52 protein-coding genes (2 of these 52 only partly in view) are annotated in these 55,196 nt (G+C 72.0%); 23 read left to right on the forward strand and 29 right to left on the reverse strand.

Going from position 1 to position 55,196, the window contains the following annotated elements:
• The 3 genes from ACLBX8_RS20010 to ACLBX8_RS20020 all read right to left on the reverse strand — a co-directional run.
• A protein-coding gene (locus ACLBX8_RS20010; RefSeq protein ID WP_020095327.1) for a GGDEF domain-containing protein crosses the window boundary here: on the reverse strand, positions 1-209 show its start. 850 nt of this gene lie to the left of the window's left edge; only the first 209 of its 1,059 coding nucleotides appear in the window; its start codon is at positions 207-209; the stop codon falls past the left edge of the window.
• Positions 210-310: 101 nt separating this feature from the next.
• Entirely contained in the window at positions 311-1,900 is a 1,590-nt protein-coding gene (locus tag ACLBX8_RS20015) for a DEAD/DEAH box helicase (RefSeq protein WP_447700639.1), read from the reverse strand.
• 209 nt (positions 1,901-2,109) lie between these two features.
• Positions 2,110-2,490: a hypothetical protein gene (locus tag ACLBX8_RS20020; RefSeq protein WP_447700640.1), complete on the reverse strand. Its 381-nt coding sequence runs from the start codon at positions 2,488-2,490 to the stop codon at positions 2,110-2,112.
• A gap of 450 nt (positions 2,491-2,940) precedes the next feature.
• Between ACLBX8_RS20020 and ACLBX8_RS20025 the strand changes: the two genes are divergently transcribed.
• Positions 2,941-3,807 (forward strand): outer membrane protein, encoded by an 867-nt coding sequence (locus ACLBX8_RS20025; protein ID WP_091980959.1) that lies wholly within the window; start codon positions 2,941-2,943, stop codon positions 3,805-3,807.
• Positions 3,808-4,023: 216 nt separating this feature from the next.
• Positions 4,024-4,518 (forward strand): PRC-barrel domain-containing protein, encoded by a 495-nt coding sequence (locus tag ACLBX8_RS20030; RefSeq protein WP_020095331.1) that lies wholly within the window; start codon positions 4,024-4,026, stop codon positions 4,516-4,518.
• Positions 4,519-4,672: 154 nt separating this feature from the next.
• Here ACLBX8_RS20030 and parE read toward each other — a convergent pair whose 3' ends face one another.
• The gene (parE, locus tag ACLBX8_RS20035) at positions 4,673-6,733 is read right to left on the reverse strand and encodes a DNA topoisomerase IV subunit B (protein ID WP_447715655.1); all 2,061 of its coding nucleotides are present in this window, start codon (positions 6,731-6,733) and stop codon (positions 4,673-4,675) included.
• 371 nt (positions 6,734-7,104) lie between these two features.
• On the opposite strand from parE, the gene ACLBX8_RS20040 reads away from it, so the two are divergent.
• Positions 7,105-7,293, forward strand: coding sequence for a hypothetical protein (locus ACLBX8_RS20040; RefSeq protein WP_042669668.1), 189 nt, complete (start codon positions 7,105-7,107; stop codon positions 7,291-7,293).
• Between the two features lie 190 nt (positions 7,294-7,483).
• Here the strand turns inward: ACLBX8_RS20040 and topA are convergent, their stop codons facing one another.
• The 3 genes from topA to ACLBX8_RS20055 all read right to left on the reverse strand — a co-directional run bounded on the left by topA (position 7,484) and on the right by ACLBX8_RS20055 (position 12,288).
• Positions 7,484-10,168: a type I DNA topoisomerase gene (gene topA / locus ACLBX8_RS20045; protein WP_447715656.1), complete on the reverse strand. Its 2,685-nt coding sequence runs from the start codon at positions 10,166-10,168 to the stop codon at positions 7,484-7,486.
• Positions 10,169-10,468: 300 nt separating this feature from the next.
• Positions 10,469-11,428 (reverse strand): molybdopterin-dependent oxidoreductase, encoded by a 960-nt coding sequence (locus tag ACLBX8_RS20050; protein WP_447715657.1) that lies wholly within the window; start codon positions 11,426-11,428, stop codon positions 10,469-10,471.
• Positions 11,425-12,288 (reverse strand): cytochrome b/b6 domain-containing protein, encoded by an 864-nt coding sequence (locus tag ACLBX8_RS20055; protein WP_447700646.1) that lies wholly within the window; start codon positions 12,286-12,288, stop codon positions 11,425-11,427. The genes ACLBX8_RS20050 and ACLBX8_RS20055 overlap by 4 nt, the downstream gene beginning before the upstream one ends.
• A 320-nt stretch (positions 12,289-12,608) precedes the next feature.
• Here ACLBX8_RS20055 and ACLBX8_RS20060 point away from each other — a divergent pair, with 320 nt between their 5' ends.
• The 3 genes from ACLBX8_RS20060 (at position 12,609) to coaA (ending at position 15,008) form a co-directional block, all read left to right on the forward strand.
• Positions 12,609-13,556, forward strand: coding sequence for an aspartate carbamoyltransferase catalytic subunit (locus ACLBX8_RS20060; protein ID WP_026605274.1), 948 nt, complete (start codon positions 12,609-12,611; stop codon positions 13,554-13,556).
• Positions 13,557-13,698: 142 nt separating this feature from the next.
• Positions 13,699-14,022 (forward strand): phosphoribosyl-ATP diphosphatase, encoded by a 324-nt coding sequence (locus ACLBX8_RS20065; protein WP_447700647.1) that lies wholly within the window; start codon positions 13,699-13,701, stop codon positions 14,020-14,022.
• On the forward strand, positions 14,019-15,008 hold the full coding sequence (gene coaA / locus ACLBX8_RS20070; RefSeq protein WP_100253265.1) for a type I pantothenate kinase: 990 nt from the start codon (positions 14,019-14,021) through the stop codon (positions 15,006-15,008). Before ACLBX8_RS20065 ends, coaA begins: the two co-directional genes overlap by 4 nt.
• A 163-nt stretch (positions 15,009-15,171) precedes the next feature.
• On the opposite strand, the gene thpR is transcribed toward coaA, so the two are convergent.
• Positions 15,172-15,711 carry an RNA 2',3'-cyclic phosphodiesterase gene (thpR, locus tag ACLBX8_RS20075; RefSeq protein WP_447700648.1) on the reverse strand — a complete coding sequence of 180 codons (540 nt, stop codon included), beginning with the start codon at positions 15,709-15,711 and terminating at the stop codon, positions 15,172-15,174.
• Positions 15,711-16,322: an arylesterase gene (locus ACLBX8_RS20080; protein WP_020095341.1), complete on the reverse strand. Its 612-nt coding sequence runs from the start codon at positions 16,320-16,322 to the stop codon at positions 15,711-15,713. Before ACLBX8_RS20080 ends, thpR begins: the two co-directional genes overlap by 1 nt.
• A 204-nt stretch (positions 16,323-16,526) precedes the next feature.
• Here ACLBX8_RS20080 and ACLBX8_RS20085 point away from each other — a divergent pair, with 204 nt between their 5' ends.
• Positions 16,527-17,228: an ABC transporter ATP-binding protein gene (locus tag ACLBX8_RS20085; RefSeq protein WP_376738864.1), complete on the forward strand. Its 702-nt coding sequence runs from the start codon at positions 16,527-16,529 to the stop codon at positions 17,226-17,228.
• Positions 17,228-19,804, forward strand: coding sequence for an ABC transporter permease (locus tag ACLBX8_RS20090; protein ID WP_447700649.1), 2,577 nt, complete (start codon positions 17,228-17,230; stop codon positions 19,802-19,804). Before ACLBX8_RS20085 ends, ACLBX8_RS20090 begins: the two co-directional genes overlap by 1 nt.
• A gap of 160 nt (positions 19,805-19,964) precedes the next feature.
• On the opposite strand, the gene ACLBX8_RS20095 is transcribed toward ACLBX8_RS20090, so the two are convergent.
• Complete coding sequence (locus tag ACLBX8_RS20095) at positions 19,965-20,288, reverse strand: hypothetical protein (RefSeq protein WP_447715658.1); 324 nt, start codon at positions 20,286-20,288, stop codon at positions 19,965-19,967.
• 161 nt (positions 20,289-20,449) lie between these two features.
• Here ACLBX8_RS20095 and ACLBX8_RS20100 point away from each other — a divergent pair, with 161 nt between their 5' ends.
• The 3 genes from ACLBX8_RS20100 (at position 20,450) to ACLBX8_RS20110 (ending at position 23,233) form a co-directional block, all read left to right on the forward strand.
• Entirely contained in the window at positions 20,450-21,037 is a 588-nt protein-coding gene (locus ACLBX8_RS20100) for a PAS domain-containing protein (RefSeq protein WP_020095345.1), read from the forward strand.
• 425 nt (positions 21,038-21,462) lie between these two features.
• Entirely contained in the window at positions 21,463-22,233 is a 771-nt protein-coding gene (locus ACLBX8_RS20105) for a Bax inhibitor-1/YccA family protein (RefSeq protein WP_020095346.1), read from the forward strand.
• A 97-nt stretch (positions 22,234-22,330) separates the two neighbouring features.
• The gene (locus tag ACLBX8_RS20110; RefSeq protein WP_447700650.1) at positions 22,331-23,233 is read left to right on the forward strand and encodes a dihydrodipicolinate synthase family protein; all 903 of its coding nucleotides are present in this window, start codon (positions 22,331-22,333) and stop codon (positions 23,231-23,233) included.
• 202 nt (positions 23,234-23,435) lie between these two features.
• Here the strand turns inward: ACLBX8_RS20110 and ACLBX8_RS20115 are convergent, their stop codons facing one another.
• Complete coding sequence (locus ACLBX8_RS20115; protein WP_447700651.1) at positions 23,436-24,329, reverse strand: hypothetical protein; 894 nt, start codon at positions 24,327-24,329, stop codon at positions 23,436-23,438.
• A gap of 225 nt (positions 24,330-24,554) precedes the next feature.
• Positions 24,555-24,929 carry a DUF2794 domain-containing protein gene (locus ACLBX8_RS20120; RefSeq protein WP_020095348.1) on the reverse strand — a complete coding sequence of 125 codons (375 nt, stop codon included), beginning with the start codon at positions 24,927-24,929 and terminating at the stop codon, positions 24,555-24,557.
• A gap of 345 nt (positions 24,930-25,274) precedes the next feature.
• On the opposite strand from ACLBX8_RS20120, the gene bluB reads away from it, so the two are divergent.
• Positions 25,275-25,913, forward strand: a complete 639-nt coding sequence (bluB, locus tag ACLBX8_RS20125) for a 5,6-dimethylbenzimidazole synthase (protein WP_354455250.1) — start codon at positions 25,275-25,277, stop codon at positions 25,911-25,913.
• 186 nt (positions 25,914-26,099) lie between these two features.
• Positions 26,100-26,609, forward strand: coding sequence for a L,D-transpeptidase (locus tag ACLBX8_RS20130; RefSeq protein WP_020095350.1), 510 nt, complete (start codon positions 26,100-26,102; stop codon positions 26,607-26,609).
• A gap of 21 nt (positions 26,610-26,630) precedes the next feature.
• Here ACLBX8_RS20130 and ACLBX8_RS20135 read toward each other — a convergent pair whose 3' ends face one another.
• On the reverse strand, positions 26,631-26,939 hold the full coding sequence (locus tag ACLBX8_RS20135) for a cupin domain-containing protein (RefSeq protein ID WP_042669659.1): 309 nt from the start codon (positions 26,937-26,939) through the stop codon (positions 26,631-26,633).
• Between the two features lie 239 nt (positions 26,940-27,178).
• Between ACLBX8_RS20135 and ACLBX8_RS20140 the strand changes: the two genes are divergently transcribed.
• Positions 27,179-28,189, forward strand: a complete 1,011-nt coding sequence (locus ACLBX8_RS20140; RefSeq protein ID WP_056531165.1) for a 2-keto-3-deoxygluconate permease — start codon at positions 27,179-27,181, stop codon at positions 28,187-28,189.
• Between the two features lie 19 nt (positions 28,190-28,208).
• Here ACLBX8_RS20140 and ACLBX8_RS20145 read toward each other — a convergent pair whose 3' ends face one another.
• Entirely contained in the window at positions 28,209-28,472 is a 264-nt protein-coding gene (locus ACLBX8_RS20145; RefSeq protein WP_354455248.1) for a DUF1674 domain-containing protein, read from the reverse strand.
• A gap of 56 nt (positions 28,473-28,528) precedes the next feature.
• On the opposite strand from ACLBX8_RS20145, the gene ACLBX8_RS20150 reads away from it, so the two are divergent.
• From ACLBX8_RS20150 to mscL, 4 genes are all read left to right on the forward strand, one after another.
• On the forward strand, positions 28,529-29,908 hold the full coding sequence (locus tag ACLBX8_RS20150) for an RsmB/NOP family class I SAM-dependent RNA methyltransferase (protein ID WP_447715659.1): 1,380 nt from the start codon (positions 28,529-28,531) through the stop codon (positions 29,906-29,908).
• 1,159 nt (positions 29,909-31,067) lie between these two features.
• Positions 31,068-31,778, forward strand: coding sequence for a phosphatidylserine decarboxylase (locus ACLBX8_RS20155; protein WP_020092368.1), 711 nt, complete (start codon positions 31,068-31,070; stop codon positions 31,776-31,778).
• 8 nt (positions 31,779-31,786) lie between these two features.
• Positions 31,787-32,662, forward strand: coding sequence for a CDP-alcohol phosphatidyltransferase family protein (locus ACLBX8_RS20160; protein ID WP_447715660.1), 876 nt, complete (start codon positions 31,787-31,789; stop codon positions 32,660-32,662).
• A 69-nt stretch (positions 32,663-32,731) separates the two neighbouring features.
• On the forward strand, positions 32,732-33,151 hold the full coding sequence (gene mscL / locus ACLBX8_RS20165) for a large conductance mechanosensitive channel protein MscL (RefSeq protein WP_020092370.1): 420 nt from the start codon (positions 32,732-32,734) through the stop codon (positions 33,149-33,151).
• Positions 33,152-33,155: 4 nt separating this feature from the next.
• On the opposite strand, the gene ACLBX8_RS20170 is transcribed toward mscL, so the two are convergent.
• The 14 genes from ACLBX8_RS20170 to ACLBX8_RS20235 form a co-directional block, all read right to left on the reverse strand.
• A complete protein-coding gene (locus ACLBX8_RS20170) occupies positions 33,156-33,431 on the reverse strand; it encodes a hypothetical protein (protein ID WP_447715661.1) in 276 nt (91 codons plus the stop codon).
• A gap of 133 nt (positions 33,432-33,564) precedes the next feature.
• Complete coding sequence (locus ACLBX8_RS20175; protein WP_020092372.1) at positions 33,565-33,978, reverse strand: DUF1236 domain-containing protein; 414 nt, start codon at positions 33,976-33,978, stop codon at positions 33,565-33,567.
• 126 nt (positions 33,979-34,104) lie between these two features.
• Positions 34,105-34,845 carry a NepR family anti-sigma factor gene (locus ACLBX8_RS20180; RefSeq protein WP_331291163.1) on the reverse strand — a complete coding sequence of 247 codons (741 nt, stop codon included), beginning with the start codon at positions 34,843-34,845 and terminating at the stop codon, positions 34,105-34,107.
• A 163-nt stretch (positions 34,846-35,008) separates the two neighbouring features.
• Positions 35,009-35,794 carry a class II glutamine amidotransferase gene (locus ACLBX8_RS20185; RefSeq protein ID WP_020092374.1) on the reverse strand — a complete coding sequence of 262 codons (786 nt, stop codon included), beginning with the start codon at positions 35,792-35,794 and terminating at the stop codon, positions 35,009-35,011.
• Between the two features lie 78 nt (positions 35,795-35,872).
• Positions 35,873-36,184 (reverse strand): hypothetical protein, encoded by a 312-nt coding sequence (locus tag ACLBX8_RS20190; RefSeq protein ID WP_020092375.1) that lies wholly within the window; start codon positions 36,182-36,184, stop codon positions 35,873-35,875.
• A 1-nt stretch (position 36,185) separates the two neighbouring features.
• Positions 36,186-36,845, reverse strand: coding sequence for a cytochrome c oxidase subunit 3 (locus ACLBX8_RS20195; RefSeq protein ID WP_447715662.1), 660 nt, complete (start codon positions 36,843-36,845; stop codon positions 36,186-36,188).
• On the reverse strand, positions 36,842-38,518 hold the full coding sequence (locus ACLBX8_RS20200; RefSeq protein ID WP_447682746.1) for a cytochrome c oxidase subunit I: 1,677 nt from the start codon (positions 38,516-38,518) through the stop codon (positions 36,842-36,844). The genes ACLBX8_RS20195 and ACLBX8_RS20200 overlap by 4 nt, the downstream gene beginning before the upstream one ends.
• Complete coding sequence (coxB, locus tag ACLBX8_RS20205) at positions 38,515-39,504, reverse strand: cytochrome c oxidase subunit II (RefSeq protein ID WP_447715663.1); 990 nt, start codon at positions 39,502-39,504, stop codon at positions 38,515-38,517. Before coxB ends, ACLBX8_RS20200 begins: the two co-directional genes overlap by 4 nt.
• Positions 39,501-39,989 (reverse strand): hypothetical protein, encoded by a 489-nt coding sequence (locus ACLBX8_RS20210; RefSeq protein WP_447700203.1) that lies wholly within the window; start codon positions 39,987-39,989, stop codon positions 39,501-39,503. Before ACLBX8_RS20210 ends, coxB begins: the two co-directional genes overlap by 4 nt.
• Positions 39,986-41,047, reverse strand: a complete 1,062-nt coding sequence (locus tag ACLBX8_RS20215; RefSeq protein WP_447715664.1) for a hypothetical protein — start codon at positions 41,045-41,047, stop codon at positions 39,986-39,988. Before ACLBX8_RS20215 ends, ACLBX8_RS20210 begins: the two co-directional genes overlap by 4 nt.
• A complete protein-coding gene (locus tag ACLBX8_RS20220; RefSeq protein ID WP_447700201.1) occupies positions 41,044-41,610 on the reverse strand; it encodes a c-type cytochrome in 567 nt (188 codons plus the stop codon). Before ACLBX8_RS20220 ends, ACLBX8_RS20215 begins: the two co-directional genes overlap by 4 nt.
• Positions 41,607-43,604 (reverse strand): quinol:electron acceptor oxidoreductase subunit ActD, encoded by a 1,998-nt coding sequence (locus ACLBX8_RS20225; RefSeq protein ID WP_447700200.1) that lies wholly within the window; start codon positions 43,602-43,604, stop codon positions 41,607-41,609. The genes ACLBX8_RS20220 and ACLBX8_RS20225 overlap by 4 nt, the downstream gene beginning before the upstream one ends.
• A 2-nt stretch (positions 43,605-43,606) precedes the next feature.
• On the reverse strand, positions 43,607-46,579 hold the full coding sequence (locus ACLBX8_RS20230) for a TAT-variant-translocated molybdopterin oxidoreductase (protein WP_447700199.1): 2,973 nt from the start codon (positions 46,577-46,579) through the stop codon (positions 43,607-43,609).
• Complete coding sequence (locus ACLBX8_RS20235; protein WP_020092384.1) at positions 46,576-47,235, reverse strand: cytochrome c3 family protein; 660 nt, start codon at positions 47,233-47,235, stop codon at positions 46,576-46,578. Before ACLBX8_RS20235 ends, ACLBX8_RS20230 begins: the two co-directional genes overlap by 4 nt.
• Positions 47,236-47,589: 354 nt before the next feature.
• On the opposite strand from ACLBX8_RS20235, the gene ACLBX8_RS20240 reads away from it, so the two are divergent.
• The 3 genes from ACLBX8_RS20240 (at position 47,590) to ACLBX8_RS20250 (ending at position 52,686) form a co-directional block, all read left to right on the forward strand.
• Entirely contained in the window at positions 47,590-50,175 is a 2,586-nt protein-coding gene (locus ACLBX8_RS20240; RefSeq protein ID WP_447715665.1) for an ABC transporter ATP-binding protein, read from the forward strand.
• A 170-nt stretch (positions 50,176-50,345) separates the two neighbouring features.
• Complete coding sequence (locus ACLBX8_RS20245; protein WP_020092386.1) at positions 50,346-51,539, forward strand: L,D-transpeptidase family protein; 1,194 nt, start codon at positions 50,346-50,348, stop codon at positions 51,537-51,539.
• 205 nt (positions 51,540-51,744) lie between these two features.
• Positions 51,745-52,686, forward strand: coding sequence for an MBL fold metallo-hydrolase (locus ACLBX8_RS20250; protein WP_020092387.1), 942 nt, complete (start codon positions 51,745-51,747; stop codon positions 52,684-52,686).
• Between the two features lie 9 nt (positions 52,687-52,695).
• On the opposite strand, the gene ACLBX8_RS20255 is transcribed toward ACLBX8_RS20250, so the two are convergent.
• Positions 52,696-52,878, reverse strand: a complete 183-nt coding sequence (locus ACLBX8_RS20255) for a hypothetical protein (RefSeq protein ID WP_020092388.1) — start codon at positions 52,876-52,878, stop codon at positions 52,696-52,698.
• 271 nt (positions 52,879-53,149) lie between these two features.
• Between ACLBX8_RS20255 and ACLBX8_RS20260 the strand changes: the two genes are divergently transcribed.
• On the forward strand, positions 53,150-54,388 hold the full coding sequence (locus ACLBX8_RS20260; RefSeq protein ID WP_020092389.1) for a complex I NDUFA9 subunit family protein: 1,239 nt from the start codon (positions 53,150-53,152) through the stop codon (positions 54,386-54,388).
• A 26-nt stretch (positions 54,389-54,414) separates the two neighbouring features.
• Positions 54,415-55,196 carry the 5' portion of a GDP-mannose 4,6-dehydratase gene (locus ACLBX8_RS20265; protein ID WP_447715666.1) on the forward strand. The gene runs 259 nt beyond the window's last position, so the window shows 782 of its 1,041 coding nt (coding positions 1-782); the start codon lies at positions 54,415-54,417; its stop codon lies beyond the right edge, outside the window.

Below are 55,196 nucleotides of genomic sequence, written 5' to 3' on the forward strand. Positions count from 1 at the left end.
TCGTCGATGTCGCCCTCGGTGAGGCAGCCGTTCTGCGTGGTGAGACGCTTCACGGCGTCGGCGAGGAGAGGCAGCTCCCCCGAGACGTAGGCGTACCAGACGGCGTAGGCGCGCGGCGTCGCGGAGGGCCCGTAGTCGCGAATCAGGTCGTGGCTGCGCTTCGCCAACGCGAAGCTGCGATCGCGATCCGAATAGGTCTCCTGGCTCATCCGTATCCCGCGGTCCGGGGCGACCGACGCGCCTGCGTCGTTGCCCTGAGCCAATATACGGCTGCCTGGTAGCCGGACAGTTAAGCCGGAACAGACGTCTGTTACTTATCCTTCTTCGCCAAGACTGGTCGAAGCAGGAACGCAGGAACGTGCGAGCCGAGGCCGACGGGCGTGTCTCCGTCCGCGTCGATCCGGCGCCCGCGCTCCTCGCGCGCGGACTCGCCGCCGCGGCCTGACGCGCGGCCCGACGCGCGCGGCTCCGGACGGTTCTCGGGGCGGCTCTCAGAGCGGCTCTCGGGACGATCGTCCGGGCGGCTCTCCGCGCGCGCCGCGCCGCGGCCGCCGCGCGACCGGGTCGGACGCTCGCGGACCTCCTCGGTCTCGCTCGCGCTCCGGGCACTCTTCTCGACGACGGCCTTGTCGGCGCCCTTGTCGGCACCCTTGTCGCTGCCGCTCTTGTCGCCGCTCCGTCCACCGCTCTTGGCGGAGCGGCCGCCCCGACGCCCGTCGCCCGCGCGGCCGCGGTGGCGCGTCCCGGTATCGCCGGACGCGTCGGCCACGCTGGTCAGGTCGCCGTCCAGCCAGGGGATCGGCTGGCCGATCAGCGCCTCGATGGCGCCGAGGGAGCGCGTGTCGTCGGGGGCGACCAACGTGTAGGCCGTGCCGCTGCGGCCGGCGCGGCCGGTGCGGCCGATCCGGTGGACGTAATCCTCCGGGTGATGCGGCACGTCGAAGTTGAAGACGTGGCTGACGGCCGGGATGTCGAGACCGCGCGCCGCCACGTCGCTGGCGACCAGCAGGGCGGTGTCGCCGTTGCGGAACCCGTCGAGGGCCGTCGTGCGGGCGCGCTGGTCCATGTCGCCGTGGAGCGCCGCGGCGTCGAAGCCGTGGCTGACCAGGGACTTCTGCAGCAGCGCCACGTCGCGCTTGCGGTTGCAGAAGATGATCCCGTTCTTCAGCTCGCCCTCGCCGCGGATCAGGGTGCGCAGGCGCTCGCGCTTGGCGTGCCCCTCGGCGCCGGTGGCGACGAGCCGCTGGGTGATCGTGGTCGCCGTGGAGGCGGGCCGGGCCACCTCGACCCGCTGCGGGTTGTGCAGGAACATGTCCGCCAGCCGCTCGATCTCCGGCGGCATGGTCGCCGAGAAGAACAGCGTCTGCCGGGTGAACGGCACCATCTTCACGATGCGCTCGATGTCGGGGATGAACCCCATGTCGAGCATGCGGTCGGCCTCGTCGATGACCAGGAGCTCGACGCCGGTGAGCAGCAGCTTGCCGCGCTCGAAATGGTCGAGCAGGCGGCCAGGCGTCGCGATCAGCACGTCGGTGCCGCGCATCAGCTTGGCGTCCTGATCGGCGAAGGAGACGCCGCCGATGATCAGCGCCACGTTGAGCTTGTGGTTTGTCCCGTAGCGGTCGAAATTCTCGACCACCTGGGCGGCCAGCTCGCGGGTCGGCTCCAGGATCAGCGTGCGCGGCATCCGCGCGCGGGCGCGGCCGTTCTCCAGCAGCGTCAGCATCGGGAGCGTGAAGGCCGCGGTCTTGCCGGTGCCGGTCTGGGCGATCCCGAGGACGTCGCGGCGCGCCAGCACGTGGGGGATGGCCTCGGCCTGGATCGGCGTCGGCTCGGTGTAACCCGCCGCTTCGACGGCGTTCAGGACTTTCTCGCTCAGTCCCAGGTCGGAAAAAGGCATCTGCGTTAAGGAACCGTTGCGCGCCCGGCCGGCGCGAAGGACACCGTCGCGGCAACGGCTGGGAAAGGCTCGCGCGGGGCGCTCGGACGCTCCCGGGGCCGCGGGGCGCATGCTCCCTGTCAGTTAGGGCCTTGGCGCGACTTGTCAATCTCGCAATGGCGACAGCGCCTGCCCGCGCACAGGGGATCGGCCGCGCGAAGGGTCGCCGATCAGGGCCGGAGACGGTCGCCCGCGGGCGCGACGCAGGGATCCAGGCGGGTGATGCGGGCGGATCGCGCCGCCGCGATGGCGCCAGTCGTCTCGGGCTCGGCCATCGGCGCGAGCGCCGCGGTCGCGACGGCAGTCCCGGGCGTCGCCGCGTCGGGCCGGCTCAGCCGCGCGAGCTGGTAGGCGCCGATCACCGCGACGATCCCGACCAGGCCCGCCACGCGCAGCGTCCAGGGCAGGGGGCCCGCGCTCCGCCTCGGTTCGGCGCGCGCCACCCGCGCGGCGGTCGAGCCGGTCCGCGGGCCGGCCTGCGCGCCGGGCGCGGCCTCGCCGGTCCGGCGCTTGCCGAAGGTCGTCCGGCTCCGTTCGTCGGGGCTCTGCATGGACAGCGGTCTCCGCCGGCGGGGGACCGGATTCGGTTTGGGGCGCGACAGGGGCCCGGGGACGGGCCCGCGAGCGACGGACCATTGGGCAACAGGGTTAATCGATCGCTTACGCGCGAGGATCATTCTCGTCGAAGTTGTGCCGGAATAAAACGTTCGCCGCCGACGGCTCCTGCAGAGACCACGAGCGATGTCGCCGGCCCCGCGCCGGCCGCCGCCAATATGCGCGGCGCGCAAGGCAGCTAGTCTTCACGGTCTCTGCAGCTCTCCTCGCCCTCCTCGAGCGCGCGAGCGGGCCGTCTGCTGTCGGGCAGGGCCGGCTAGTCTTCATCTTTCGTTGACGGGATGTCCCTAGCCTGAAGAGGCTTGTTGCAGGAAAGCGACAGACCCGCCATCCGAGAGCGCCTAGAAGGCTGCCGGCTCAAGCTAACCCCAGGACCGAACACCACCATGAAGAAGCTTCTCCTCGCATCCACCGTCCTCGCCGGCATGACCGCCGCGGCGTCCGCCGCCGACCTTCCGCGCCGCGCCGCGCCGCCGCCGGTGTTCACGCCGGTGCCGGTGTTCACCTGGACCGGCTTCTACTTCGGTGTGAACGCCGGCTACGGCTTCGACGCCAACAGCCGCAACACCACCAACTACGCCCTGCCCGGCGGCTCGCTGATCAACTCCCCCGGCACCGCCGGCGTCGTCAGCGTCAACAACCGCAGCAACAACGACGGCTTCTCGGGCGGCGCCCAGATCGGCTACAACTACCAGTTCACCCCGGGCTCCGGCGTCGTGATCGGCTTCGAGGCCGACGCCCAGTACGTCGACTTCGCCCGCCGCGCCAACGGCACCCAGAACTACGCCTTCGGCGGCGCCCCGGGCATCGCGTTCGCCGCCCCGCGCGCCTTCGTCGCCACCAGCGGCAACGGGCTGGACTACTTCGGCACCGTGCGCGGCCGCCTCGGCTACGCCTTCGACCGCACCCTCGTGTACGGCACCGGCGGCTTCGCCTACGGCTCGGGCCAGGACGACCAGAACTTCGCCGGCAACCGCTTCCGCGACAGCTTCCGCACCGGCTGGGCCGCCGGCGGCGGCGTCGAGTACGCCCTGCCCACCGACTCGTTCCTGAACTTCTTCCGCTCGAACGCCGTGACGCTGAAGGTCGAAGGCCTCTACGTCAGCCTCGACCGCCAGAAGAACTCGGCCGGCGGCGTGTTCTACGGCAACCTCCTGCCCCCGAACGGCATCGCCTACCTCAACGGCGCCGCCGCCAAGACCGAGTTCGCCGTCGTCCGCGCCGGCCTGAACTACAAGTTCGGCTCGTACTGAGACCGGATGCCGGAGCCGGCTCTGCCGGCTCCGCGCTCCCGAAGGGCCCGGCCGCAAGGCCGGGCCCTTTCGCGTTTCGGGACCGCGAACCGGCCTCGGCGGGTGCGACAGGGAGGGCCGGAACCGCGCGGGCCGCCCGCGATTGAGACCGCGGCGCCCCTCAGTGACCCGGACAGGGCCTTCCACGCAGGGACCGGGCGCGCGGAGCGATCAGCCATGCGAAGCCGAATCCTTCTCCTGTCGCTCGCGGCCCTCGGCCTCGCGAACGCGCCGGCCTCCGCGCAGGACGCCAGCGTGATCGGCAAGGACACGATCCTGCCGGCCACGGGACCGGGAACCTCGACGGACGGCAAGGGGGGCGGGCGGCTGACGGAGGCGGCGAGCGCCGAGGACGCCGCCAAGCGTCAGGGGCTCAAGCCCGTCACCTTCCTGACCACGAAGATGATCGGCGTGACGGTGCGCAACGCCGCCGGCGACAGCGTCGGCAAGATCGAGGACCTGCTCATCGCCGACGGCGGGACGCTCAAGGCCGTCGTGATCGACGTCGGCGGCTTCCTCGGCCTCGGCAGCAAGCTCATCGCGGTCGAGCCGGGCGCCCTCGTGCTGCGTCCCGGCGGCGACCGATTCTCGGCGGTCCTCAACATGGGCAAGGACACGGTGGCGGCGGCCCAGCCCTTCGACCCGGCCAAGGTGATCGCGCCGCCCCGATAAGGCGCGACCGAAACCCGTCTTTGCGAGCGCAGCGAAGCGATCCAGGGCAGCGCGACTTCGGTGGACGTGGCGCTGCTGGGTTGCTTCGCTCCGCTCGCAAAGACGGCGCGGGCGCCATCGACCGACGCGGCGAGGCCGCGCCGGCGCTCCGGCGTCAGATGTCGAGGTCGGCGCCCTCAGCGAAGGCCGCGCGCTCGCTGATGAAGGCGAAGCGCGCCTCGGGCTTGTTGCCCATCAGGCGCTCGACCGTGTCGCCGGTCGATTCCCGGGCCTCGTCCAGGACCGCGACGCGCAGCAATGTGCGCTTCCTCGGATCCATGGTGGTCTCCTTGAGCTGGGCCGGCATCATCTCGCCGAGGCCCTTGAACCGCCCGATCTCGACCTTGCCGCCCTTGAACACGGTCTTGACGATCCGCTCCCGATCCGCGTCGTCCCGGGCATAGGCCACCTTCGAGCCCTGCTGCAGCCGATAGAGCGGCGGGATCGCGAGGTAGAGGTGGCCGCGGTCGATCAGCCTCGGCATCTGGCGGTAGAAGAAGGTGATCAGCAGCGAGGCGATGTGGGCGCCGTCGACGTCGGCGTCCGTCATGATGATCACTTTCTCGTAGCGCAGGTCCGCCTCGCGGAAGGCCGAACCGGTGCCGCAGCCGAGCGCCAGGGTGAGATCCGAGATCAGCTGGTTGGCGCCGAGCTTGTCGCGCGAGGCCGAGGCGACGTTCAGGATCTTGCCGCGCAGCGGCAGGATCGCCTGGGTCGCCCGGTCCCGGGCCTGCTTGGCCGAGCCGCCGGCCGAGTCGCCCTCGACGATGAAGATCTCCGAGCCCGCGGTGCCGGCCGCCGAGCAGTCGGCGAGCTTGCCGGGCAGGCGCAGCTTGCGGGTCGCGCTCTTGCGGGCGACCTCCTTCTCCTGGCGGCGGCGCAGGCGCTCCTCGGCCCGGTCGATCACCCAGTCGAGGAGCTTGTTGGCCTGGGCCGGGGAGGCGGCGAGCCAGTGGTCGAAGGCGTCGCGCACCGCCGTCTCGACGATGCGCTGGGCCTCCACGGTGGCGAGCTTGTCCTTGGTCTGGCCCTGGAACTCCGGCTCGCGGATGAACACCGAGAGCATCGACGCGCAGGTCGCCATGACGTCGTCGGTGGTCACCGCCGTCATGCGCTTGGCCTGGTTCACCCGCTCGGCGTGCTCGCGCAGGCCGCGCAGCAGGGCGACGCGCAGGCCCGCCTCGTGGGTGCCGCCCTCGGGCGTCGGGATCGTGTTGCAGTAGGAGTGCGAGATCCCGTCCTCGGCGACCATCCAGGCCACCGCCCATTCGAGCGATCCGTGCGAGCCCGGCTTGGTGATCTTGCCGGAGAACATGGCGTCGGTGACGAGTTCCTTCCCGTCGATGTCGCGGGCGAGGTAGTCGCGCAGCCCGTCGGGGAAGCGGTGCACCGCCTCGGCCGGCACGTCCTCCAGCCCCTCGAGGAGGGCAGGGGCGCAGCGCCAGCGGATCTCGACGCCGCCGAACAGGTAGGCCTTGGAGCGCGCCATCTTGAACAGGCGGCGCGGGTCGAACTTCAGCGAGCCGAAGATCTGGGCGTCCGGGTGGAAGCGCACGCGCGTGCCGCGGCGGTTCTGCACCCGGCCGACCAGTTCCAAGGCCCCTTGGGCATGACCGCGCGAGAAGGTCTGGCGGTAGAGGGTCTGGTTGCGCGCCACCTCGACCTCGAGCAGGTCGGAGAGCGCGTTCACCACCGAGATGCCGACGCCGTGCAGGCCGCCCGAGGTCTCGTAGACCTTCGAGTCGAACTTCCCGCCGGCGTGCAGCGTGGTCATGATGACCTCGAGCGCCGACTTGCCGGGAAATTTCGGGTGCGGGTCGACCGGGATACCGCGGCCGTTGTCGGTCACCACGAGGGCGCCGGATTCCTCCAGCTCCACCTCGATGAAGCTGGCATGGCCGGCGACCGCCTCGTCCATCGAGTTGTCGATCACCTCGGCGAACAGGTGGTGCAGCGCCCGCTCGTCGGTGCCGCCGATATACATGCCGGGCCGGCGCCGGACGGGCTCCAGCCCCTCCAGCACCTCGATGTCGGAGGCGGTGTAGCCGCCCTCCGGCTCGGCGGCCGCGAGCGTCGCCACGGAGGCCGCCGAATCCAGCCGCCGCCGCGGCTCGGGCGGGCGGGCCACCGCGCCCTTGCCGCCTGGCCCGAACAGGTCCCGCGCCGGATCGCTCACGCGCGGCCTCCTGGCGCGCGGCGCGTCGGCCGGCTCGGCTTCGCGCAGACGGGTCTTGGGACGGGTCTCGGGTCGTGGAGCATGCGCCTTCATCCCCGCATGATAGCGGAACAAACCATAAACATCAAAGCCGTTCGCCCTGCGGCGAGGCGGTCGCATCATCGCATGCTGCGCCGCCGCGAGCGAGGGCCGCGTCCGTGCCGGCACACGGTTCCGCGCGCCGGGCCGTCATCACGACGTTGCACAACAATGGGTTAAGGCTTTCTCGTGACCCGCATGCCCGGCCTCCACAGGCGACGCCCGGAACAGAACGGGACGATCGACGTTGGTGGCGGAGATAAATCTTGACCGTGGTCAGGGAGCCGCAGTCCATGAGCGACGCCGCGATCGAGGCCCGCCGCCTCACGTTGATCCGCTTCGAGCACGCGGCCGGCGCTGCCTTCGGCTGCGACGATGATGCGGCCGCAGTGCCGCCGGCCCGGGCGCTGATGAACTCCACCACCCTCGCGCTCGCGACCTTCGCGACGGCCGTGGCGGCGACGATCACCTACCTGGTCTGAACCCGATCGCTGACCGCAACCCGCGGTGAGGGGCGGCAACGCTGGCGCCGCCTCACCACGTCCTTGCGAGCGGAGCGAAGCAACCCAGTCGGCGCCACGTTCGAACGCCTCGCGCTGCACTGGATTGCTTCGCTCCGCTCGCAAGGACGGGCGGGCTTGCCGGCCCGCCTCAGCCTCGTCCACGAACGCTTCAGCCCGCGCTCGACGTCTTCGCCGCCGCCTTCTTGGCCGCAGGCTTCTTCGCGGCGGTCTTCTTCGCCGCCGGCTTGTCGCCGCTCGCGGCCCGCGCCGACCCTTTCCTCACCGCCCCGCGCTTCGCCGGCTTGCCGCCGCCCGCGGCGCGCTTGGCGTTCACCAGGGCGACCGCCTCCTCCAGCGTCAGCGCCTCGGCGCTCATCGTCTTCGGCAGCGTGGCGTTGACCTCGCCGTCGGTGACGTAGGGCCCGTACTTGCCGGCCTTGACCACGAGGTCGCGGCCGCTGGCCTCGTCCTTGCCGAGGGGCCGGCCGGGATCGGCGGCCGGGCGGCCGCGTCCGCCGCCCTGCTCCTTGGCGACAATCAGGTCGATGGCGCGGTTAGCCCCGATCTCCAGCACGTCGTCGTCCTTGCCGAGATTGGCGTAGGTCTTCCCGTGCTGCACGTAGGGCCCGAACCGGCCGAGATTGGCCAGGATCGGCTCGCCGGTCTCGGGGTGGCGCGCCACCTCGCGGGGCAGCGCCAGCAGGGCCAGCGCCTTGTTGAGATCCACGTCCGAGGGGCTGAGCCCCTTGGGCAGCGACGAGCGCTTCGGCTTCTCGGCGCCCTTCTCGGCGGAGGCCTCGCCGAGCTGGAGGAACGGCCCGAAGCGGCCGTCGCGCAGCGTCACCGGAAGGCCGGTCGCGGGATCGTCGCCCAGCACCCGCACGCCCGGCTGGCCGCCCTCGGCCGAGGAGCCGTCGCCGTCGCCGTCGACGCCCGAGGCCGAGAGCTGCCGGGTGTACTTGCACTCCGGGTAGTTCGAGCAGCCGATGAACGCGCCGAACTTGCCGAGCTTCAGCGACAGCTGGCCCGAGCCGCAGGTCGGGCAGGTGCGCGGGTTCGAGCCGTCGCCCTTGTCGGGGAAGATGTGCGGCCCGAGGAGGCCGTTCAGCGCCTCCAGCACGTCGGCGACGCGCAGCTCCTTGGTCTCACCGATCGCCGCGGAGAAGTCGCGCCAGAAGTCGCGCAGCACCGCCCGCCAGTCGATCTCGGCGTTGGAGACCCGGTCGAGCTGCTCCTCGAGGCCGGCGGTGAAGTCGTACTCGACGTAGCGCCGGAAGAAGCTCTCGAGGAAGCCCGTGACGAGCCGCCCCTTGTCCTCCGGCTGCAACCGCTTCTTCTCGATCTTGACGTATTCGCGATCCCGCAAGGTCTGGAGAACCGCGGCATAGGTCGACGGGCGGCCGATGCCGAGCTCCTCCATGCGCTTCACGAGGCTCGCCTCGGAGTAGCGCGGCGGCGGCTCGGTGAAGTGCTGGGTCGAGCTGATCCGCTCGCGCGCGAGCGGGTCGCCGGCCTTCATGGGCGGCAGGCGGCGGCTCTCCTCGTCCTCCTCGTCGTCCTTGCCCTCTTGGTAGAGGGTCAGGAAGCCGTCGAACTTCACCACCTGGCCGGTGGCGCGCAGGTCGATGGTCCGCGGTCCGACCTTGGCGGTGACGTCGACGGTGGTCCGCTCCAGCTCGGCCGATTCCATCTGGCTGGCCATGGTGCGGGTCCAGATCAGCTCGTAGAGCCGGGCCTGCTCGGGCTCGAGGTGGCGCGCCACCGTCTTGGGCAGGCGGCCCATGTCGGTGGGGCGCACCGCCTCGTGGGCCTCCTGGGCGTTCTTGGCCTTGACGCTGTACTTGCGCGGCACGTCCGGCACGTAGCGGTCGCCGAACTCCTTGCCGATCACCCGGCGGGCGTCCTGGATCGCCTCCGGCGCCATGTCGACGCCGTCGGTCCGCATGTAGGTGATGATGCCGACCGTCTCGCCGCCGATATCGACGCCCTCGTAGAGGCGCTGGGCGACCCGCATGGTCTGGGCCGGCGCCATGCCGAGCTTGCGCGATGCCTCCTGCTGCAGCGTGGAGGTGGTGAAGGGCGGCTGCGGGTGGCGCTTGGCGGGCTTCGCCTCGACGCTCGCCACCTGGAAGGTCGCGAGTTCCAAGTCGCGCTTGAAGGCGGCCGCCTCCTCGCCCGTGCCGACGTCGAGGCGCTGGATCCGCTTGCCGTCCGCGCCCACGAGGCGGGCCTCGAAGGTCGCGCCGTCCGCGGTCGTCAGCGTGGCGATGAGCGTCCAGTACTCGCGCGGCTTGAACCGCTCGATCTCCATCTCGCGCTCGACCACGAGCCGGAGCGCCACGGACTGAACGCGCCCGGCCGAGCGGGCGCCCGGCAGCTTGCGCCACAGGACCGGCGAGAGGTTGAAGCCGACGAGATAATCGAGCGCCCGGCGCGCCAGGTAGGCGTCGACCAGCGCCTGGTCGATCTCCCGCGGCTTGCGCATCGCCTGCTCGACCGACGCCTTGGTGATGGCGTTGAAGGTCACGCGCTCGACCGGGATGCCCTTGAGCGCCTTGCGGGCGGTGAGCGCCTCCAGCACGTGCCAGGAGATCGCCTCGCCCTCGCGATCCGGGTCGGTGGCGAGGATCAGCTTGTCGGCGCCCTTGACCGCCTTGGCGATCTCCGAGACCCGGCTCGCCCCGCGGTCGGCCAGCTCCCAAACCATGTGGAAGTCCTGCTCGGGATCCACCGAGCCGTCCTTGGGCGGCAGGTCGCGGATATGCCCGAAGGAGGCGATGACTTCATAGTCGCGGCCGAGATACTTATTGATCGTCTTGGCTTTGGCCGGCGACTCGACGACGACGACTTTCATTCAGACCTCTGCCCCTGACGGAGCCTGGGCGCGACGGACGAATTCTGTTCGAGATTCGCGTGGGACGTATGCCCGCCGTCGGGCCGGGGCCGCGCGCCGGGCACAAGTGGGTCACGGGCGGCGGGTTGTCAAATCGCGAGGTTGTTCGGGGGAGCCCCTGCGCGGCACTTTTCGGGCCGGGTGCTGATCAGGTTCCGCGTCGCTCCACCTGTCCGGGGAAGAGGCCATGCAGGATGAAACGCGGCCCGGGCTCCAGCACGGAACTTGCCGCGTCAGCAGCTCAAAATCCCGTCAGTCGCCTCAGATCCCCGCGTACCACTCGTAGCCGCGGTCTTCCCAGTAGCCGCCGCTGCCCCCGCCGATCCCGGCGAGCGACTCCACCATCTCGACCCGCATCACGTACTTGGCCTGCTTGTAGCCGAGCTGGCGCTCGACCCGCAGCCGCAGGGGCGCGCCGTTCGAGACCGGCAGCGGCTTGCCGTTGAGGTCGTAGGCCAGGATCGTCTGCGGGTTGAAGGCGTCGTAGAGGTCGATGCTCTCGTAGTAGCGGATCGGGATCCCCGCCGGCTCGGGCTCCGGGGCCGGGCTGCCCTGGCCCCAATCGTCCTTGGGCGCGTCGGTGGCGGTGGCCGGGCCGCCCCAATCGTCGGCGGCGGCGAGCTGCACGTAAGCCTCGCGCACCGCGCCCGGATGGCTCGGGCGCCACAGGGACGCGCCCTGGTCGCGCCCTCTGCCACCGCCCTTGGGACCGGCCTCGAACTCCAGCGTGTCGGCGCAGTGGAACACCGCGTAGCGCGCCTGCGGCTTCAGCCCGGCCTTCTTGAGCACCTCGGCGAGCGGCACGCCGCCCCATTGCCCGATGCAGCTCCAGCCCTCCACGCAATCGTGCCGGGTGATCTGGGTGCGCGACGGCAGGGCGCGCAGGTCCGCGAGGCTCAGCGACAGCGGGGTCTGGACCAGCCCGTCGACAGAGAGCTTGAAGTCCGAGAAGTTCCGCGCCGCCAGCGCCCGGTAGGCGCGGTCCGGCGGGTCGATCGTGCCGTTCGGCTTGAACCAGGGCGAGATCATCGAGGCCGGGAATTCCCGGGCCAGGGTCGTCGGCGACATCAGCAGGCGCTGGACGTACTCGTTGGCGTCCTCGCCGACCTTGAGGGTGCGCTGCCCCGTCTCGGTCCCGGCGAACTTGTCGCAGCCGGCCAGCAGCGCGGTGCCCATCAGGCCGGCGCCCGCGGTGAGGAGCTTGCGGCGGTGGAGGATCATCGGGCGGGTTCCTTCTCGGGACGGCCGAGGCTGAACCAGCCGGTGATCATGCCGCGCATGTTGTTGACGAGCCCGGACACGACCACGAGCAGCACGTGGACCACCACGAACAGCACGATCAGGCCGGCGGCGATGAAGTGAACGCTGCGCGCCGATTGCCGGCCGCCGAACAGCTCGGTCAGCCAGGGCCACGCGGCGTCCATCCCGGGCGACATGGCGAGGCCGGCGAGCACCATCGCGGGCAGCAGGCCGAGCACGAGGACGAGGTAGGTGAGCTTCTGGATGACGTTGTAGCGCTTGGCCTCGGTGCCCTCGGGGAAGCGCAGGAGCAGGTGCTCCTTCACGGAGCCGCCGAAGTCGCGGATCTGGTCGCCGTCGGGAATCAGGCGGCGGCGGAGCTGGCCCGAGACCAGGCCGTAGAGCAGGTAGACCGCCCCGTTGATCACGAGGAGCCACGCGAACAGGAAATGCCAGCGCCGCCCGGTGGCGAGGTCCTGGTTGGCCGGCAGCGTCGCCCAGGACGGGAAGGCGCGCTCCACCTCGGTGCCGCCCTCCCTCGACAGGCCGAGCACGCCGGTCGTGTCGAGGGTGTGGGAACCGACCGTCACGACGCCGCGGGTCGTGCCGTCGCGGCCGGGCTCGCTGGTGATGGCGAGCGACGGATTGTCGAAGGTCGAGACCGAACCCCAGTAGAGCGCCGGGTGGGCGTTGAAGATCTGCAGGCCGCTCATCAGCAGCACCAGCAGCACCGCGGCGTTGATCCAGTGCGCCAGCCGGATGACCAGCGGGTGGCGGTAGAACCAGCGGCGCCCCCGCCGGTCGACGGTCTCGGGGGCTTCGAGGGCAGGGGAGGCGGCCAAGCGTCTGGATCCCGGGCAAGCGGCGCGGGGTCGGGAGCGTACGAATCCCGACCGTTCGGGCAGATACGTGGCGCGGGGGCGGGCGGTTACCATCCGCCGGGAAAAAGGCCGCAGCCGCCTCTCGAAGTGCGACTGCGCCGATGGGCGCGCGCCGTCGATGACGGAGCGCGACGCGCCCCATCCTGCCGCCGGACGGACAGCCTGGGCCTCGAACCCGTGACGCCCGCAGCCCCTGACGGAGCGAGCGTCATGACTGAACCGGGATGAGCGCCGAACAGCCTTGCCCCCCGGGCGCGCCGCACCTACACCCGGGCCTCATCATGACGACGCCTCCGACCCCGGCCTTCCCGCACCGGCACCTCCTCGGCATCGAGGGCCTGACCCGGCCCGACATCGAGGGGCTGCTCGACGCCGCCGAATCCGCCGTCGACATCTCGCGGCAGGTGGAGAAGAAGCGCACGACCCTGCGGGGCCGCACGCAGATCAACCTGTTCTTCGAGCCCTCGACGCGGACGCAATCGTCCTTCGAGCTCGCCGGCAAGCGGCTCGGCGCCGACGTGATGAACATGTCGGTGGCCTCGTCCTCGGTGAAGAAGGGCGAGACCCTGATCGACACCGCCGCGACGCTCAACGCCATGCGGCCCGACATCATCGTGGTCCGTCACGAATCGGCGGGCGCCGTTCACCTGCTCGCCCGCAAGGTCGACTGCGCGGTGGTTAATGCCGGCGACGGCGCCCACGAGCATCCGACCCAGGCCCTCCTCGACGCGCTCACCATCCGCCGCAACAAGGGCCGGATCGAGGGCCTGCAGGTGGCGATCTGCGGCGACGTCCTGCACTCGCGGGTGGCGCGCTCCAACATCATCCTGCTCCAGGCCATGGGCGCGCGGGTCCGCCTGATCGCGCCCTCGACGCTGCTGCCCTCCGGGATCGAGCGCTTCGGCGTCGAGACCTTCACGGACATGCGCAAGGGCCTCGTCGGCTGCGACATCGTGATGATGCTGCGCCTCCAGCGGGAGCGCATGAACGGCTCGTTCGTCCCGTCCGTGAAGGAGTATTTCCGCTACTTCGGCCTCGACGGCGAGAAGCTGGCGCTCGCCAAGCCCGACGCGCTGGTGATGCATCCGGGGCCGATGAACCGCGGTGTCGAGATCTCCTCCGAGATCGCCGACGGGGCGCAGTCGCTGATCCGCGAGCAGGTCGAGATGGGCGTCGCCGTCCGCATGGCCGTGCTGGAGGCGCTGGCGCGGCACCTGCCGAACGGGTGAACCCAAGACAACGGGTGATCCCCAGACAAAGCCGGGCGGCCTTCACCCGCTCCGCTTGCCCGCCGAGCGGCCGTGGCGCAGTTTCCTGCCGAAATCCGGCCCTGATCTGTATAAGGGGCCGTCGCAACATGCAGATCGCTTCATGACCGCCTACACGCTCGCCGACCTCGCCGCCCTCGTGGCGAGCCGTGCCGGGACCGATCCGGCCACCTCCTACACGGCCAAGCTCCTGTCCGAGGGCCCCGCCAAGGCGGCCAAGAAGCTCGGCGAGGAGGCGGTGGAGGCGGCGATCGCGGCCGCACAGGGCGACAAGACCGGCCTGCGGAACGAGGCCGCCGACGTGCTCTACCACCTCGTCGTGCTGCTCCGGGCGGGTGGGGTCGAGCTCGATGCCGTGATGGCGGAGCTGGAGCGTCGCACGGCCCAGAGCGGCATCGCCGAGAAGGCCGCGAGGCGCCACGCGTGAACGCGGCCGCGCTGCCGGGCTCGGTCGAGGCGATCCTCGAAGCGTCCGACCGGCTCTCGCCGTATCGCCGCTTCAACCGCGAGGAATGGGCGCAGCTGCGCGCCGACACGCCGCTCACCCTCAACCAGGAAGACCTGGAGCGGCTGCAATCGATCAACGACCCGATCTCGGTCGAGGAGGTGGTGGCGATCTACCTGCCGCTGTCCCGTCTGCTCGCCCTGTACGTCGCGGCGACGCAGGGCCTGTTCAAGGCGACGCAGCGCTTCCTGCTGGCCGAGCGCGAGACCAAGGCGCCCTACATCATCGGGCTCGCCGGGTCGGTGGCGGTGGGCAAGTCCACGACCGCCCGCATCCTGACCGCCCTGCTGGCGCGCTGGCCCAACACCCCCAAGGTCGACCTCGTCACCACCGACGGATTCCTGCTGCCCAACGCCGAGCTCGCCGCCAACGGGCTGATGGAGCGCAAGGGTTTCCCGGAGAGCTACGACACCGCCGCGCTGCTGCGCTTCCTCCACGACGTGAAGGCCGGCCACAAGCGCGTCACCGCGCCGCTCTACTCGCACCTCGTCTACGACCGGGTGCCCGGCGAGGAGCGGGTCGTGGAGAGCCCCGACATCCTGATCGTCGAGGGCCTGAACGTGCTCCAGCCGGCGCGGCTGCCGCGGGACGGGACCGCGATCCCGTTCGTGTCCGACTTCTTCGACTTCTCGATCTATCTCGACGGTCACGAGGACGACCTGCACCGCTGGTACGTCACGCGCTTCATGAAGCTGCGGCAGACGGCGTTCCGCGACCCGCGCTCGTACTTCCGGAAATACGCCGAGATCGCCGAGACCGAGGCCCTCGACATCGCCGACCGGCTCTGGACGACGATCAACCTGCCGAACCTGCGCGAGAACATCGTGCCGACCCGCCAGCGGGCGAGCCTGATCCTCACCAAGGGCGCGAGCCACCGGATCGAGAGCGTGGCCCTGCGGCGGCTATGAACCGATGCGGGACGATCGCACGATCGGCCCGCATGAAGACCGAACCTCCGTCATCACGAGCGACGCGAAGTGACCCAGGGCAGCGCGACGTTCGGGGCGATGTCGCCGCCTCTGGATTGCTTCGCTTCGCTCGCAAGGACGTGAACGACCGAGCCTAGGCGCATCACGCGAACGGGAACTCCGCCTCCGCCACGTACGGACCGCCGCCGGTCGAGTCCCGCGCCGAGAACAGCGTCACCCGGTCCGACGTGTAAATCAGCGGCGCGAAGACCGGCGCCTGCGACAGGTACATCGCCGCCGCCTCCGGCGTGGCGTCGCGCCGGAGGCGCGCCAGGGTCACGTGCGGGGTGAATTTCCGCCGCTCCGGCTCGACCCCGGCCCGGCGCACGAGCCGCTCCTGCTCGGCCTGGAGATCCGTCAGCTCCGCCTCCGGCACCACCGAGGCGTAGAGCGCCCGCGGCCTGTCGCCGCCGAAGATGCCGAGGCCGTCGAGCGTCACCGTCAGGGCCGGGCGGACCCGCATCTCGGACAGCGCCTCCACCACGTCGTCGGCCGTGGTCGCGTCGACGTCGCCGATGAACCGCAGGGTCACGTGGAAGTCGTTAGGCTCGATCCAGCGGGCCCCGGGCAGGCCGCCCTGCCAGGCCCTGAGCGCGTCGGCGATCGCGGGCGGCACCGCGAGGCCAGTGAACAGGCGCGGCACTACCGCGACGCCCCCTGCCGGAGGCCCCCCAGGAAACCCTCCACCGTCGGCAGCATGCGGGAAGCGATGGTCTCCACGCCCTGCCGGTTCGGGTGGATCATGTCGTCGAGGTGCTGCGCCCGGTCGCCGATGATCCCGTCGAGGAAGAACGGGTAGAGGGTCAGGCCGTAGCGTTTGGCGAGCGCCGGGTAGATCGCGTCGAACCGGGCCTTGTAGTCGGGTCCGAGGTTGGGCGCGGCCTGCATGCCGGCGAGCAGGACCGGGATGCCCCGCGCCTTCAGCCGCTCGATGATCGCCGAGAGCGCGCCCTCGGTGACCTTCGGGTCGGTGCCGCGCAGCATGTCGTTGGCGCCGAGTTCGAGGATCACGCCCGCGGTCCCGTCCGGCACCGACCAGTCGACCCGGTCGAGGCCGCCCGTGGCGGTGTCGCCGGAGACGCCGGCATTGGCGACCGTCACGTCCGCGCCCCTGGCCTTGAGCAGGCGCTCCAGCACGGTCGGGAAGGCGGCGTCGGCCGGGAGTTTGTAGCCCGCGGTCAGGCTGTCGCCGAGGGCGACGAGCTTGACCGGCTCGCCGGGCGCGGCCCGCGCTCCCGGCGCGACGGCTGTCATGAAAGGGACCATCAGGAGCGCTAGCGCTGCGGCATACAGGGCCGTGCGGCGGAACACAGCGCGCGCGTCATGGCGCGGCCCCAATGCCGAACCCATATCGCGGTGCACCCGCGGCCCGTAGAGCCAAGATCGAAGCCGAAGGGATCGACCCCACGTGAGGACCTCGCGCGCCATGCTCGTCATCGCCCACAGATCGGCTCACCGGTGAGCCAAGGCAAGGTGCTGCGCGAGCCCGCGATCGCGCTGTCGGACATCGATCTCAGCCTCGGCCGCGGCGCCGCCCGCGTCCACGTCCTGCGCGGCATCTCGCTGAATGTCGACCGCGGCGAGGCGGTCGGCCTCGTCGGCCCGTCCGGCTCCGGCAAGTCGACGCTGCTGATGGTCATGGCCGGGCTGGAGCGGCCCGATTCCGGCGGCGTCGTCATCGAGGACACCGACCTCGTCCGCCTCGACGAGGACGCCCTCGCCCGGTTCCGCGGCCGGCGCATCGGCATCGTGTTCCAGGCCTTCCACCTCGTGCCGACCATGACGGCGCTCGAGAACGTGGCCCTGCCGCTGGAACTCGCCGACCGGCCCGGCGCCCTGGAGCGCGCCCGCGCCGAGCTGGAGGCGGTCGGCCTCGGGCACCGGCTGCACCATTACCCGGCGCAGCTCTCGGGCGGCGAGCAGCAGCGGGTCGCCATCGCCCGGGCGGTCGCCCCCGACCCGGCGATCCTGGTCGCCGACGAGCCCACCGGTAACCTCGACGAGGCCACCGGCCGCCAGATCGTCGACCTGCTGTTCCGGCTGAAACGGGACCGCGGCGCGACGCTGGTCCTCGTCACCCACGACAACGGCCTCGCCCGCCTGTGCGACCGCACCGTGCGCCTGCGCTCGGGGCGGATCGAGGAGGCGGTGACCGCCTGATGCACGGCACGATCACCCGCCCCGACCCCGCGCCCCGCCGGATCCCGCTCACCCTGCGCCTCGCGCTGCGCGAGTTGCGGGCCGGGCTCAACGGCTTCGCGGTGTTCCTCGCCTGCATCGCGCTGGGCGTCATGGCCATCGCGGGCGTGGCGTCGATCTCGCGCTCGCTGTCCGACGGGCTCGGCCGGGAAGGCCGGCGCATCCTCGGCGGCGACCTCGCCTTCAACCTCATCAACCGCGAGGGGACCGACGCGGAGAGGCAGGCGCTGGCGCGCGAAGGCCGCCTCGACATCGTCGCCTCCCTGCGGGCCATGGCGGTGGCGGGCAGCGGCGACGCGGCCCTGGTCGAGCTGAAGGCCGTCGACCCCGCTACCTATCCGGCCGCCGGCGACCTCGCGACCGACCCGCCGGGGCGCCTCGCCGAACTGCTGGCGGCGCGCGACGGGGTGCCGGGGGCGCTCGCCGACCCGGCCCTGCTCACCCGCCTCGATGTCAAGGTCGGCGACCGGATCACGCTCGCCGGGCACGACGTGGCGATCCGCGGCACCATCGTGTCCGAGCCCGACAAGATCGCCGGCGGCATCGGCTTCGGGCCGCGGCTGATGGTCTCCGAGCCGACGCTCCGCGCCACCGGCCTCGTCCAGCCCGGCAGCCTCAACCGCTGGAGCTACCGCCTGGTCCTGCCGCCCGGCACGCCGGACGCCGACCTCGACGCGGCGCAGGCTCGGATCCGCGCCGCCACCCCCGAGGCCGGCTGGGAGATCCGCTCGCGCACGAACGCCGACCCGCGCTTCGCCAAGAGCATCGAGCGCTTCACGCAGTTCCTGACCCTGGTGGGGCTCACCGCGCTGATCGTCGGCGGCGTCGGGGTCGGCAACGCCGTCCACGCCTTCGTGGAGCGCAAGCGGCCCTCGATCGCGACCCTCAAGAGCGTCGGCGCGCCGGGCTCGCAGGTGGTCGCCCTGTACCTGACGCAGGTGATGCTGATCGCCGGCCTCGGCACCGGGATCGGCCTCGCGATCGGCGCGAGCCTGCCCTTCCTCCTCGACGCCCTGTTCTCCGCCGACCTGCCGCTGCCGCTGAACCCGACGCTGGCCCCGGGAGAACTGGCGCTCGCGGCCGCCTACGGTCTGATCACGGCCTTCGCCTTCGCGATCACGCCGCTCGGCCGCGCCCACGACGTGCCGGTCTCCGGCCTGTTCCGCGACACGGTCGACCCGGCCCGCGTCAGCCCGCGCTGGCGCTACCGGATCTGGCTCGCCGTCAGCCTCGCGGCCCTGGTCGGCCTGTCGGTGGCGACCGCCTTCGACCGGCGCGTCGCGCTGATCTTCATCGCGGCGGCCGCCATCGCGTTCGGCCTGCTGCATCTGGTGGCGCTCGGCCTGATGGCGCTCGCCCGCCGCCTGCCGCACCCGCGCTGGCCGGCGCCCCGGATGGCGCTCGCCAACCTGCACCGGCCCGGCGCCCTGACGCCCGCCATCGTCCTGTCGCTCGGCCTCGGCGTGACGCTCCTCGTGACGCTCAGCCTGATCGACGCCAATGTCCGCCGCACGATCAGCGCGACCCTGCCGGCCCGGGCGCCGAACCTCTTCTTCCTGGACATTCCCTCCCGGGACGCCGCCCAGTTCCGCGAGTTCCTGGCGCGCTCGGCCCCGAGCGGGAAGATCGAGGATGTGCCGATGATGCGCGGCCGGATCGTCGCCCTGAACGGCGTGCCGGCGAGCAAGATCCGCCCCCCGGAAGACGCCGCCTGGGTGCTCGACGGCGACCGGGGCATCACCTACGCCGACGCGGTGCCGGACGGCTCCAGCCTCACCGAGGGCGCGTGGTGGAGCCCGGAGCAGGGCGCGAAGCCGCTGGTCTCCTTCGAGGCCGACCTCGCCCGCCAGCTCGGCCTGAAGCTCGGCGACACCGTGACGGTGAACGTGCTCGGGCGCGACCTCACCGCGACGATCTTCAACCTGCGCCGGGTGGAGTGGCGCAACCTCGGCATCAACTTCGTGATGGTGTTCTCGCCGGGCACCTTCCGGGGCGCGCCGCATTCCGACCTCGCGACGCTGACCCTGCCCGGCGGCACCGACGCTTCCGCCGAGAACCGCATCCTGCGCGACGTCGCCAAGACCTTCCCGTCAGTGAGCGCCGTGCGGGTGAAGGACGCCCTCGACGCGATCGGGGACCTCGTCGGCCGGCTGGTCCTGGCGATCCGGGGGGCGAGCGCCGTGGCGGTGCTGGCGAGCCTGTTCGTGCTGGCCGGCGCCATCGCGGCCGGGCACCGGGCGCGGCTCTACGACGCCGTCGTGCTCAAGGTGCTGGGCGCGAGCCGGGCGCGGCTGCTGACCGCCTACGCCCTCGAATACGCCGCGCTGGGGCTCGCCACGGCGCTGTTCGGCCTCCTGGCCGGGACGCTCGCCGGCTGGGTGATCGTCGCCAAGGTCATGCACCTCGACTTCCGCCTCGACCTGTCGGGCGCGCTGGTCGCGGCCGTGGCCGCGGTGGCGCTGGCGATCCTCCTCGGGCTCGTCGGCACGTGGCGGATCCTGGGGCAGAAGCCGGCGCCGTATCTCCGGCAGGCCTGACGGAGGCCGATCCCGCAGGCTCCGTATCCGGTTCAGCCCCGGCGGAGGCCGCGATCGAGGCCGTCGAGAGCGGCGGACCGCGCCCGGCCGGAGACGGTCCGGCGGGATATCGAAGCCCTCGGTCCGTGGGGGAGGGGTTTCCAACCGTCGGACCCCGCGCTCACGGGTCGCCGCGCTCCGCATTCTCCGCGGTGCGCGCGCATGCCTCGGTCGGTCCGGGGCCGACCAGAGCTTGGACCGCCTCACCGAATCGCCTCCGCGCCGCAGGATCGAGTCGGCGCAGGTGGACCCCGACCAGCATCAGCAGCCGCTCCGTCTCCCGCTCGATGGCCGGACGGTCCACAGATCCGCAGTGATCGGAACCGTAGAACGCCTCGATCGGCAAATCGAGGGACTGCGCAATCCTGTTGAGCGCGCGCGCGGCGGAGGATTCCACCTTCCGGTCAGCAATCGTCCGCAGGAATTCGAGTCCGTTCTCATCCATGGCGGCCCCTCGAATCACTCGCGACGGGGGAAAATTTCCCAACCATGACAAGAGGTGCCCCCGTGAAGGGGTATTCGCAAGTGAACTCTTTGTCATTTCGCCGGAAGATTGGTACGGAGCTAGACATTCGAGCTTCGAGCGGCCCGGGGGGACCGTCCACCATGCGCATCAACGTCATCGATGGCTACGCGGAGAACGCCGACCGTCTCCGGGCGGCTCTCGAAGCCTCGTGCGTTGTGGGAGCCTGGGAGTGGGACCACGTCCGCGGCGTGGTCGTCTACGACGCGGGCGCGGCCCGGTTGCTGACCGGCAATCCCGACCTTGCCGACCGTCCGATCAACGGGCCGATGGCGCTGGCCGCGGTGCATCCCGAGGACATGACGTGGTTGATGGACCACATGCTCCGGGCCGTCCGGTCGAGCGGGCTGGTCCTTGCGGAGTACCGCGTGTTCAAGGCGGACGGCACCGTGCGCTGGCTCCTCAGCCGGGGGCGGACCCATCGGAACGAGGACGGCGAGCCGCAGCGCTCGCACGGCATCCTGATGGACATCACCGAGATCCGCGACGGCGGCGACCGCTACGTGGTCGGCAGGCCCATGGCGGGCGGCGACCCGCTGGAGCGGGCGGCCGACCTCGCCGTCGCGCTCAAGGAGACGCTCACCGACGACATGCCCGCGGAGGTGCGGGCGGCCGCCGACCTGATGCTGCTCGGTCTGGGTCGCGCCCTGGCCCGCCGGATGACGCACTGAACCGCCCCTCCCGGACGGCCCAGATCCCGCGCGCCGGAGAGCGGATCTCCGAGGCTGCGGACCCGCCATGCAGGCACGAACCCGCCGGGATTCGGCGGTCCGGACCGGAGAAACCGGGGCGCGCGCGGACGCACGTGGCATAAGGAAGCCGTTAAGACTTCGCGCGGGCACATCGAAACGCCTGGACGGCGGCAACCGTCAGTCGAACAACCCGACGACGGAGCGGAATGCATTTTAATCCCGGCCCAGATGGACAAAAATACATCCGCCGGACACGCAAAAGCCGCCCCGGAACCGTGGCCGGGGACTTGTGTCGCGGCTTCGGGCGCAACATATTCCCGACCGAGGCGCCAGCCCGGCGCCAGAGGTCCTGCGTGGGCCTCGACCGAACACCACGCTGAGAGAGCCTCCGCAAGGAAACTCCCATGGCATTCGAGAACAGCCCCTTCCGGTACGGCGCCCAGCAGCCGACCGGCTACGCCGGCACCCAGGTCGAGGTCGATCAGGGCCTGCGCACCTTCATGCTCGGCGTCTACAACAACATGATCGTCGGGCTCGGCATCTCGGGTCTCGTCGCGCTCGGCCTGAACATGGCCTCCGTGGCGGCCTACCAGGGCACCCGCCCGATCCTGACCCCGTTCGGTCAGACTCTCTACCTCAGCCCGCTGAAGTGGGTCCTGATGCTCGCCCCGCTGGCGTTCATCTTCGTCTTCTCCATGCGGATGGACCGGATGTCGGCCTCTTCCGCCCGAACGATGTTCTGGGCCTTCGCGGCGGTGATGGGCGCCTCGATGTCCTCGCTCCTCCTGGTGTTCACCGGGGGCAGCGTGGTGCAGGTGTTCTTCATCACGGCGGCGGCCTTCGGCTCGCTCAGCCTGTGGGGCTACACCACCCGGCGCAGCCTCTCCGGCATGGGCTCGTTCCTGATGATGGGCCTGATCGGCATCATCCTCGCGTCGCTGGTGAACATCTTCTTCGCCTCGTCGGCCCTCCAGTTCGCCATCTCGGTGCTGGGCGTGCTGATCTTCGCGGGCCTGACCGCCTACGACACCCAGAAGCTCAAGGAGATGTATCTCTACGGCGGCTTCGACGGCGAGATGGCGGCCAAGATGTCGGTGAACGGCGCCCTGACGCTCTATCTCGACTTCATCAACATGTTCCAGTTCCTGCTGAGCCTGATCGGCGACCGCCGATAAGCCAGCCCGAACAAGACGGGACGAGGGAACCCCGGCGGGACACCGCCGGGGTTTCTTTTTGCCTGGCCGCCGCGCGCGGATGCGCTAGGCTCGGGCCATGCCCGCGCTCTCCGACCTCTCCGGCCTCTCAGCTTTCCCGATCACCCCGAGCGACGCAGACGGCCGCGTCGACGCGGAAGCGCTGCGCCGGTTGCTGGAGCCCCTGGCGGCCGCCGGGGTCGACTCGATCGGCCTCCTCGGCAGCACCGGGACCTACGCGTACCTGAGCCGCGAGGAGCGGCGCCGGGCGGTGGCGATCGCCGCCGAGGCCGTGGCCGGACGGGTCCCGCTCCTCGTCGGCATCGGCGCCCTGCGCACCGACGAGGCCGTCCGCCTCGCGCAGGACGCGCGGGCGGCCGGCGCGGATGCCGGGCTCCTCGCCCCCGTCTCGTACACGCCGCTCACCGAGGCGGAGGTCGAGGCGCATTTCGCGACCGTAGGGGAGGCGGGCGGCCTGCCCCTCGTCCTTTACGACAACCCCGCGACCACGCATTTCCACTTCACGCCGGCGCTGATCGGCCGGATCGCCCGCCAGCCCGGGATCGTGGCCGCCAAGTGCGCCGCGCCGGAACCGGCGCGGGCCGCCTCCGGGATCGCGACCCTGCGGGAGGCCGTCCCGGCGGGCTTCCCCATCGGGTTCAGCGGCGACTGGAACGTCACCGAGGCGCTGATCGCCGGCGGCGCGGCGTGGTTCAGCGTGGCGGGCGGCCTGTTTCCCCGGACCTGCCTGGCGATCGTCCGGGCCGTGGCGGCGGGCGAGACCGAGCGGGCCCGCGCCCTCAACGCCGAGCTGGAGCCCCTCTGGAGGCTGTTCCGGACGCATTCCAGCCTGCGGGTGGTCTACGCCCTGGCCGATCTCATGGGCCTGTGCCGCGCCGAGCCGCCGCGGCCGATCCGGCCCCTGGCGCCGGAGACGGTGGCCGAGATCGCCGCGACCGTCCGGCGCCTGTCCCTGTCCTGAGCGGGCGCGGCGCGCGGATCACTCCGGAGCCGGGCAGCGCATTCCGGGAGGACGGCGCAGACCGATGCGCGCGACATCGATGCGTCGGGCCTCCTTCCGACCGAGCCGGATCACGGGGGCAGGCGCGCGCGACGCCGACGCCGGGCCGATCGGTCGACGATGCCGCGGCATCAGACACATCCGATCGGCGCCATCATACCGGTCAGGGCCCCGCGGGCGGGCGGATCCGGGACAGCGCCCTCCGATAGCCCAGCCAGGTCGAGCGCCGCCCTCTGAGGCCTTGGCCGACGCGCTCGGACAGCCTGCGCGCGCCGTCGCCGGCCGGGCGCAGATGATCCGGGTCTCCGAAGTCGGCGCCGGCATATTCATCGTTCGAGAATTCGTCGACGAGTTGCGCATCGCAGCGCTCGCAGAGCGCGCGCACCTTCCGGAACAGCGGCAGGTCGGCGGGGAGAGCGGCGCGATAATCGTCCCTGACCGGCGGGATCACGACGCAGACCCGATCACCGCGCCGCCTGGCGAAAGCCAGGATAGCGGCAAGGCGCGCGAACTGCTCGCCTCCCGCATATCTCTGCTCGCTCAGCGCGACGTGCCGGGCGACCCTGCGGGCGAGCTGGTTAGCGTCCTGCGCGAAGAAGAACACGTCGTCCGACCTCGTGAAGCCGTTATACAGGTGAGGCGGAACGTCGGAAAAGTCCGGCCAGGGAATATGGAGATCCATCGTCCAGAGAAGGTCGTCGAGGTGCTGGGGCCACCCGAAGCCGAACGCCCGGCGCAGGAATACCGCGCGCCCCTTCTCGGAGGTTTTCAGACAGTCGAAGCCGTAAGAGAAGATGGAGTACAGGACGACGACCTGTCTCAGGTGACGATTGCGCCGCGCGGCCCACCCGTACATCATCGCGCTCTGCGACAGATCCTGACTGATGGTGCAGAGATTGAACGATCCATCAATGTGAGCCGGATCTATACCGTACTCTCCATGCGAAGATCCGATGATGATCGTATCCACATCGGGGCCGACTTCCATGAACGTGTTGCGCTTCGCCTCGAGCTTGGCGAAGTAGATTTCCGTCTCGAACGGCAAATCAGGCGACATGGCAGCGGCTATTATCCGGAAGGACAGTCGATGGATTCGCCTGTCTATCCTGCCGTGCATCGATCAGCCACCTGGGGTTACAATCGCTCGACGCCTGTCGCGCAGTTGGACCTCAGGCTCGATCGTATGCCCCGTCCGCGGCTCGGCGGGCCCAGCGAGCGCTAGGCCAGCACAAGGATCGCCGGAGCGCCGTAGCGCTCCTATCGGCACTGCGGGACGTCGCCGTCAGACCGCCGCCGGTGCCGGTTCCAGCACGGCGATCACCCGGGCGAGCTCGGTACCGCGCTTCAGGATCTGGCCGCTCGCGGCGACGACGGCGTAGGCCCCCTGGCGCCGGGCGAGCTTGGGATCCTTCTCGATGCGGTAGAGCGGCATCTCGGAGGAGCGCCGGTAGATCGAGAACACCGCCTTGTCGCGGCGGAAATCGAGGGCGTAGTCGCGCCACTCGCCCGCGGCGACCTGCCGGCCGTAGAGGTTGAAGATCGTGCGGAGCTCGTCCCGGTTGAAGGCGATCTGCGGAGGGGCCGCGCGGGCGGGGAAGGGGATGACATGGCCCGCCGCCTCGTCGGGCCTCGACCCGGCGCTCGTCCTCTCGGTCATCACGGCTCCCGTGCATCGATGCTTTGCCGGATGATGGGCCTCGCCGCCGCGGCCCGCAAGGGTCGCGCACGCCGTGTCCCGCGAGACACGCCCAAGCGACAAAAAACACGGTTTGGCCCGATTCACGCCTTTTGCAGGCCGCGTTGCGGCGCGACAACAGGCGTCGAACCTCGCCGGGTTCTGCCCGGTCGGCGACCGACACCCAGCTCCCCAGCCATCGGTCGCCGCTCGGGATCCCAGGATCCGGCACTCCGAGGTTTCGAGACCCAAGACTTCAGGCCGCCCCTCGGGCGGCCTTTTTTCCGTTTCCCGTCGGGCCGGGGTTGCGGCTATGCCAGCCGCACCATGGGCCCGCCCGCCTTCGACGCCGCCTTCCTGCACGACCTCGACGCGCTGTTCGCGTGGCGCCGCGACGTGCGCCGCTTCCGGACGGATCCGGTCGACGAGGACGCCCTGCGCGCCTGCCTCGCGGCGGCCCACCGGGCCCCCTCGGTCGGCAACAGCCGGCCCTGGCGCTTCGTGCGGGTCGCGGATCCGGGACGCCGCCGCGCGGTCGCGGAGAACTTCGCCGGCTGCAACGAAGCCGCGGCCGCGGGCTACGCGACCGATCGGGCCGCGCAGTACCGCGGCTTGAAGCTCGCCGGCCTGCGGGAGGCGCCGGTCCATCTGGCCGCCTTCTGCGACGCGGCCACCGAGACCGGCCTCGGCCTCGGCCGGGCCAGCATGCCGGAGACCCTGGCCTACTCGGTCGTGGGGGCGGTGCAGTGTTTCTGGCTCGCCGCCCGGGCCCGCGGCCTCGGCGTCGGCTGGGTCTCGATCCTGGAGCCGGAGGCGGTCACGGCGATCCTGGCCGTGCCGGAGACGTGGCGGCTCGTGGCCTATCTCTGCGTCGGCTACCCGGTGGAGGAGCATCTCGACCCGGAACTGGAGCGCCACGGCTGGCAGTCGGAGGACCGGCGCGGGAGCGAACTCCACGAGCGCTGAGACGCGCGCGGAGCGGCGGCCCCGTCGCGCGGCAACGGCCCGTACACCCTGGTTCGTGGTTGCTCTTTTACCGTGCCCCGCGGATCCGCAGAATGACCCCGCGTCAACCATAGCTTTTCTCGGAACGGTAAGCTCGGCCGGGGATTACTTGCCCGCGTCTAGTCTAGCTTTGCGAGGATCGCGGTGATGTCGGGTCGGGTGGCGGCTCTATTCGGTTTGGCCGGCGCGATGCTGGCCGGTTGTTTCCAGGCGGCGCAGGCGCGCGAGATCGTCCCCTTCGCCAACGGCGTCGCGCCGGGCTCGGTGGTGATCAGCGTGTCGCAGCGCAAGCTCTACCTGGTGAACGGCGACGGCACGGCGATCCGCTATCCCGTGGCGGTGGGCCGCCCCGGCAAGCAGTGGTTCGGCATCAAGCCGATCGACGGCAAGTACGTCGCCCCCGCCTGGTCGCCCCCCGCGGAGGTGAAGCGCGACAACCCGCGGTTGCCGAACCTCATCGCGGGCGGCTCGCCGCACAATCCCATGGGGGCGGCGGCGATGACGCTCGCGGGCGGCGAGTACGCCATCCACGGCACCAACCGGCCGAACTCGGTCGGCACCTACGCGTCCTACGGCTGCATCCGGATGTACAATCAGGACGTGGTCGACCTCTACGCGCGGGTCGATGTCGGCACGCAGGTCTACATGACCCACTGAACCCAACGCGCCCCGCCGGCCTCACCCGGCCGGCGGGGCGGTCGCCTCGACGGCCGTGAAGGTCTCCAGGATCCGGTAGGTGTGCGCGGCGCCGGCCGGCACGCAGTAGGAATCGCCCGGCGCGAGCGCCACGGTCTCGCCCTCCAGCACGAGCTCGGCCCGGCCGCTGATGACGTAGCCGACCGTCTCGTGCGCCGAGGTGGTCATCGGCTTGTCGGCGTTGGGCTCCTCGGCCCGCCACATCCGCATGCCGAGCCGCTCGCCGCGGGCGAGGTGGATCTCGCCGTGCGGGCCCGCGGCCGCGCTCCGGGCCGATACTGTCGTCGCCATCGTCGCCTCCCTCCGGTGAACCTCGCCAACGGGGCCCGGCGTCCGACGTTCCGCGCCCGACAGCGCGACACGTTCGGCAAGCCCCGCGCCGGCGCGCCGCTTGACGGCCCGCGCCGCGCCCCGACAGGATGACGCACCGGTCCGAGAGGCGCCCGACAGAGGCGCGGGCCGGCGCGGCGTCCGCGATCCGCCCCAGGTCCGGCGCGTCGGCGGACGACCCGGATCGGGAGGGACGCGCCATGCAGATCAAGGCGGCGATCGACAGGATTCCCGGCGGCCTGATGCTGATGCCGCTCCTGCTCGGGGCCCTGTGCAAGACCTTCGCGCCGGGCGCCCCGGCCTATTTCAAGGGCTTCACGCAGGGGATCATGACCGGCGTGATCCCGATCCTGGCGGTCTGGTTCTTCTGCATGGGTGCCTCGGTCAGCCTGAAGGCGACCGGCACAGTGCTGCGCAAGTCCGGCACGCTGGTGGCGACCAAGCTCGTCGCCGCCTGGGCGATCGTGCTGGTGGCCGGGCTGTTCATCCCGCCCGAGGGCATCCAGACCGGCTTCTTCGCCGGCCTGTCGATCCTGGCGATCGTCTGCGCCATGGATATGACCAATGGCGGCCTCTACGCCTCGCTGATGCAGACCTACGGCAGCCGCGAGGAGGCCGGCGCCTTCATTCTGACCTCGATCGAGTCCGGCCCGCTGATGAGCATGATCATCCTCGGCGCCTCCGGGGCGGCGCATTTCGAGCCGCAGATCTTCGTGGGCGCGGTGCTGCCCTTCCTGGTCGGCTTCGCCCTCGGCAACCTCGACCCGAAGCTCCGGGCCCTGTTCGCGCCCGGCGGCCAGCTGATGATCCCGTTCTTCGCCTTCGCGCTGGGGAACACGGTCGACCTCAACAACCTGCTCTCGCCGCTCGCGGGGCTCGGCATCGTGCTGGCGCTCGCGGTGATCGTCCTGACCGGCATCCCGCTGATCCTGGCCGACCGGGCGATCGGGGGCGGGACCGGCACGGCCGGCTTGGCCGCCTCCTCCACCGCCGGGGCGGCGGCCGCCAACCCGCTGGCGATCGCCGCCGTCGCCCCGCAATTCGCCCCCTCGGCGCAGACCGCCACCGTGCTGGTGACGATCTGCATCATCGTCACCTCGATCCTCGTGCCGATCCTGACCGGGCTCTGGTACCGGCGGTTCGGGGCGGGCGTCGCCGAGGCCCGGGCCGAGGAAGAGGCCGGCGCGCCGCTGGCGGTCCCGGCCGAGTAGGCGCCCCGCGGCGGGTCCCTCAGAAGTCGACCGCGAGGCCCTTCACCTCCCAGTCGTCGTAGCGGACCGGCTCAAGGCCGCCGCGCCCCTGTCGCTCGGGCTTGGCGCTGATCTCGGCGGCCCGGGCGTCGATCGCCGCGCGGCGCTCGGCGGCCTCGGCGAGGGCGCGCTGCGCCGCCGGGCTGAGGATGCGGGGCGGGGCGGCGCCGTCTCCGGCCTCCGCGGCCGGGTCCTGTCGGTGCGGGTCCTGTCGGTGCAGGTCTTGTGCGGTCGGCTCTTGCATCGCGCTCGCTCGGGTGTGAGGGCGTGGGTCGGGAAGACGTCGGATCTGGAGCAGAAGTGGCATCGCGGGACACAGGCCGCAACACGCGGAACGCAGCGGCACCGGGCGGGACCGGTCCGGACATCGCGGGACTGGGCGCGCGCCGCGCGGCGATGCAGGCGGTCGCGGCCCTGATCGGCCAGGAGCGCCCCCCCGCCCTCGACGACGCCCTCGCCCAGGCGATCCGCGCCGAGGCGCTGGCGCCGGCCGATGCCGGGCTGGCGCGGGCCATCGCGGTGGCGACCTTCCGCCGCTACGGTCTGATCCGCGCCGCCCTGGCCGCGCGGCTGGAGCGCGGGCTCCCGGCGGCCAAGCCGCAGCTCACGGCCCTGCTGGCCACCGCGACCGCCCAGATCCTCGACCTCGCGGTCCCCGACCACGCCGCGGTCGACCTCGCCGTGCGGCTCGCCAAGGCGGATACCCGCACGGCCCATCTCGCCGGGCTCGTCAACGCGGTGCTGCGCCGGGTCGCCCGCGAGCGCGACGCGATCCTGGCCGCGGACGCCGACGCCCTGGCGGTCAACACCCCGGACTGGCTCGCCTGCCGCTGGGTCGCGGCCTACGGGCCCGAGCGCGCGGCCGCGATCGCCCGCGCCCACCTCGCGGGGGCCGCCATCGACCTGACCCCGCGGGGCGAGCCCGCCGACTGGGCCGCGCGGCTCGGCGCCGTGACCCTGCCGACCGGCTCCCTGCGTCTGCCCGAGAACGGCCCGGCTATTCCCGAGCTGCCGGGCTTCCAAGAGGGAGCGTGGTGGGTCCAGGACGCCGCCGCGGCGTTGCCGGCCCGGCTCCTGGCGCCGCGGGACGGCACCCGCGTCCTCGACCTCTGCGCGGCGCCCGGCGGCAAGACCCTGCAGCTCGCCGCCACCGGCGCCCGGGTCACGGCGGTCGATCGGTCCGCACCGCGGCTGGAGCGCCTGCGCGAGAACGTCGCGCGGCTCGGCTTCGCCGTCGACGTCGTGGTCGCCGACGCCCTCGCCCTGGAGCCGCAGGACCACGACGCCGTGCTGCTCGACGCGCCGTGCTCGGCCACCGGGACGATCCGGCGCCATCCGGACGTGGCCTGGACGAAGGCCGAGGCCGATATCGGGCGGCTTGCCGCGCTCCAGGCGAAGCTCCTCGACCACGCGGCCGGGCTGGTGCGGCCGGGCGGCCTCCTCGTCTACTGCACCTGCTCGCTGGAGCCGGAAGAGGGCGAAGCGCAGGTGGCGGCGTTCCTGGCCCGCGATCCCCGCTACGCGCGGGTGCCGGTCCGGCCCGAGGAGGTCGGCGGCGCGGCGGCGCTGATCGACGACCGCGGCGACCTGCGCACGCTGCCGTGCCACCTACCGGAGTTGGAGGGCGCCCGCGGCGGCCTCGACGGCTTCTTCGCGAGCCGCCTCCGGCGGGCGGACTGACCGGGGGCGCGGGCCGGGTTTTCTGGAGGCGGGCCGGCGGTCCGCCCCCGCCCCATCATTTCGTGGGGTGCCGCAGGCGAGCCCGGAACCCGGACCTGCCGACGGTGCATTCCCGATCGTGTTGCAAAGGTCCGGAAGACAGGCGTCTGCGGGTCGGCACAGCCGCGCCGCGACGCGATCCCTCTCTCGCACGGGAGAGGGACCTGCGCCTGACTCTCATCTTGTTTCCGGGTCATGGGATCGATTCCGCCGTCCTCGCGAGCGGAGCGAGGCGATCCAGGGTCGCGCCCCGCTCAACGACGTCGCGCCGCCCTGGGTCGCTTCGCTGCGCTCGCGATGACGGAGAGGGGCGTCGACCGCGCTGGGCCGCTCAGTTTGCCTTGACAATGTTCCTATTTTGTGCTTCCTGACCGCACCTGTCCGCGGCGGCCCGGGAGCGATCCCGGGCCGTCCTTCGGGGGCCCGCCCGGTGGCTGACCGTGCGGGTCCGGGGACGGGGCGGCGCCCGCGTCGGTGGCTCTCAGCCGCCATCGCCCCGGGCGGCGGACCGGTGCGGGGCGTGCCTCGGACGCGGGCGTGAGACCGGGCGGCACTGTGCCCGGCGGGGTGAGGAAATGCCCCCGCGCCGACCCGCCTCTGGGCCGAACCTGAGCGACCTGCGGACCCGCCCACTACGAGGCGGGGAACGGCTGGAAGGCCACGGCGCCGATGCGGGTTCCGGGGGTTGCGGGCACGGCGTGCGCGCACCTCGACCGAGACCGCTAACGGGGAGTCGCAGGACCGGGACGTCGGAGACGCCGCGACGAGACAGACGGCAGCGGCCGGGGACCATGCCCGGTCGATGCCGCGGGGCGCCGCGGGGATCGGATCCCGCGCGTACTTGGCCGACACCTGGGTTCCCGCGGCGTCCCGCGTCCCTCGTGCTCGCCTCCCGGGCCATGCCCCCGGCGCCACGCGCGCGCGGGGACGATCACGCGTGTCCGCGAGCCTCGGCGTTTCGCGCCCGAATCGGCGCCGGAGCGCCCCCCGGCCGGAGCGGGCGCTCCGGCCCGCGGCGACCCGCGACCCCTGGAAAGTTGACGGCGGCCCGGCGGACTGCCATCCGCCCGTCCGACACGTCCGCCCGCCCGCGCGCGACATCCTCGAGTCCGAAGAGCCCATGACCGACCTGATCGAGACGATCCGCCGGACGCTCGTGCCGATCCACAAGGAGGGCTATCCCTTCATCCTGATCGGCATCGTGCTGACGGTGCTGGCCGGCTACTTCTCCCAGTTCTTCGGCTGGATCTTCCTGATCCTCACCCTCTGGGTCTGCTACTTCTTCCGCGATCCGGAGCGCGTCACCCCGGTGGCGGACGGGCTCGTGATCTCGCCCGCCGACGGGCGCGTGAACCTCATCGCCACCGTCCTGCCGCCGCCCGAGCTCGACCTGCCGCAGGTGCCGACCCTGCGGGTCTCCGTGTTCATGAACGTGTTCGACTGCCACGTGAACCGGGTGCCGGTGGCGGGCCGGATCGGCCAGATCCACTACACGCCGGGCCTGTTCCTCAACGCCGAGCTCGACAAGGCCAGCGACGACAACGAGCGCAACGGCATGGTCATCGAGACGACCCATGCCGGCCAGCCGAAGCGGGTCGGCGTGGTGCAGATCGCCGGCCTCGTGGCGCGGCGCATCGTCGGCTTCGTCGCGGCGGGCGACGTGCTCGGCGTCGGCGAGCGGTTCGGCCTGATCCGCTTCGGCTCGCGGGTGGACGTGTACCTGCCGGCCGGCTCGACCGTGCTGGTCGGCCTCGGCCAGAAGGCGGTGGCCGGCGAGACGGTGCTGGCCGATCTCGGCGGCGGCCCGGAGCGGCTGTTCAAGCGGATCTGAGGCGGACAATGGACGATCTCTTCCCGCCCTTCGCGCCCGACCCGAACGAGCCGCGGCCGCGCCGGTTCAAGCCGGTGCCGTTCCGGATGATCGCGCCCAACATGATCACCCTGATGGCGCTCTGCCTCGGGCTGACGGCGATCCGGCTCGCCTTCGAGGGCAAGTTCGAGCCCGCGGTCATCGCCGTGGTGGTGGCCGGGGTGCTCGACGGCATCGACGGGCGGGTGGCGCGGCTGCTCAAGGGGACGTCGCGCTTCGGCGCGGAGCTCGACTCGCTCGCCGACTTCGTGAATTTCGGCTGCGCCCCGGCGCTGATCCTCTACGGCTTCGTGCTGTTCCACCTGAAGTCGGTCGGCTGGATCGTGGCGCTGATCTTCGCCATCGCCATGGCGCTGCGCCTCGCCCGCTTCAACGCGATGCTGGACGACCCGAACCGGCCGGAATGGAAGAAGGACTTCTTCGTCGGCATGCCGGCCCCGGCGGGGGCGCTCACCGCGATGCTGCCGCTCTACCTGCACTTCCTGGGCTTCGGCATCGAGACCTGGGCGGCGCCCGCGGTGCTGATCTACGTGCTGTGCATCGCCCTCCTGGTGGTCTCCACGGTCCCGACCTACTCGGGCAAGACCATGGGCAAGCGGGTGCCGCGCAGCCTCGTCCTGCCGATCTTCCTGTTCGGCGTCGCGGCCTTCGGCATCCTGATCAGTTACCCGTTCGAGGCGCTGGTGGCGGTGAGCGGCGGCTACCTGCTGACCATCCCGGTCGTCGCCGCCCAGTATCGCCGGCGGCTCAAGGCGGAGCCGGCGCTCCCGGCCGGGGAGCGGCCCGCCGCCGGAGCGGACGCGCAGCCCGAGAGCGCCGCGGAGGCGCGGCCGCCGGCCGTCTAGCCGGACCGGGCGCTGGCCGCCGCGGGATTCTCCCCTACCTTGGCAGCGTTCGCGGAGGGGATCTCGGAGATGCTCGAGGAATTCAAGAAGTTCGCGCTGCGCGGGAACGTGGTCGATCTCGCGGTCGGCGTGATCATCGGCGCGGCCTTCGGGGCCATCGTCAATTCGGCCGTGCAGGACATCTTCATGCCGGTGATTGGCGCGATCACGGGCGGGCTCGATTTCTCGAACTACTACATCCCGCTCTCGTCCAAGGTGCAGGCCGGTCTGCCCTATGTGGACGCGAAGAAGCAGGGCGCCGTCCTCGGCTACGGCCAGTTCCTGACGCTGACGCTCAACTTCGCGATCGTCGCCTTCGTGCTGTTCCTGGTGATCCGGGCGATGAACCGTCTCCAGCACGCCGAGGTCAAGAAGCCCGACGAGGTGCCGGCCGACGTGAAGCTGCTCTCCGAGATCCGCGACCTCCTGGCGACGAAGCCGCGCGTTTGACGGCTCAGCCCGCGCGCGTGTCGTCGTCCCGCGGCTTCACCCCGAAGGCGTCGAGGATCTGGTCGAGGGCCTGCCCGACGGCGCCGGTGCCCTCCTCGTGGGTCTTCAGGCGGGTCTCGAGCCTGCGGATCTGCGGCTCGAACGCGTCCGGCACCGGGTCGTCGCCCAGGAAACGCGGCTTGTCGGTCCCGACCGGCAGGACGGTGCGCAGCTGCTGGCCGAGATGGTCGCGCACCGGCTCGGGGAGCGTGGATTTCGGATCGGCGGAATTGTCGCTCATGATCGCCTCACGGGTCGAACCGTTCCTCAACGGCCGGACGGATGAAGCGTTGCGCCGGCGGCCGCGTCTGCGGGAATGCCCCCGGAGCCAAGCTCCGGGGGCGTTCGGGCCGGCACGAGACCGGCCCAGGGTCTTAGTCGATGACCTCGACGATGCGGTGACCGCGGTCGACCAGCACCGGGCGGTCGTTCACCACGGTGTAGCGGTAGCCCGGCTGCACGCGGTACTCGCTCGGCACATCGTAGTAGGTCACGCCCGAGTTCGGCAGGGTGGTGCCGACGGCAACGCGGCCGTCGTAGTCGTACGAGCGGACGTTGCGCTCGCGGACGTAGCTGCGGAAGCGCGGGGCCATGTCGACGCCGAGGATGCCGCCCACCGTGCCGGTGGCCGCGCCGACCGCGCCGCCGACGATGCCGCCGATCGGGCCTGCCGCGTCGGCACCCGCGGCGGCGCCGCGCTCGGCGCCCGGGATGGTGCCCTGGGCCTGGGCGGCCAGCGGCAGCGAGAGGGCGAGAGCCGAGGCGGCGATGAGGGTCTTGAAGGTCATGCGGTGCGTCTCCGTTCCGTGGTGTTTCGCCGCGCAGGCGCAGCGAAGCTCGGGCCGGTAACGCCCGATCCCCGGAATCGGATGCATCTTTTTTTGTTGACTGCCGGACCGTGGCTGGCCGGCCGCCTACGCGTCCTTGGGCATCGCCGACTGGATGAACCGGTCGGAGCCGAGATCCTCCTCGTCGTAGCCCAGGAGCTCCGCGAGGCGGCCGCGGGCGCGGCTGACGCGGCTCTTCACGGTACCGACCTTGCAGCCCATGATCGTGGCGGCCTCCTCGTAGGAGACGCCCTCGGCGCCGACCAGCACCAGCGCCTCGCGCTGGTCCGGCGGCAGCTTGGCGAGCGCCGACTGCAGGTCCTCGACGTCGAGCCTGTCGCCCTGGTGCGGCGCGGTGGCGAGCCGGGCCGCGTAGGACCCGTCCTGGTCCTCGACCTCGCGGACCCGCTTGCGATGGTCCGAGTAGAAGATGTTGCGCAGGATCGTGAACAGCCACGCGTTCAGGTTCGTCCCCGGCTGGAACCGGGCGCGGTGCTGCCAACCCTTCAGCAGGGTGTCCTGGACGAGGTCGTCCGAGCGGGCCGGGTTCGAGGTCAGCGACAGCGCGAAGGCGCGCAGCGACGGCACGGCCGCGAGCAGGCCGTTGCGGAATTCGGGCTCGATCGCCTCGCCCCGGGCGCGCAGCGCCGCCTCGAGCTTCTCGATCAGCTCGGCGAAGCGGGACGGCAGCGTCTCCTCGCCGATCCGCTCGTAGACCGTGCGCAGATGCTCCCCGAGATGCGTGCGGATGCCGGGCGCCAGGTTCGGGCGGCCATCCCGAGTCCCGTCCTCCTGGGACAGGACGGTGTCGGTGTCGTCGCGGGTCATGCGTGTCGCGCTCGTCAACTCATCGTGGCTCGACCTGTGGTCCGGAGCGGGTCGAGGCGGAGCGCTTGCCGGCTCGACCCGGTGCGGAAGTCCGGCCGATGCGCTCCTGTTACCGGAGTTCTAGCGCATCGGGCGCGGGCATGCACCCTCAGGCAAAACACACTTAAGCTAAGTTCGCCGGTCTCAACAGCCGGATCGCCCCGTCGCGCAGGGTCAGGACGTCGCCGCGGGCGAGATCGGTCCAGCACTCGTCCCGGGTCAGCGCCTGCGTGGCGATGACCGTCACCACGTCGTGCTCGGTGGTCTCCTGGGCGAAATCCACCTGCCAGTCCTCGTCGATCAGGGTGGCCTTCCCGAAGGGGGCGCAGCGGGTGAGGTAGCAGAGGCGCTTGCCGCAATGGGCGTAGAGGGTGCGGCTGTCGGTGAGCAGCATGTTGAACACGCCGAGCGCGTGCAGCTCGCCCGCGAGGTCGGCCACCGCCCGGTCGAGGGTCTCGGGGCGGGGCAGGGCGCGGAACCGGGCCTGGAGCCGGCCGAGCATCCAGCAGAAGGCGTGCTCGCTGTCAGTTGAGCCGATCGGCATGAAGCCGCCCAGCGGCAGCCGCTTCACGCCCTTAAGCTGACCGTTATGCGCGAAGGTCCAGCGGCGGCCCCACAATTCCCGGGAGAACGGGTGGGTGTTCTCCAGGCTGACCCGGCCGCGATTGGCCTTGCGGACATGGGCGACGACGATCCGGCTCTTGATCGGCATGTCGCGCAGGAGCCGGGCGAGCTGCGAGCGGGCGCTGGGCTCCGGCTCGTGGAAGCTGCGGCAGGTGCGGCCGTCGTAGAAGCTGATACCCCAGCCGTCGGCGTGCGGCCCGGTCTCGCCGCCGCGCCGGGCGAGGCCCGCGAAGGAGAAGCGGATGTCGGTCGGCACGTTGGCGCTCATGCCGAGCAGTTCGCACATCGTCTTTCAGCCGGGCCATGCGGGGAAGCGGCCCCGTTTAGGAGCGTTCGGCCGTCCCGACAACGGCTTTCGCGCGGGTCAGCGGGCGAGATAGTCGGTCAGCGTCATGCCGACCATGATGGCGACCCAGAAGAAGCCGAGCCCCGAGAACAGCCGGATCAGCGGCGGCTCGTGGATCACCTCCATGGAGACGAGGAGGATCAGCGCCACCATCACGGCGACGACCGCGAGCTCCACGATCCAGACCTGCGCGAAGGGGAGGGTGGCGCCCAGCGTCACGTTGACGGCGAGCAGGGCGAGCAGCGCCAGGAAGGTGAGGACGGGCGTGCGCAGGCGCTTCCGGAGCAGGGCGCGGTCGTCGGCGCTCAGGGTCGCGAGGGGGTTCCGCATCCTACCGGTTCACCACGTAGAGGATCGGGTAGGCGAGGATCCAGACCAGATCGATGAAGTGCCAGTACAGGCCGTAGACCTCGATCCAGTTCTGGTGCCGGGCGAGGAACCCGGCCCTGGCGGCCATCCACGTCATGCCGAGCAGGAGCGCGATGCCGGTGAACAGGTGCAGCGCGTGGAGCAGCGTCGCGACGTAGTAGAGGTTCACGAACAGCCGCGCCGCCGGCGTCTCGGCGAGAGCGAAGGGCCGGTCGCTGAGGAACGGCATCATGTGCTCGGCCCAGTCGGCGTAGTACTCGTAGCCCTTGAGCACGAGGAACAGGCCGCCCAAAGCCGCGGTCGCCAGCATCGCCCGGACCATGGCGCGCTGCCAGCCCATGCGCGAGAACTCGATCGCCATCGACATGGTCAGGCTGGAGCAGATCAGCACCACGGTGTTGGTGGCCCCGATCCAGAACTTCAGGTGCTTGGCCGCCGCGACCGTCGCCTCGGGGTGCTGGATCCGGGTGATCAGCGCCACCAGGAACAGGGCCGCGAACAGCAGGAGCTCGGTGATCAGCCACGCCCAGATGCCGAGCGTCGCCGCTTCGCGCTGCTGCGCCACGCTCTCGAAATGGTGGGCGCGGGCGACCCCGACGCCGTCGGCGAGGGGCTCGCTCATCCGTGCTGGTCCCGGGCTTCCTGGGCCTGGATCGGGTAGTCGTAGGGGATCCGCGGCACCTCCGGCGGGGACAGGAAATTGTGCGTCGGCGGCGGGGACGACGTCTCCCACTCGAGCCCCTTCGCGTTCCACGGGTTGGCGGGCGCCTTCCGCCCGAACCACAGGGAGTAGACGAGGTAGAGCATCGGGAAGAGGTAGCCCGCCGCCAGGATCGTGGCGCCGGCCGAGGACAGGACGTTCAGGAGCTGGAACTCGGCCGGGTAGGTCGCGTAGCGCCGCGGCATCCCCAGATAGCCGAGGATGAACTGCGGGAAGAAGGTCACGTTGAAGCCGAGGAAGATCAGCAGCGCCGAGACCCGCCCCCAGGGCTCGCTGTACATGCGGCCGGTGAATTTCGGCCACCAGAAATGCAGGCCGCCGAGGAAGGCCAGCACCGTGCCGCCGACCATGATGTAGTGGAAGTGCGCGACCACGAAGTAGGTCGCGTGGATGTGCTGGTTGATGGCGAGCGTCGCGAGGTAGAGCCCGGTGAGCCCACCGAGCACGAACAGGCCGATATAGCCCATCGCGTAGAGCATCGGCGTGTCGAGGCGCAGCGCGCCCTTATGGATCGTGGCGGTCCAGTTGTAGACCTTCACGGCCGAGGGCACCGCGACCGCGAAGGACAGGGCCGAGAACACCAGCGAGGCCAGGTCGCTCTGGCCGTTGACGAACATGTGATGGCCCCACACGAAGAAGGTCACCGAGGCCAGCCCGATCGAGGCGTAGGCGACGAAGCGGTAGCCGAACAGCTTCTTCTGCGCGAAGGCCGGGACGATCTCGGAGATCACCCCCATGCCGGGCAGGACCATGATGTAGACGGCCGGGTGCGAGTAGAACCAGAACAGGTGCTGGAACAGCACCGGGTCGCCGCCGTAGGCCGGGTCGAACACGCCGATGTGGAAGGCACGCTCCGCGATCAGCAGGATCAGCGCGGTGGTGATGACGGGGGTGGCCAGCAGGAAGATCAGGCTCGTGGCGTAGTGCGACCAGACGAAGATCGGCAGCTTGAACCACGTCATGCCGGGAGCCCGCATGGTGTGGATCGTGACCACGAAATTGAGCCCGGTCAGGATCGACGAGAAGCCCACGATCGTGACGCCGATCAGCGCCGGCAGCACCCAGGTGTTCGAGAAGGCGGTGGAGAGCGGCGCGTAGAAGGTCCAGCCGGTGTCGACGCCGCCGAGCACCACCGAGACCAGGGTGAACAGGGCGCCGGCCATGAACACGTACCAGCTCGTCAGGTTGAGCTTCGGGAAGGCGAGGTCCTTGGCCCCGATCATCAGCGGGATCAGGAAGTTGCCGAAGGTCGCGGGGATCGACGGGATCAGGAAGAACCAGACCATCACCACCCCGTGGATGGTGAAGGCCTTGTTGTAGGTGTCGTTGGTCATGATCGCGCCGTTCGGCACGACGAGCGCGAGGCGCACCACGCCGGCCGCCAGGGCCCCGATCACGAAGAAGCCGGTGATCGAGGCGAGGTAGAGGATCGCGATGCGCTTGTGATCGGTGGTGAGGAACCACGAGCGCAGGGTCGATTGCGCGTGCAGGTAGTCGGATTTTCGCCCGATCGTGGATTCCGGGGCGTGGGGTTCCCGGCGGGCGGTGCCGCCGACGCTGCCCGATGCGCTCATCGTGTCGCTCCCGGCAGCGTCGCGTCCGCGGCCTTGCCGGAGGCCGGACCCGCGTAGGATTTCAGGAAATCGATCAGCGTGCCGAGTTCGTCCGCCGGGATCCGGCCGGCGAAGCTCGGCATCACCTGCTTGCCACCGCCGGCGAGCCGGTCACCGTTCGGGTTCAGGATCTTCTCGCGCAGCCACGCGTCGTCGGCGGTGACGGTGCGCCCGTCCGCGAGCTTGACTTGGCTGCCGTAGAGGCCCGCGAGGCTCGGCGCCTTCACGGACGAACCGGGGTCGTGGCAGCCGGCGCAGCCATAGGCCTCGTAGAGCGCCCGGCCCGCCGCGACCTTGCCCTGCTGCGCGCCGGCGTGGGTCAGCCAGTCCTGGTAGTCGCCGGGATTCATGAAGGTGACCTCGCCGCCCATCACGGAATGGTCGGTGCCGCAATATTCCGAGCAGTAGAGATGGTAGGTGCCGGTCTTCTCGGCCTTGAACCACAGGTCGGTGTAGCGGTCGGGCAGGGCCGCCACCTGCATCCGCACGGCCGGCAGGTAGAGGGCGTGGATCACGTCCTGGCTGATGATGTGCAGCCGGATCGGCTGGCCGATCGGCAGGTGCAGGTTGTTGATCTCGGACTGGCCCGTCGGGTGCTGGAACTTCCACATCCACTGCCGGCCGATCACCTCGACCACCATGGCGTCGGGGGGCGGGTTCTTCGACTCGACGAACAGCCGGGCGCCCCAGACGAAGAAGATCAGCGTCAGCAGGAACGGGATCAGCATCCAGCTGATCTCGATGAGGTTGGACCGGATGCCCGAGGGGCTCCGGTCCGCCTCGGAGCCCTCGCGGTAGCCCAGGGCGAAGTAGGTGATCGCCACGAAGACCGGCACGGTCAGCAGCAGCGTCAGCACCGTGAAGGCCAGGATCAGCCAATCGGTCTCGATCGCCGTGGCGGAGACCGCGGCGGGCCAGAGCTGGAGGGAATCGTGGCTCGGCGTCATCGCGCAGCGGGCTCCGCCGGTTCGAGGGAGCGGCCGACGGTCAGGTCCATGGCGCGCCCGATCGGGATGCGGGCGCGGGTGCGGGCCTCGTCCCGGTAGCCGTAGCCGGAGAGGCGCGCCGCGGTCTCGGCCCGCTCGCGGTCGAGGTCGGCGTAGGGGTCGGCCTGCAGGTTCGGCGGCGGCGGCGCCAGCCGCGTCGTCTGCTGCGGCGTCAGGGCGGGCAGCGCCCGGCGCTGGCTCGCCGCGAAGGTGCCCATCAGCCAGACCATCGCGCCGACGACCGCCAGCGCCGCGAGCGCGAGGCCCGCCATCACCAGCACGGTGTTGCGGACGTTGACGTCGCGCGTCTCGTGCCCGGGATCGTCGGGATGGCGCTGCGTGTTGGCCGCCGGGCGCGGCGGCCGCCCGTTCAGGAGGCCGCTGCCGCGCAGGGTCAGCCCCGCGAGGATCGCCGGGATCAGGCCGGTGGGTCCGTCCGCGCTCATGCCGGCCTCCCGGCGCGGCGGGCCGCGGAGGCCGCGCGGTTGGCGCGCGGACGCATCAGCGGGCGCAAAGCGGCCGCGAGGCAGGCCACGGCGCCGGCGGCCAGCACGTCGCTCGGCCGGAGGACGAAGCGGTCGCGCACCGCCGGGGTGATCAGCCAGAACATCTCCAGGGCGTGGACGGCGAGCGCCGCGCCGGCCAGGATCCGGGTGGTCGGGCGGCCCGGCCGCAGGGTCGCGAGACCGGCCAGGACCACGACCGCGCCGGCCACGATCGCCAGGGCCCGCCCGACCCAGCCGCCGCGGGCGAGGTACCACGCCACCTCGGGCGGCAGGTTGGCCGACCAGACGATCAGGAACTGCACGAAGTGCATGTAGGCCCAGAGGCCGAGGAGGACGACGAGCGGGACGAGCCGGCCCCGGCCGGGGGCCGTGCGGCCGCGCCCCACGGGCTCCGGCTCCTCCCAGGCCAGCAGGATCGCCGCCGCGAAGGCGAGGCCGCTCCACGCCGTCATCACCAGGAGACCCAGGAGGGTGGAGTCGAGCCGCGGATCCAGGGAGGCGACGACGTCGGTGACGAACAGCGTGCCGATGACCGCGTGCAGCCCCACCGCCGGCACGGTCCGCCCCTCGCCGGGCGCGTCGAACGGCCTGGCGAACCGCAGCGCCAGCCAGGTCCAGGCCGCGAGGTAGGCGATGACCCGGACCGCGAAGAACGGCACCGTGAACCACAGGGCGGCCAGCGGCGTGCGCGCCGGGGCGCTCACCCACGGATAGAGCAGCGACGCGGCGGCCAGCAGCGGCAGCGCCAGCGCGGCCGCGACCGGCATCAGAGCCGTCAGCCGGCGCAGGCCCGCCAGCATCTCGATGCCGCCGCGCTCGCGGACCCGCTTGCCGAAGCGCTCGGCCACGATGACCACCGGCAGGGCACCGACCGGCAGAGCGAGGAGGACCAGCCACGCCGCGAGATACGAGGCCGCGGCTCCGCGCCAGCCGCCCGCGATCAGGCAGACGGCCAGGAGGACGAGGCCGGCGAGGCCGAGCAGGGCGGGGCGCCTCACCGCGTCGCCTCCAGCCGCGCGCGATCCGCCTCGGGCAGGCTCGCCACAGGGGCGTCCTGGCTCAACTGGAGGGCGCGGACGTAGGCGACGATCGCCCAGCGGTCGGCGGAGGGGATCATCTGGGCCATGCCGAACATCGCCTTCCGGCCGTTCGAGATGGCGTCGTACAGGTCGGACGCGGAGGCCGCGCGCACCGGCCCGGCGGTGAGGTCGCCGGCGGACGGGAAGCCCCGGGCCACGATCATCCCGGCGCCGCGGCCGTCCTGCCCGTGGCAGGGGGTGCAGAACACGCCGTAGCGCTCGCGGCCCTGGTCGAGCAGCGCCCGGCTGATCGCCTGCGGCTGCGGCGCCGCGCGGGCCGGATCGATCCGCGGCACGGTCCCGGCCACCGGCTGGCGCATCGTGATCTCGCGGGGGAAGAACGGGTTCTTGTCCCAGGTCTTGGCCCGGGCCTGATCGGCCATGTCGGCCTCGCCGCAGGCGGCGAGCGGCGCGAGGGTCAGGCAGGCGAGGAGGGCGCGTGGCCCGGCGCGGCGGGCGGTGCGGCGGACGGCGCGCCTCATCGCGGGATCCGCCGGATCTCGAGGGGGCGCCCGGCCTCGGCCGGCAGGGAGGCGAGCCGCCGCTCGATCCGCGCCGCGTCGAACCGGTCGCCCCGCGCCTCGGCGGAGAGGAAGAACCGGTCCTCCGAGGCGCGCAGGAAGCCCGGGATGTTGAAGGCCGGATGGTTCAGCCGGGGCAGGCGGTTGAGCACGAGGAGCGCGAGGTGGATCGCCACGCAGCCCGCCATCATCGCGAAGGAGACGCTCGGGACCACGAAGGACGGCCAGGACAGGCGCGGGCGGCCGCCGATCAGGAACACGTAGTCGTAGGCCGTGGCGTAGACGCACAGCGCGAAGAAGCCGAAGCCACCGAGCAGGGCCCCGGCGAGGGCGTAGGGCAGGATCGAGCGCCCCTCCAGGCCCAGGGGCCGCAGGGTGCGGGGCATCGGCACCGGTCCGTGCCCGTCGAGATGGACGTGGTCCGGGCCGATCCCGGAGACCGCCTGGAGGGCGGCAGCGAGGTCGCCCTGGCTCGCGAAGGTAGCCGACACGCCCCACAGGGGCGCGGTGACCGGGTTCTCCTCGGGGCGACCCGTGGCCCCGGACGCGGCCGCGCGGGCGGCCTCCTGCGCGGCCGGCGACGCCGTCAGGGCGAGGCGGCGGCTCTCGACGATCGAGACGGCCGGCAGGTAGCGCAGGAACAGGAGCAGCAGGGTCAGGAACAGCCCGGTCGAGCCCGCGAAGGTGGCGATGCCCCAGATGTCGGTCGTGTAGGGCAGCCTCGAGGAGGGCAGGAAGTCCTGCGTCAGGGTGACGACCAGGACCATGACGTGGTCGGCGTAGGCACCGATCGCCACGAGGAGCCCCACCGCCGCGATCGCCGGCGGCGCCGTGCGGGCGCGGGCCGACCACAGGATCTGCGCGGGCAGGACGAGGCACAGGACCGCCGTCCAGGACACCAGGGCGTGGTCGCCGGTCATGCGCCGGACCAGGACGCCGCGCCCCTCGGCGTCGCCGTTGAGGAAGGTGTCGAAGTACTCGGCCGCGTAGCAGTAGGCGCTGGCGCAGCCGAGGCAGAGCAGCAGCCGCCCGAGGACGTCGAGATGGCGGTCCGTCACCAGGGCGTCGAGGCCGTAGACGAGGCGGATCAGCATCACGGTCACCGCCGTGACGCCGACGCCCGAATAGACCGCGTTGACCAGGAAGCTCACCGGCAGCAGCGTGCTGTGCCAGCCGGGCATCAGCGAGCCCGCCAGCATGACCGAGGCCCCGGTCTGGACCGAGACCACCAGCAGCACGCCGAGGAGCGCCACCGTCCGGTAGGCCTGGACCCAGATCTGCCAGTGGGCCGCCGAGCCGCGCCAGCCCGAGGCGAGGATGCCGTAGACCTGCGCGCGCAGGAGGGCGAGCTTGCGGGTCGGCGCCTTCGCGTCGAACTGGCGGAGCGCCTCGACGTGGGCCCGGTCGCGCAGCGTCGCGAGGTCCGGCAGCAGGCCGATGAACCAGAGGCTGACGCAGATCACCAGGAACGACACGATGTCGATCGCGTCCCACAGGAGCGGCGAGCGGAACTGCGGCCAGAGATCGTAGGTGTTGGGGTAGGGCAGGTTCCAGAAGAAGAACCAGGGCCGCCCGAGATGGATGATCGGGTAGAGGCCGGCGGCCGCGGTGGCGAGCAGCGCCAGGGTCTCGGCGACGCGGTTCACCGCCCCGCGCCACTCCGCGCCGAGCAGGAGCAGGATCGCCGAGACCAGCAGGCTGCCGGAGGCGACGCCGATCCACCAGTCGTAGCTCGCGATGTCCAGCGCCCAGACGACGGCGTTGTTGTTCGCCCAGATGCCGGGGCCGGCGTAGAGCAGGTAGCCGAGGGTGAGGACGAACAGGCCGAGGAGCGAGGCCGCCCCCGCGAAGGCGATCCACCAGCGGCGGTTACCGGGATGCGTCAGCGGGATCTCCGCGACCGCGCCGCCGATGTCCTCGAGGGTCGCGTCGGGCCGGATCAGGGCGCCGGACATGCTCAGCCCTCCCGTCCGTTGGGATCGGCGGCCGGGGCGAGCCCGGCGAGGTAAGTGGTGCGCGGCCGCGTGTTGAGATGCCCGAGGAGCGCGTATTCCCGCGTGTCCCGGCGGGCGGCCGAGACCTGGCTCCCCGGGTCGGCAACGTTGCCGAAGGTGATCGCCCGGGTCGGGCAGGCGTCCTGGCAGGCGGTCTCGACGCTCCCGTCGGGGATCGGCGCGTGGGCGTCCTTGGCCGAGGTGATCCGCGCCGCCGTGATCCGCTGGATGCAGTAAGTGCACTTCTCCATCACGCCGCGGGACCGGACCGTGACCTCGGGGTTGCGCTGCTGCTGCTCCACCGGGGTCGTGCCGCCGGTATAGTCGCGGTAGTTGAAGCGCCGGACCTTGTAGGGGCAGTAGCTCTGGCAGGTCCGGGTGCCGACGCAGCGGTTGTAGACCTGCAGGTTCAGGCCCTCGCTGTCGTGGAGCGTCGCCTCGACGGGGCAGCCGAGCTCGCAGGGCGCCTGCTCGCAATGCATGCAGGGCACCGGCTGGAAATGCGTGGTCGGGGCGTCGAGGCCGCCCGCGTAGTAGCGGTCGACCCGCAGCCAGCCCATCCAGCGGCCGAGCGCGACCTCCTCGCGCCCGACCACCGGGATGTTGTTCTCCGCCTGGCAGGCGGTGACGCAGGCGTTGCAGCCGATGCAGGCGTCGAGGTCGATGGCCATGCCCCACTGCGCGGCGACCCAGCGGTCCTGGCTCTCCGGGGGCGGGTAGAACGAGGCGGGGGTCGGCGCACCCTTCGGGTCGCCCGCGGGCGCGGCGCCGAGCGCCTGGACGCGCACGAGGTCCTGCCCCTCCATCGTGCCGAGATGCTGGGTGGTCACCGGCTTGCGCACGCGGCCGGTCTTCGTCAGCCGTGCGCCGACGAGGCGCCAGGTCGAACCGGCCGGGCGCAGGGGCGCGGAATCGTAGCCGAGGCCGCGGGCGAGGTGGTCCGGCACGTCGCGGCCGTAGCCCAGGGTGAGGGTGACGGTGTCGGCGGCCTGGCCGGGCAGGATCCAGGCCGGCCCCTCGACCGCGCGGCCGCCGGCCTCGACCCGCAGGATGTCGCCGGTCGCGATGCCCGCGCGCTCGGCGAGGCGCGGGCTCACCGCGACCACGTTCTCCCAGACCACCTTGGTCAGCGGCTTCGGGAGTTCCTGCAGCCACGCGAGGTCGGCGTGGGTGCCGTCCCAGATCGTCGGATCGGGCCGGAACAGCACCTCGACCTCGCCGGCGGACGCGGGAGATGGAGCGACCGCGGGGGCCGCCGCCTGCGTCAGCGCGACGGTCTCGGCCGGGCGCGCGCTGCCCGCCCAGAAGCCGAGGCGCAGGGCCTCGGTGAAGCGGGCCTCGAAGGCCGCGTCGTCCTCGCCGGCGCTGCGCGCCCCCGCCTTGAGAAGGTCGAGGGCGTCCTGGCCGCTCTCCCCGCCCTCGCCGCCGGCCAGGAAGGCCAGCATCTCCGAGGGCGTCCGACCGTTGTAGAGGGGCGCGACGGTCGGCTGGATCAGCCCCACGGTCCCGTCGAGGGACCGGATGTCGCCCCAGGATTCCAGCGGGTGGGCGGCGGGCAGGTGCCAGTCGGCGTGCGCGCCGGTCTCGTCGTAGTAGAGTCCCGCGTGGATCTTGAGCGGGACGCGCGCCATCCGGGCGGCGAAATCGAGGGCGCCCGGCGCCTCGTAGACCGGGTTGGCGCCGAGCACGACGAGCGCCTTGACGGCACCCTGATCCATGGCCTCCGCGAGCTCTGCCAGGGTCCCGGCGCCGGTCTCCTCCGCGGGCGCGGTGTGGACCAGGGTCGCCCCGGTGTTGCCGAGGGCGGCGTTGAGGCGGTGGACCAGCGCGTGCAGTTCCGGGCTCGCGGTCAGGCCGGCGGTGACGATGCCGCTTCCCCGGGCCTCGGCGAGCGCCGTGCCGGCACCCCGCGTCCAGCGCGCGACGGGGTCGTCGCCCGCCGGCGCCGCGCCGCCGGCGGCCAGGGCGAGGAGGTCCCGGGCGAGGTCCTCCAGCCGGCCGGCCGGGACCGCGAGACCGTAATCCGCCTTGGCGCTGGTCAGCGTCGGCGTCGGCGCCGCCGCGTGGAGGGTGAGGAGGCGCCCCTCCGCGTAGGCCGCGCGCCGCGCCTCACTCCAGCGCCGCGCCAGGCCGACCTGGCCGGGCCCGAGGTCCAGGAAATCGCCGTCCAGCGCCACGATGGTGCGGGCGCGGCCGAAATCCGGGATGGTCTCCAGCGGCCGGCCGTAGGCCTGGCGGGCGCCCTCGTAGATCCCGCCGCGGCCGGCCCCGGCGCCGGTGTACCAGCGCAGAGCCGGGTAGGCGGCCCGCAGCCGCGCGATCTGGGCCGCCACGCCGGGCGACGTCACCGGGCCGGTGAGCAGGGCGAGACCCTCGCCCCGGCTCTCGCGCCAGCCCGGCATCCGCGCTTGGAGATCCGCCCGGAACGCCGGCCAGGAGCTCGGCCGGCCGAGATGCTGCACCGCCTGGGAGCGGAACGGGTCGTAGAGCCCGAGGACCGAGGCCTGGGCCAGCACGTCGGTGCCGCCGCGGCTCCAGGGATGCTCGGGGTTGCCCTCGATCTTCAGGGGGCGGCCGTTGCGGGTGGTGACCAGGACGCCGTTGCCGAAGCCGTCGAACACCGCCGAGGAGGCGTAGGACAGGTCCGTGCCGGGCACGATCCGCTCGGGCTGGTTGACGTAGGGCACCTCGTAGTCGCGGCCGCTGCCCCCGCCGCAGGCGGTGAGGCCGCCCAGCGCGAAGGAGGCGGCCATGAGCTTCAGGAAGCCGCGCCGCTCCGGGGCAGCGGCGAGCCGGGACGCCGACGGGAACTCGGCCGCCAGGTAGGCGCGGAACTCGGGGCTGTCGGCCACGGCGTCGAGGCTGCGCCAGAAGCGCGGTCCGTCGCCGCCGGCGAGTTTTTCGCGCAGGGCCGCGATGTCGGGGGCGCCGGTCATCGGTGGCAGATCCCGCATTCGGTCAGCCGCTCCCCGCCGCGGATATGGTACTGGGCCACGAGCTTCGGGCCCAGACTCGCCTGATCGGCCGGCGGCTTCCAGGTCATGTTCCAGACCTGATCCGGCGTGCGGACGTATTTCTCCGGGGCCCGGTGGCAATCGAGGCAGAACTGCATCTCGAAGGCGTTGGCCCGGTAGGTCATCTGCATCGACGTGACGTCGCCGTGGCAGGTCGAGCAGCCGATCCCCTTCGTCACGTGGACGGAGTGGTTGTAGTAGACGTATTGCGGCAGCTTGTTCAGCCGCTTCCATTCCAGCGGCTTGTCCTGCGCGTAGCTGTCGCGCACCGGCTTGAGCATCTCGGAGCCGGTCCAGATCTGCGAGTGGCAGGTCATGCAGGTGTGCGTCGGCGGGATGCCGGCGGTGGCCTCCCGGTCGACCGTGGTGTGGCAGTAGCGGCACTGGATGCCGAGCTCGCCGGAATGGTGCTTGTGGCTGAACGGCAGCGGCTGGGCCGGCGCGATCCCGACGCCCGTGACGTAGTTCGAGCGCACGATCCCGGCCGCCAGGACCGGGACGCCCACTAGGCAGGCCACGCCGGTCATCAGCGCGAGGCGGTAGAGCGCGTCGGCGCCGGGAGTGAACAGCTGCGCCATCAGGCCGTCCCGGACGTCGAGCCGGCCGTGCCGTGCCCTTCGGTCTGCTCAGCCCCTCGCCGCACGCGTCACCCCATCCTCTGGTCCCGCCCGAGATCGGCTGCGCCGGCACGCCCACGCGATGCGGTCCGGGCGGACGCGGCGACCGGACCTCGCGGCACGCTCCGGATCGCGCCGCGTGCAGGGAATCGAACCTAGAGCGCTTCCAGACCAGGGCTAGAACTTGGATCAGTCCGGCCGACATGTCGCACGGGGCCGGGCCGCGCCGGCCGCCCTTTCCGCCGCGGCCCCGAAGGCCTATGCCGCGGACGGCGGCGGACCGCGGCGGACCCGCCCGATGCTGTCCGGAGACGCATGGAATCCGATCCTCTCCTCCTGACGTGGCGCGCCGCGCGGCCGCAGCACACCGTCGCGGCGGCCCTCGCGGTCGGGGTCGGCGCGCCGCTCTGCGCGCTCGCGCTCCTGTGCCTGCGCGACCTGATCGCGGTCCTGCCGCGCGACGAGGCGCCGGTCCTCCCGTTCCTGCGCGTGGCGGCGGAGCTCCCGGGCCGGGAACTGGTGCTCGTCCCCGGCATCCCGATGCGCCCCGCCGAACTCGAACTCACGGCCTTCCTGTGCATCGCGGTCTGCGCGCTGGCGCTGGCGGGGGTCGGCTGGTTCGTGGCGCGCCTGTGCTTCAAGGCGCAGAACAGGGCCGGGGACGCCGTCCGCGAGGGCGTGCTGCAGGCGATCCTCGACGCCCCCGCGGGCGCCCGGGACGAGGCGCGCGGCCTCACCCGGATCGTCGGCGAGGTGCTGGCCCGGGCCGACCGCCTGCTGGCCGCCGGCATCGTGCTGCCGGCGATGACCCTCGCGGCCCTGATCCTGGCCCTCGGCTTCGCGGCGCTCGCCGCGCCCAGGCTGGTCCCCGCGGCGGTGATCGGCCTCGCGGCGATCGGCCTCGCCTACGGGCTGGTGCTCGAGCGCGCGCGCGACCGGCACGATCTGCGCCTGCGCTCGAGCGCGCGCGCCGAGGAGAGCCTGAACGACCTCGTCCGGCGGCTGCCCGCCGTGCGCAACCACGGCGCGGCGGCCATCGAGCGCCGCCGGATCGCCGCCCGCGTCGCCGCGATGCGGGCCAATGTCGGGCGCGCCGAGGCGCGGCTGGCCTATGCCCGGGCGCCGGCCCTGGCCCTGGCGGTGATCCTTCCGGCGATCGCCGCCGGCACCGCGCTGTGGCGCTCGGGACCGGGCCAGCCGCCCGCGGCCCCGGTGGATCCGGCCGCCCTCGTGGCGGCCGTGGGCGCCTTCGGGCTCGCCGGCTGGCTCGCGGCGATCTGCGCGCGTCTCTGGATGGTCCGCAGGTCGGTGCGCCCGCGGCTGCGCGACCTCGCCCGCACCATCGCGGCCCTCGAGGGGCGGCGGGCCCGGGCCGCCCGCAGCGGCGCCGCCGCCCTGCCGCTGCCCCGGTCCGGAATCCTGGCCACCGAGGGCGTCGGCGCCTTCGATCCGGCCACGGGCGAGCGCCTGACCGGCGTCGACGTGGCCGTGTCGATGCCGGGGCACGTGGCGATCACGGGCAGCCGCGGCAGCGGCGCCCGCGCGCTCGCGGCGGTGCTGGCCGGCCAGGTCGAGCCGACGGCCGGCGCCGTCACCTACGCGGGCACGGACCTGCGCGACTTCGACGCCGCCGAGCGCGCCCGGCGGATCGCCTTCACGTCGGGCGAGGCGATCCTGATGGAGGGCTCCCTCCGGCAGAACCTGCTCTACGGCACCGATCCGGCAACCGCGCCCGACGACATCGCGCTGATCGGGATCAGCCGGCTCTCCGGCCTCGACGGCTTCGTGTACGCCCGCGGGCTGACCGGGCGGCTCGACCCGGCCGCCCAGCCGCGGCTCGCCGCCGCGATCGTCGCCGCGCGCCGCACCATGCGGGTGGCGCTGGCCGCCAAGGGCGCCGAGCGCCTCGTCGAGCCCTTCGACCCCGACCGCTACAACAACCAGGCGAGCATCGGCGAGAACATCCTGTTCGGCGAGCCGGTGGGCGGCACCTTCGCGCCCCTGCGCTTCGCCCGCCACCCCTACCTGCGGGCGGTCCTGGAGGCCGAGGGGCTGGTCCGGCCGCTCACCGAGATCGGCCTGTCGGTGGCCCGCAGCACGGTGGAGATCTTCGCCGACCTGCCCAACGACCACCCCCTGTTCGACGCCTACTCGCTGTTCCAGGCGGCCGAGCGGGGCTATTTCGAGGATCTCGTGGCGCGCCTGCCAGGCGCGGCGAGCCTGCGGCGGGGACCGGCGGGCCAGCGCGACCGCGCGCGGCTGATCGGCCTCGCGCTGCGCTACAACGAGTCCCGCCACCGCTTCGGCCTGATCGACGGCCCGTTCGAGGAGCGCCTCGTGCAGGCGCGCCGGTCCTTCGCCCGGATGCTGCCGGCCCACCTCGCCGGCGCGGTGGTCTTCCACGATCCCTCGCGGGTCAATCCGGCCGCGAGCCTGGAGGAGAACCTGCTGTTCGGCCGGATCAGCCTCGGCGAGGCCAATGCCGAGCCGCGGGTGCGCGAGCTGGTGCGCCGGGTGCTGGCCGACGAGGGCCTCGAGGCCTCGGTCTACGGCCTCGGCCTCGACAGCAAGGTCGAGATCCAGCCCAGCACCGGGGCGCTGGCGGACGGCGCGATCAACGCCCGCGAGCGGGTGGCGATCGAGCTGAGCCGGTGCCTCGCCCGCGACCCCGACATCCTCGTGGTGGCGGTCGCGATGGACGAGCGGAAGGCCGAGGGCGCGCGCGAGCGCCTCGCCCAGCTGCGGCAGGCGCGGGCCGGGCGCGGCCTCATCGTCTTCCTGTCCGAGACGGGCCTCGCCGAGTGCGCCGCGCCGTTCGACGCGGTGATCGCCGTGGAGAACAGCGCGGTCGTCGCGCCCGTGCCGGCGAATGTCGAGCGGGAGCCGGAACCCGCGGCCTGAGGGGAACCGGCGGCGGTGCCCGTCCGCGGGGGAGGCGGCGCCTCCGCGGGGCGACGGGCGGGGCGACGGGCGGACCGGACGCGCAGCCTCACGGCCGCCGCAATACTCCGTCAGGTCGCGAGGCCGCGCCCGTCCGGCAGCCATCCCGGCCGATCCAGCGCGGACGGTTCATGCCCCTGTCGACCTCGCTTCCCCTCGCCGCCGGCCTCGTTCTGCTGGCCCTCGCAGGCCCGGCCGCCGCGCAGGCGGGCAAGGCCGAGGCGCCGATTCCGGCCGCGACCCTCGCGCTGATGGCGCAGAAGGGCGTGACGGCCGCCTCGCCGGTCCTGTTCCGGGCCTACAAGAAGGAATCGGAGATCGAGGTCTGGAAGAAGGGCGCCGCGGGCTACGTCTACATCAAGACCTTCCCGATCTGCCGCTGGTCCGGCCAGCTCGGGCCCAAGCGCAAGACCGGCGACCGTCAGACCCCGGAGGGGTTCTACGCCGTGCCCCGGCGCCAGATGAACCCGAACTCACACTACTACCTGTCCTTCGACGTCGGCTACCCCAACGCCTACGACCGGGCCCATGGCGGCACCGGCTCCGCCGTGATGGTGCACGGGATCTGCTCGTCCATGGGCTGCTTCGCCATGACCAACGGCACGGTCGGCGAGATCTACGCCATCGCCCGGGACGCGCTGAACGGCGGGCAGGCGGCCTTCCAGTTCCAGTCCTACCCGTTCCGGATGACGGCCGAGAACATGGCCCGCCACCGGACCGATCCCAACATCGCCTTCTGGCGGGAGCTCAAGGCCGGCTCCGACCGGTTCGAGGCCAGCCGGGAGGAGCTGCAGGTCTCGGTCGTCGCGGGCCGGTACGCCTTCGCGCCCGCCCGGGATCCCGCCGTCGAGGCGGCCGTCACCACCCGCCGGGCGGTCGAGGAGGCGCGGATGGCCGCGCTCGCCGAGGCGGGCGAGCCGGCCGTGCGCACCACCTATTCCGACGGCGGGCAGAACGCCTTCTGGGCGGCCTACACGGCCCGGGGCGGCGCGGTGGGGGACATCAGCCGGCCGGAGGCCCTGGCCTTCGCCGGGCAGGAGGTGGTGGTCGTGCCCGGCCATCGCGTCCATCGCCCGGTGCCCGAGACGGTCTGGGCCGGCTGGGCCGCGCCCGGATCGGGCCTGTCGCCGCGGCAGATGGCGGGGTTCGTGCCGGTCTACGAGCGGGCGCCCGACCCGTTCGGGGCCCTGGTCGCGCCGCTCCCGACGCGGTACAGCGACGCACTCCCGTCCTGGCTGGCCGCGGGACTCGCCGGATCGGCGACCGGCCGCCCGATTCTGGCCGGGTCGCCGGCCGGTCTCCTGGCCGCCGCGGAGCCCCTCTGAGCATGCGAAGGCCCTTCGCGGCGGCCCGTGCGTGTGCGCGGACGCACATCACGACCGCGTGCGGCACACCAATTCATGATACGGCAGGGGATGAGCGGTACACCTGCTCCGTCGGCCTGCCGTATTCAAAGCTACCTTCCCGGAACGGCGACGGGGTTTCGATCATAAGTGATCGGGACCGACTGTCCGCGGATTCGTGATCGCCATGTCGAACAGTTCCGAGCCGACCATCCTGGCGGCCGACCAGGACCTCGCACTGCGCTTCTGGGGCGTCCGCGGCTCGACGCCCGTCAGCGGCCCGCAATACGCCGAGTTCGGCGGCAGCACGCCCTGCATCGAGGTGCGGTGCGGCCAGCGCATGTTCATCGTCGACGCGGGCTCGGGCATCTACAACCTCGGGCAGGGTCACCGGACCGATCTGCCCCAGGAAGTCGACCTGCTGTTCAGCCACCTGCATCTCGACCACACCGCGGGCCTGCCCTTCTTCAAGCCGGCGGTTCTCGATCCCGACCGGGTGATCAACACCTATTGCGGCAACCTCGGCGGCGAATCGGCCGGGCCGACCCTCGACCGCCTGTTCGCGCCGCCGCTCTTCCCGGTTACGCTCGACAAGCTGTGCTGCACCTTCCACCACCACGGCTTCGAGGCGGGTCAGACCCTGGCCTTCCCGGACGGCACGCGCGTCGCCACGATCCTGCTGAACCATCCGCAGGGATCGGTCGGCTACCGGTTCGAGCACGGCGGCCGACGCCTGTGCCTGATCAGCGACATCGAGCACAGCGACCCGTGGCCGGATCCGGAGCTCGCCGCCTTCGTCGCCGACGCCGACCTGATGGTCTACGACGGCATGTTCACCGACGGGGAATATCCGACCTGCCGGGGCTGGGGGCACTCGACCTGGCAGAAGGGCGTGGAGCTCGCCCGGAACGCCGGCGTGAAGGCGCTCGGGATCATCCACCTGCACCCGGCCCATTCCGACACGGCGCTGCGCGACATGGAGGCCGACCTCCAGGCCGAGATGCCGACGGCGTTCATCGCGCGCGAGCGCCAGAGCCTCATCGTCGGCGCCCCGCGGGCGGTCAGCGGCCGGCCGAGCGCGCGCCCGGCCGTGGCGCGGGAGATGCGCCGCCGAATCAAGGTCGCCTGAGGCCGGGCGTCAGACGGAGCGCCGTCGGCGCGTCCGGCTGTACCGGGCCCAGGTGAACAGCACGAACAGCGCGACGCCGATGATCAGGATGCTCCAGCCGTAGTTGCTGACGAGCTGCGCGTCGATCGGGTGGCCGACGTACCCGAGCGCCACCAGCAGACCGAGCACCGCGATCGCCGCGGAAACGAGCATCCCTACAATCATCGAAGTCCCCGGCGCGTCCCATCCGCGCGATTCGGCAGGGCCGTATGGTGGGGAAAAATGCACGGCGGCGGCACCCGTTCCAGCCCCGTGATCAGCCTCCCGCGAGCCGGCGCGCGGTCCCTCGGCCGCGATCATCCGCCCCGCGCTGTTCACCGGAATGGCGCGGCGGCGCATTCGGCGGCTCCCATCGCGCCGAAGTTAGGCTAAGTAGGCCGCCTGACGGCGCCCCGAGGCGCGCGAGGAGCTCGAGACGACGGCGATGAGCGGCCAAGACAACACGACGGCGTCCGCGACGGCGCACACCAGCGAGCAGACGCATTCCGCCGCCGCGCCGGGCCCCCTGCGCCCGCAGGACCAGCTCGTGACCATCTACGGCGGCTCCGGCTTCCTGGGCCGGCACGTGGTGCGGGCTCTGGCCAAGCGCGGCTACCGGATCCGCGTCGCGGTGCGCCGGCCGGACCTCGCGCTGTTCCTGCAGCCGCTCGGGAAGGTCAACCAGATCGTCGCCGTCCAGGCGAACCTGCGCTACCCGGACTCGGTGGCCCGGGCCGCCGAGCGGTCGGACGTGCTGATCAACCTCGTCGGCATCCTGCAGGAGACCGGCTCCCAGAGCTTCGCGCGGCTTCAGGTCGACGGGGCCGAGGCGATCGCCCGCGCCGCGGCGCGCCAGGGCGCCCGGATGATCCAGGTCTCGGCGATCGGCGCCGATCCGGCCTCGCCGTCGCTCTACGCGCGCACCAAGGCGGAGGGCGAGGCGCGGGTCTTCGCCGCCTGCCCGGACGCGGTCGTGTTCCGGCCCTCGCTGATCTTCGGGCCGGGTGACAGCTTCTTCAACCGCTTCGCCGGCCTCGCCCGGGCGCTCCCGGTCCTGCCGCTGGCCGGCGGCCAGTCCCGCTTCCAGCCGGCCTTCGTGGGCGACGTCGCCGAGGCGATCGCCCGCGCGGTCGACGGCACCCTGGCGCCCGGCAAGGTCTACGAGCTCGGCGGCCCGGAGGTGGGCACGCTGGAGCATTTCGTGCGCTACATGCTGAAGACGATCCGGCGGAAGCGGGTCGTCGTGGACCTGCCCGTGCCGGCGGCCAAGCTCCAGGCCCGCATGCTGGAGATCGCCGACACGCTGACCTTCGGCCTGCTGCCGGACTCGCTGAAGCTGACCCGCGATCAGGTCACGCTGCTCCAGAACGACAACGTCGTCTCGGAGGCCGCCAAGGCCGAGGGCCGGACCTTCGAGGGGATCGGGATCACGCCGACCGCCGCGGAGGCGGTGGTGCCGGGCTATCTCTGGACCTTCCGCAAGGCTGGCCAGTTCGCCACCGATCGCGACGAGGAAGTCCTGTCCGAGGTGCCCGACACGCTGGCGTCGCAGCCCCTGGCGGCCGGCTCGCAGCACCGGCCGAAGACCGCCTCCGGCCCGGCGATCGGCGCCGATGCCGGCAGCTCGCCGGGGGCCGGGCAGGGCAGCATGGGCGTGCGCTGGGGAACCCGGAACCCGGGCTAGGTGACGCTCCCCGCCCGGATCGCGCCGTGAGCGCGCCCTCTCCCCACGGGTCCGGCGGCCCGGCCCCGCGGCGCGTCCTCGTCACCGGGGCGGCCGGTTTCGTGGGCGGCCACGTCCTGCCGCTCCTGGCGGGGGCTACGGCGGGGTCGGCGGCGGGGTCGGCGGCGCGGGCGGGCGACTGCGTGGCCGGGATCGGGCGGGGGCGGTCGCCGCGCCTGCCGGAGGGCGTCACCTACGCGGCGATCGACCTCCTCGACGAGACCGCACTCGGCGGCTTCGTGGCGCGGTTCCGGCCGACCGCGATCCTGCACCTGGCGGGCCTCGCCTCGGTGGCGGATTCCGCGAGCGGCCCGGGCCAGACGTGGCGGGTCAACGTCAACGGCCTGATGAACCTCGTGGCCGCGGTGGAGGCGGTGCCGGGCTGCACCTTCTTCTTCGTCAGTTCCGGCGAGGTCTACGGCAGCGCGTTCCTCGCCGGCCACGCCCTCAGCGAGGCGGTCGAGCCCCTGCCGCGCAACACCTACGCCCGGTCGAAATGGGTCGGCGAGCAGCTGCTCCGCGACCTGCTGCCCCGCATCGGCGTGAAGCTCGTCGTGCTGCGGCCGTTCAACCATATCGGTCCCGGGCAGGACGAGCGCTTCGTCGTGGCCTCCTTCGCGGGACAGATCGCCCGGATCGAGGCCGGCCTCGTGCCGCCCTGCCTGGAGGTCGGCAACCTCTCGTCCTACCGCGACTTCCTCGACGTCGCCGACGTGGCGAACGCCTACGCCGACCTGATCGGCCGGGCGGACTCGCTGGCGGACGGGAG

Source organism: Methylobacterium sp. D48H (assembly GCF_053345715.1).

Coding starts and splice junctions, on each gene's coding strand:
- ACLBX8_RS20220 (WP_447700201.1), bottom strand. CDS start 41,610: ATGAGGCGCGCCGTCCGCCGCACCGCCCGCCGCGCCGGGCCACGCGCC.
- mscL (WP_020092370.1), top strand. CDS start 32,732: ATGCTCGAGGAATTCAAGAAGTTCGCGCTGCGCGGGAACGTGGTCGAT.
- ACLBX8_RS20240 (WP_447715665.1), top strand. CDS start 47,590: ATGGAATCCGATCCTCTCCTCCTGACGTGGCGCGCCGCGCGGCCGCAG.
- ACLBX8_RS20185 (WP_020092374.1), bottom strand. CDS start 35,794: ATGTGCGAACTGCTCGGCATGAGCGCCAACGTGCCGACCGACATCCGC.
- ACLBX8_RS20130 (WP_020095350.1), top strand. CDS start 26,100: ATGTCGGGTCGGGTGGCGGCTCTATTCGGTTTGGCCGGCGCGATGCTG.
- ACLBX8_RS20105 (WP_020095346.1), top strand. CDS start 21,463: ATGGCATTCGAGAACAGCCCCTTCCGGTACGGCGCCCAGCAGCCGACC.
- ACLBX8_RS20080 (WP_020095341.1), bottom strand. CDS start 16,322: ATGACAGCCGTCGCGCCGGGAGCGCGGGCCGCGCCCGGCGAGCCGGTC.
- ACLBX8_RS20135 (WP_042669659.1), bottom strand. CDS start 26,939: ATGGCGACGACAGTATCGGCCCGGAGCGCGGCCGCGGGCCCGCACGGC.
- ACLBX8_RS20100 (WP_020095345.1), top strand. CDS start 20,450: ATGCGCATCAACGTCATCGATGGCTACGCGGAGAACGCCGACCGTCTC.
- ACLBX8_RS20170 (WP_447715661.1), bottom strand. CDS start 33,431: ATGAGCGACAATTCCGCCGATCCGAAATCCACGCTCCCCGAGCCGGTG.
- ACLBX8_RS20255 (WP_020092388.1), bottom strand. CDS start 52,878: ATGCTCGTTTCCGCGGCGATCGCGGTGCTCGGTCTGCTGGTGGCGCTC.
- ACLBX8_RS20260 (WP_020092389.1), top strand. CDS start 53,150: ATGAGCGGCCAAGACAACACGACGGCGTCCGCGACGGCGCACACCAGC.
- ACLBX8_RS20065 (WP_447700647.1), top strand. CDS start 13,699: ATGACCGCCTACACGCTCGCCGACCTCGCCGCCCTCGTGGCGAGCCGT.
- ACLBX8_RS20175 (WP_020092372.1), bottom strand. CDS start 33,978: ATGACCTTCAAGACCCTCATCGCCGCCTCGGCTCTCGCCCTCTCGCTG.
- coxB (WP_447715663.1), bottom strand. CDS start 39,504: ATGACGCCGAGCCACGATTCCCTCCAGCTCTGGCCCGCCGCGGTCTCC.
- ACLBX8_RS20230 (WP_447700199.1), bottom strand. CDS start 46,579: ATGACCGGCGCCCCCGACATCGCGGCCCTGCGCGAAAAACTCGCCGGC.
- ACLBX8_RS20155 (WP_020092368.1), top strand. CDS start 31,068: ATGACCGACCTGATCGAGACGATCCGCCGGACGCTCGTGCCGATCCAC.
- ACLBX8_RS20195 (WP_447715662.1), bottom strand. CDS start 36,845: ATGAGCGAGCCCCTCGCCGACGGCGTCGGGGTCGCCCGCGCCCACCAT.
- ACLBX8_RS20225 (WP_447700200.1), bottom strand. CDS start 43,604: ATGTCCGGCGCCCTGATCCGGCCCGACGCGACCCTCGAGGACATCGGC.
- ACLBX8_RS20145 (WP_354455248.1), bottom strand. CDS start 28,472: ATGCAAGAGCCGACCGCACAAGACCTGCACCGACAGGACCCGCACCGA.
- ACLBX8_RS20120 (WP_020095348.1), bottom strand. CDS start 24,929: ATGACCGAGAGGACGAGCGCCGGGTCGAGGCCCGACGAGGCGGCGGGC.
- ACLBX8_RS20180 (WP_331291163.1), bottom strand. CDS start 34,845: ATGACCCGCGACGACACCGACACCGTCCTGTCCCAGGAGGACGGGACT.
- ACLBX8_RS20210 (WP_447700203.1), bottom strand. CDS start 39,989: ATGAGCGCGGACGGACCCACCGGCCTGATCCCGGCGATCCTCGCGGGG.
- ACLBX8_RS20235 (WP_020092384.1), bottom strand. CDS start 47,235: ATGGCGCAGCTGTTCACTCCCGGCGCCGACGCGCTCTACCGCCTCGCG.
- ACLBX8_RS20160 (WP_447715660.1), top strand. CDS start 31,787: ATGGACGATCTCTTCCCGCCCTTCGCGCCCGACCCGAACGAGCCGCGG.
- ACLBX8_RS20095 (WP_447715658.1), bottom strand. CDS start 20,288: ATGGATGAGAACGGACTCGAATTCCTGCGGACGATTGCTGACCGGAAG.
- ACLBX8_RS20015 (WP_447700639.1), bottom strand. CDS start 1,900: ATGCCTTTTTCCGACCTGGGACTGAGCGAGAAAGTCCTGAACGCCGTC.
- ACLBX8_RS20190 (WP_020092375.1), bottom strand. CDS start 36,184: ATGCGGAACCCCCTCGCGACCCTGAGCGCCGACGACCGCGCCCTGCTC.
- topA (WP_447715656.1), bottom strand. CDS start 10,168: ATGAAAGTCGTCGTCGTCGAGTCGCCGGCCAAAGCCAAGACGATCAAT.
- ACLBX8_RS20040 (WP_042669668.1), top strand. CDS start 7,105: ATGAGCGACGCCGCGATCGAGGCCCGCCGCCTCACGTTGATCCGCTTC.
- ACLBX8_RS20140 (WP_056531165.1), top strand. CDS start 27,179: ATGCAGATCAAGGCGGCGATCGACAGGATTCCCGGCGGCCTGATGCTG.
- ACLBX8_RS20115 (WP_447700651.1), bottom strand. CDS start 24,329: ATGTCGCCTGATTTGCCGTTCGAGACGGAAATCTACTTCGCCAAGCTC.
- ACLBX8_RS20025 (WP_091980959.1), top strand. CDS start 2,941: ATGAAGAAGCTTCTCCTCGCATCCACCGTCCTCGCCGGCATGACCGCC.
- ACLBX8_RS20110 (WP_447700650.1), top strand. CDS start 22,331: ATGCCCGCGCTCTCCGACCTCTCCGGCCTCTCAGCTTTCCCGATCACC.
- ACLBX8_RS20050 (WP_447715657.1), bottom strand. CDS start 11,428: ATGATCCTCCACCGCCGCAAGCTCCTCACCGCGGGCGCCGGCCTGATG.
- ACLBX8_RS20245 (WP_020092386.1), top strand. CDS start 50,346: ATGCCCCTGTCGACCTCGCTTCCCCTCGCCGCCGGCCTCGTTCTGCTG.
- ACLBX8_RS20030 (WP_020095331.1), top strand. CDS start 4,024: ATGCGAAGCCGAATCCTTCTCCTGTCGCTCGCGGCCCTCGGCCTCGCG.
- ACLBX8_RS20060 (WP_026605274.1), top strand. CDS start 12,609: ATGACGACGCCTCCGACCCCGGCCTTCCCGCACCGGCACCTCCTCGGC.
- bluB (WP_354455250.1), top strand. CDS start 25,275: ATGGGCCCGCCCGCCTTCGACGCCGCCTTCCTGCACGACCTCGACGCG.
- ACLBX8_RS20090 (WP_447700649.1), top strand. CDS start 17,228: ATGCACGGCACGATCACCCGCCCCGACCCCGCGCCCCGCCGGATCCCG.
- ACLBX8_RS20250 (WP_020092387.1), top strand. CDS start 51,745: ATGTCGAACAGTTCCGAGCCGACCATCCTGGCGGCCGACCAGGACCTC.
- ACLBX8_RS20200 (WP_447682746.1), bottom strand. CDS start 38,518: ATGAGCGCATCGGGCAGCGTCGGCGGCACCGCCCGCCGGGAACCCCAC.
- ACLBX8_RS20020 (WP_447700640.1), bottom strand. CDS start 2,490: ATGCAGAGCCCCGACGAACGGAGCCGGACGACCTTCGGCAAGCGCCGG.